The following is a 57,671-nucleotide window of genomic DNA, read 5'->3' on the forward strand; positions in this document are numbered from 1 at the left end:
TCTGTGTTATCTTCATTACAGGATCAAGGGGCGATTGTGCCAATCTCTTATTTTAAAAAGACAGCCGTTTATCAAAAAAATGTGAAGGACTTTGAGTTCCCAGCAAATCGCGATGAACATCCATTCACAGGCATTAAGCTGAAGTAATAGAAGGAAGGTAAGGAAATGGGCCGCTATATCGTCAAACGCATGCTATCAATCATCCCTGTATTTTTATTAGCCACACTTTTTACGACTGGTATGATTCACCTTTCACCAGTTGACCCGGCTGAGGCATATTTAGCAGCGGCTCATATCCAGCCTACGGATGAAATTTTAGCGCAAAAACGAAGTGAATTTGGTTTAGACCAACCGTTTTATATGCAGTATCTTCACACCATTGAAAAAGTCATTCACCTTGATTTTGGCCAGTCGTATATGTCGAACCAGCCTGTGCTCAATGAGGTGATCTATAGAATACCAGCGACGATTCAATTGGCGCTGACTAGTCTGCTGATAGCTATTTGTGTCAGCATTCCGCTCGGCTTTTTCAGCGGCATGAGGAAAAATGGCGTCGTTGATCATATGAGCCGGCTTATTTCTTTTTTAGGAGCATCTATCCCGACGTTTGTCTTGGGGTATTTGCTCATCTTCTTTTTTTCAGTGAAGCTCGATCTTTTACCAGTTGAAGGGGTCGGAACATGGGAGCATCTCATCCTGCCGTCGATCACACTGGCCGTCCCTTTAATTGCTACGTATACAAGGCTATTACGATCAAGTGTGAGTGAGGCGCTTCAAGAGCCTTTTGTTCAATATGCGAGAATCAGAGGATTAAAGGAACGGTCGATCATGTTCAAGCATGTATTGAGAATCGCTATATCGCCAATGCTGACAGGGCTTGGGGTGAATCTTGGCAAGCTGCTGACAGGAACCATTATCGTAGAGGCGGTTTTTTCATGGCCGGGGTTTGGGCGCTTCTTTATTGAAGCGATCTTTAACCGGGATCTGCCGGTCATTCAATTCTATGTCCTCATGGCAGCATGTATCTTTATCTTGAGCAGCTTGATTGTGGACTTGCTCCAGCTGATCATTGACCCCCGTATTTCCAGAAAGGAAGGCCGCCACCCATGATGACAAAAGGAAAATATCTCTTCTCTCATCAAAAGATGATCTCGATCTGTGTGGTGCTCCTTGGTCTATTGCTGATTGTGACAGTATGTGCACCGTGGATCGCTCCACATGATCCGGCGGCTGTCAATCTAGCGATGAAGCTAAAGGGGTCTTCGTGGGAGTATCCTCTTGGGACAGATCAATTAGGCCGATGCAATTTATCTCGAATTTTATATGGTGCACGTGTTTCACTAGGCTGTGCGTTATTAATCTTTCTCTCTTCTTTATTGATTGGGTTAATCGTTGGTTTGTTGTCAGGTTATAAAGGCGGCTGGATCGATCACGTCTTGATGAGAATCTGTGACGGGATCATGGCATTCCCGAACCTGGTGCTGATTCTTGGATTAGTCGGCATCTTCGGTCCTGGACTTTCTCAAGTAGTGCTTGCCTTGATGCTGGTACAATGGGTATACTATGCTCGCGTCTTTCGAGGAATGGTGCTGAGTTTAAAAGAACAGAACTTTATTGCTGCCGCAAAAATCAGCGGGACGTCCCACTGGAACATCATGAGAAAGCATATGATTCCAAATGTCCTGCCGCCACTCGCGGTCATAGGTACACTCGAAATGGGCTGGGCGATTATGGACATTTCTGCGATGTCCTTTCTCGGATTAGGCGTTCAGCCTCCTATGCCTGAATGGGGAGCGATGATCCATGAAGGGAAGTCGTACATTCAAACGAATCCTCAGTTGATGCTGTACCCAGGTCTTGTGATCATGGCTGTCGTGGTCCTCTTTAATTTACTAGGAGAGGCCCTCTCAGAGAAATATGGTATCAAACGCCGTGTGTAAAGGAATGATCGATGTGCAAGAGTCCATTTTACAAATAGAGAACCTGCATGTGCAGACGAAAACGCCTCATGGGACAACCTCTCTTATTCAGGACGTATCGTTTGAAGTAGGGCGTGGTCAAATCGTTGGATTAATAGGTGAGAGCGGCTGCGGGAAAACGGTGACAAGTATGTCGATCTTACATATGCTTGACCGGAAAACAACGGAAGTCACTGGCAGCATCACATTACAAGGACGAGAATTGATCGGTATGAGTGAAAAGGATATGCGCTCTATTCGGGGCAAAGACATCTCATATATTATGCAAAATCCAATGAACAGCTTTACACCAGTATGGTCGATCGGTCATCAGCTGATTGAAACCATCCGCCGGCATACCGCTGTCAGTAAAAGGCAGGCACAAGCGAAGGCAATGGATGCGTTAGCGCAGATGAATCTGCCGCAGCCAGATAAGCTGTTAAACAAGTATCCCTTTGAACTAAGTGGCGGTATGCTGCAGCGTGTCATGATTGCCATGGCTGCCTGCATGCACCCGCCTCTTCTCATAGCAGATGAACCAACAACTGCTTTAGATGTACACACGCAGAAGCTGGTGCTTGAGCACCTAAACCAAATTCGTCATGAGTATGGAACTGCCATTTTGCTCATTACTCACGATCTTGGCGTCATTGCAGAAATGGCAGATCAGGTTGTCGTCATGAGACAAGGAGAAATGGTTGAAAAGGCAGAAGTGCTTGAGCTTTTTGAAAACCCCAAGCATGATTATACAAAGAAACTATTAGCAGCTCGTCCATCCATCCCAGCTGTTTGCCCGATTTGAGGTGAGAAGGCCCTTGCATTTATTAGAAGTGAAAGCAGTTAGTCATTCATACAACAGCCGGTCGTTTCTGATGAGAAAAAAAGGCGCAGACCAAGTCTTAAGCGGCGTCAATTTAATCATTGAAGAAGGCACATGCCTCGGATTGCTGGGGCAAAGCGGCGCAGGGAAAAGTACACTAGGCCGCATCATACTTGGTCTAGAGAAACCAAGAGCCGGTCAGGTCCTTTTTGAAGGGCAGGATATATATTGTGCAGATCAGCGAACACGCAAACATTATCGCCGGCATGTGCAAGCGGTGTTTCAAGATTCATATTCGGCGGTGAATCCAAGGTGGACAGTCGAACAAATTTTATCCGAGCCGCTTGAAAACTATGAAGCTATGAGCCGACAAGAACGCAAAAACGTGTTGATTCACTGGCTGGAAAGAGTCGGGCTCAGTGAAAAGGACTTGTCTAAATATCCGCATCAATTCAGCGGCGGCCAGCTGCAAAGGATCAACATCGCAAGAGCCTTATTGCTGCAGCCAAAGCTCGTCGTACTGGATGAATCCGTCAGCAGCTTAGACATGGTTACACAGGCTGTCATTTTAGATTTATTAGTAGAATTAAAGAAGGAACTGGGTGTCGCTTACTTATTTATTACACATGATATGACGGCAGCCTATCATGTAAGTGATCAATTGGCGATATTGGATCAAGGTGAACTTGTTGCTCAATTTCAATCAAAGGATGATTTCTTTTCATCAGAAGAGACAGCGGTGCAGAAAATGAGAGATGCAATGCTCGCAGACCATCCTTTGTCCCGAACAATTGGCAGACCGGTTCGGTAAATCTTCATTTCATCAACGCCTCTTTTAGAAGAGGCTATTTTTCATGAAAGGCAGGTGGCATCGTGAACCATCGAGCGTATTTAGCTTTGGCCATTCCTTTAACCATCTCAACGATGACCACTCCATTACTTGGAGCTGTTGATACAGCAGTTGTCGGTCAGCTCGCCAATCCCGCTTATATTGGAGGCGTCGCGGTTGGCAGTCTCATTTTCAGTACACTATATTGGCTCTTTGGTTTTTTGCGGGTGAGTACATCTGCTTTTGCCGCCCAGGCAAACGGGGCGCAGAGTGAGGAGCAGGGCGTACTTGCTTTTCTAAGACCTTTTTTAATCGCCATCATTGTCGGCCTTTGTTTTATTGCCCTGCAATGGCCAATTATTCAATCTGCTTTTCTAGTGATTTCTCCCGCTGCGGATGTCCGGCAATTTGCAGCAGATTATTTTCATATTCGTATTTGGGGTGCCCCGTTTACCTTGATGAATTATGTGATATTAGGGTGGCTGATGGGAATGGCAAAAATGAAAGAAGCCCTCTCTTTACAAATCTTGATCAATGTCATGAATATGGTCCTTGCCCTTCTGCTTGTTCATGTGTTTTCGTTTGCAGTCAAAGGGGTGGCGGCTGCGACATTGATATCTGAATTAACCGCCTTTGTGCTAGGCGCATGGATCATCATGAAGCATTCAAAAAACGGGTTCCAGATGCCTTCTCTTAAGAAAATCATGGATACACAGGCAGTTCAGAAAATGTTTCATGTGAATAAAGATTTGTTTATTCGGACGATTTGTCTGCTAGTGGTGATTAACATGTTTACAGCAAAAGGTGCTTCTTTTGGAACAGAGATGCTGGCGGCCAATGCCATCTTATTTCAAATTCACTACATCATGGCTTATTTGTTCGATGGTTTTGCCAATGCATCCAGCATCCTTGTGGGCAGATCAGTTGGTGCAAATGACCGTACCCTTTATGAAAGAACTTTAACTCTTTCGAGACAGTGGGCACTTGTCATGGCATGCGCCATTGCGTCGGTTTATTTTCTCTTAAAAGAGCCGATCTTGAGCTTGTTTACAAATCTTCCCCGGCTTCTTGATGTGACATTAGGCTATGCAGACTGGCTCGTTCTCTATCCGTTTGCCGCTTGTTTCGGTTTGGTCATATACGGCGTATTTACAGGTGCGACAGAAATTGCCCCTGTCAGAAATTCGATGCTGTTTGCGATGATCTTGTTTATCGTTGTTCAAGCAGCGGTCACGCCTATTTGGCACAATCACGGACTATGGTTTGCCTTTATCATCTATACTGTCGGACGGTCTGGGTTTTTGATGATGTACAAATCAAGGCTGGATCAGAAGCTTTTCGCAAATGAAAAGCACCCTTTGCCATCATGACAAAGGGTGCTCTTTTTCGTTCATTCATTCGCTTTCTTTTTTCACTTTTTGATATGCTTCATCAAGATGCTGAATACGCTTCAAGACCACAGCGTTTTTGGTCAGCTGGTCTTGTACAAGCGTGGACACCACTGAGCGGTAATAGGCATTCATGGCATGAATCTTGTCTTCATTTTGATTCATGGCGATGTGCTGTTTCAAGTTGTCAACAAAGTATGGAACGGAAAAAAGTTCAGACATGGGAATCACTCCTATTTCGTATATACGGTCCGTCAATCTTCATGTAAAATGATGAGAGGGAGGGGAGACAATGAGCCTTAATCTGCAACAAGAACAAGTATTAAAGCAGGTGCTCACACAAGAACTCAGGCAGGCCATTACGCTGCTCCAGCTGAATAGCGCTGAGCTTGGCGAGTATCTTGACCAGTTAGCGCTTGAGAACCCTCTGATTGAGCGGAAAGACACGGACAGCTATCAACCAGTTTATCATAAAAAATCTCAAGATCGAATGACAGAGCCGTATCGAACGCATCAAAAAGAAAGCCTGCAAATGTATTTAAAGAAACAAGCTATTGATTTGAATCTAAGTGAAAAGAATCAAAGGATCTTTGACTTTATGATCGAGTCCATTGATTCCAATGGCTATTTAAATGAACCGGTTGACGAGATGGCAGCTGTCTTAGAGGTGCCAGCTGAAGAAGTAGAAGCCGTCCTTCATCAGCTTCAATCGCTAGAGCCTGCCGGTATTGGCGCAAGATCATTACAAGAATGCATTCTGCTTCAGCTGAGAAGAAAAAAGGAGCGCTGGTATGAAGCCGAGCTGATCATCGACGAGCACTTCTTTCTCTTTGCAAGAAAGGCTTGGAAGGAAATCGCGGCGAAAACAGGCGTTTCAATGAAAACACTTCAAGCGGTACAAGATGAGGTGTCGCAGCTGGAACCAAGACCGGGCATACATTTCTCATATGAAGAGGACCCTGTGTATATAGAGCCAGATGTGACGATTACTGTCGTGCAGGACCACATCACATTTGAGCTGAATCAGCGCGCTTTTCCAGACGTTGAAATGAATGAAGGATACTTCGCCATGATTCAAGACCAGAAGCGGCATGAAGCATATGTGTATCTAAAGGAAAAAGAGCAGCAATACAATTGGCTTGTCCAAGCGCTGAAGCAAAGAAAACAAACGATGACCCATGTCGTTCGTGAGATTATCTTCCATCAGACAGATTTTTTCCTTACAGGGAAACATAAAATGAAACCGCTTACGATGAAGCGGATCGCAGATATATTGCAAGTGCATGAGTCAACAGTCAGCCGAACGGTGAAAGGGAAAATGGTGCAAACCCCTTATGGTCTCATGGAAATGAAACAATTTTTCCAAGCAAAACTAGAAGGACCTTCGCTGGAAGAGGCGTCCAGCTACACAGTCAAGACGCACATCGCAGAGCTGATCCAAACGGAAAATAAGAAAAAACCGTATTCGGATCAGCAAATGATGACGCAGCTTCAGCAAACCTTTGGTATCCGTGTGTCGCGCAGAACCATTGCGAAATATCGTGAACAAATGAATCTTCCATCATCTACACTGCGGAAGCGCTATGATTGAAAAGAAGTACTTGCCAGAAACAAGGCAGGTGCTTCTTTTTTGTTGAAAGCAAGGCACACAGAAGATTTTTTGGAAATTAAATCGGGGAGACGTCTGAACGGAAATTTTGGGGTAAAGTATAAGATAGGGCATGAGCCGATAAGGATAGACAACAGTGATGAGGTGAGACCAATTGAAATATAAACAAATCAAAACCAAAAAAATATATGAAGAAATTGCGGATGCATTAATCGAATTCATTCGTACAGGTGAGCTTCTTCCGGGGGAAAAATTAGATTCGGTTCAAGCGCTCTCAGAAAGCTTTCAAGTCAGCCGTTCCGCTGTAAGAGAGGCGCTGTCTGCTCTCAAAGCGATCGGATTAATAGAGATGAAGCAAGGGGAAGGCACATATGTGAAGCAGTTCGATCCTGAACAGCTCGCATTTTCTTTATCTCCTGCATTTTTAATGAAGCAGCATGATGTCAGGCAGCTCCTTGAAGTGAGAACCATCATTGAAACAGGTGCTGTTAAAAAGGCGGCGCTGCTTCGGACGGACGATGACATTCATCAGCTGCGTGATGCACTCGAACAAATGAAGCTGGCAGAAGCACATGAAGAAATTGGTGAAGAGGCAGATCTCACCTTCCATCTCGCCTTAGCCAAAGCCTCGAAGAATGATGTATTAAAGGTGTTAATGAATCAAGTCTCAACCTTGTTAGTAGAAACGATGCGGGAAACGAGAAAAGTCGTATTATTCTCAACGAAAGCCTCCATTCGGCAGCTTCACGAAGAACATGAACAAATTTACAAAGCCGTCATGGCAAGGCAGCCAGAAGAAGCTGAGAAAGCGATGCTTACGCATTTGAAAAATGTAGAAAATCTGCTGGGTGATGTGCTGCAAGAACCAGCAGAACAGTCAGATACACAATAAGCTGTGCCGAATGATGGCACAGCTCTATTATTGACGAGAAATATGTAGCTTTTTCATTCGATATTGCAGACTTTGCCTGCTCATGCCCAATAACTTTGCAGTCTGTGAAATATTATCGTCCATTTTTTCTAAGTAATGGACGATGTATTGTTTTTCGAATCGCTCCATTTGGGTTTGGAAATCAGTCGTCTGTTCTGGGCTTGTATAGACAAAGGTGTCAGCAGCTGCGGTTTGCTGCAGAGAATTTGTTTGCAATTGCGCCTTAGGACGGCCTTCCCCGTGCTTAAATCTAAAATGATAGGGTAGGTGATGCATGCTTAAGTCGTCTTCATCCATCATCATATTCATCCCCGCCTCAATCACATGCTCCAGTTCTCTTACATTGCCTGGCCAATGATACGCTTGGAAAAGGGCAAGTACCTCTTCGTCAGCCGTCTTCACCTTCATTTGAAACAGCTCATTATATTTTTGAATAAAATGATTCACAAACGTAGGAATGTCCTCTTTTCGCTCAGAAAGCGGCGGGATAAATAAGGTGACAATACCGAGCCGATAAAATAAATCCTTGCGCATGCGTCCACCTGCGATCGCATCCACAGGGTCCTCATTCATATTGGCAATGACTCTTACATCAACAGCGATTTCTTTTGTGCTGCCTAGCCTTCTCACGCGTTTCTCCTGTAAGACGCGCAGCAGTTTTGCTTGAAGAGGAGGATTTAATGAGTTGATCTCATCTAAAAGCAATGTTCCTCCTTGCGCCTGTTCAAATAAACCAGGCTGATCAGTTGCCCCCGTAAAAGCCCCTTTTTGTGTACCAAAGAGCAGACTTTCAATCAGATTATCAGGCAGTGCCGCACAATTTTGGGTAATAAATGGTCCAGATGACCGGCTGCTGCCGTTATGAATGCTTTGAGCAAACAGTTCTTTCCCAGTCCCTGTTTCGCCAACAATGAGCACATAGGAAGAGGTGCGTGTCGCTCGTTTCGCATGTTCAATCACCTCTAAAAATGCAGGGCTTTGTCCAATAATGGAATCAAAGGTAAAGCGAGTGCTTCCTTTTTTCTTCATATTGTGATGAATCAGCCGTTCCAGCTTGGTCACATCATTTGAAATTTCAACTGCCCCTTGAATGAGGCCGTCTCGAATGAGCGGGTATGTATGGTTAATCGTTGTGATTTCTTTTCCGTTGTAATTATGATACGTCTGCTTGGCATGAACGGTTTGTTTCCCGGTACGAAGCGCTTGGACAAGTGTACTGTGCATCTCATCTTGAAAGGTGAAGAAGTCGAGTACATTTTTATGGAGAACATCAGAGCGTTTTAAAGACTCAATCTCCATCATTTTTTTATTATAAACAACCGTATGGCCATTCTCGTCAATTGCATGAACCCCGACATCAATTAAATCGAGCATTTGTTTATATAAATCAATCTCATTTTCAAGCTTTGCGGCATGCAGATCTTTTTTCACTTGTGCCCCCTCCTGACGTTACCTCTATTTTACATGAAAAATTTTGCGGTTTCCTCTAAAAAATTTGGCATGCGCAAAGAAATTTTGCGTAAATAATGAGGTAGACCCTCATGATCAAGCGGTCAGAAAGTTGGCACGATCCTTGCATAACATATGGATGAAGATGAACCCAATTGAAAGAAGCTACCTTACAGAAGGAGGAATAGATGATGACACAGACAAATGAATTGATTCAACAAACAGAACAATATGGAGCGGCAAACTATCATCCGCTGCCAATTGTGATTTCAGAGGCTGAGGGAGTGTGGGTGACAGACCCTGAAGGCAATCGATATATGGATATGCTCAGTGCGTATTCCGCAGTGAACCAAGGACATCGCCATCCCCGCATTATTGAAGCGCTCAAAAAACAGGCAGACCGTGTGACACTCACCTCGAGAGCTTTTCATAATGATCAGCTTGGTCCTTGGTATGAAAAAATTTGCAAACTGACGAATAAAGACATGGCACTGCCAATGAATACTGGTGCTGAGGCTGTAGAAACCGCTGTAAAAGCAGCAAGACGCTGGGGCTATGATGTTAAGGGAATCGAAGAGAATCGTGCAGAAATCATTGCGTGTGTTGGCAATTTCCATGGGAGAACGATGACGGCTGTGTCTCTTTCCTCTGAAGCAGAATACCAAAGAGGCTTCGGTCCAATGCTTCCCGGAATCAAACTGATTCCTTACGGAGATATTGAAGCGTTACGTGAAGCTATCACACCACAGACAGCGGCTTTCCTCATAGAACCGATTCAAGGAGAAGCGGGAATTGTCATGCCGCCAGAAGGCTTCTTGAAAGATGCCAAGGCGCTTTGTGAGAAAGAACATGTGCTGTTCATTGCGGATGAAATTCAAGTGGGGTTAGCACGAACAGGTAAGATGTTTGCGTGTGACTGGGAAGACATTGAGCCAGATATGCTGATCCTCGGGAAAGCTTTAGGCGGCGGCGTCTTTCCAATCTCGTGTGTCGTAGCAAACCGCGATATATTAGGCGTGTTTAACCCTGGTTCTCATGGGTCTACCTTCGGAGGAAATCCTCTTGCGTGTGCGGTGTCGCTTGCTGCACTGGATGTTTTAATCGACGAAAAGCTTGCAGCACGTTCCATGGAGCTTGGCGAATACTTCAAAGACAAACTATCACGCATTCAAAGCCCTGTGATTAAGGAAGTGCGCGGCCGCGGATTATTTATAGGAATGGAGCTGACAGAGGCAGCTAGACCTTATTGTGAAAAGCTGAAGCAAGCAGGATTGTTATGTAAAGAAACCCATGAGACAGTTATCCGTTTTGCACCGCCGCTGACCATTTCAAAAGAAGATTTAGACTGGGCAATTGGTCATATTGAAGCACTGTTTCAAGCCTAAATGCCAAAGGGGGAGGAACCTTCACTTTCTCCCTTTCTTTTTCAACGAACAGCGAATTTTGTCAAAGGATGATGAATAGAAGAAGGAAAGTGGGGAAGTGGATTTGAAGCAAGAACAGCATAATGAACTAGAGCGTTCCATGAAAAGCAGACATCTCTTTATGATTGCCTTAGGCGGCGTCATCGGTACGGGCCTTTTCCTTGGATCAGGATTGATTATCCATCAGGCAGGACCTGGCGGAGCCATTCTATCGTTTATCATTGGCGGACTGTTAATGTATTTGGTCATGCTGTGTCTTGGAGAATTAGCAGTGGCGATGCCGACAGCCGGGTCCTTTCAGGAGTATGCAACCAAATATATAGGTCCATCCACAGGCTTTATGATCGGCTGGCTGTATTGGTTTAGCTGGGCGTGTACGATTGGACTGGAGTTTACGTCAGCAGGCATATTGCTCCAAAGGTGGTTCCCAGATATCCCGGTTTGGCTCTGGTGCCTAGCATTTAGCGTGATATTATTTGCCGTGAATGCCATCTCAGCTCGCAGCTTCGCTGAAACAGAATTTTGGTTTTCAGCCATTAAGGTTGCAGCCATCCTATTGTTTATTATCATCGGAATTGGCGCAATTTTCGGAATGATTCATTTAAAAGGCGGAGAACCAGCCCCTTTATTTCGTCATTTGACGGATCATGGCGGACTATTTCCTAATGGTGTTTTTGCTATTTTATTAACCATGGTCACGGTCAATTTCTCCTTTCAAGGAACAGAACTTGTAGGGATTGCAGCAGGTGAGAGTGAAAGCCCTGAAAAAACATTGCCTCGATCGATACGGAATATTATTTGGAGAACGATGGTCTTTTTCGTTTTATCAATTGCGGTTCTTGCCGCGCTTCTTCCATGGCAGACAGCAGGCACTGTTGACAGTCCGTTTGTGGTCGTGCTGGACAAGGTCGGCATCCCATATGCTGCAGATATCATGAATTTTATTATCATCACAGCTGTCTTATCTGTAGCAAACTCTGGATTATATGCATCATCACGTATGCTTTGGTCGCTTTCAAAGGACGGGAAAGGACCTGGCTTTACGAAAAAGCTGTCCAAGCGTAAAATCCCGATCAATGCATTATTGGTGACAATGGGTGTATCCGCTTTATCCCTGCTCACAAGTGTTGTGGCACCAAAAACGGTGTATGTGTGGCTCATTTCGATTTCCGGAATGGTTCTAGTTGTGGTGTGGATGTCCATTTGTTTGTCTCAGTATTTCTTTAGAAAACAATTCATAAAAGCGGGTGGAGATGTAAAGGATCTCGTCTTCCGTACACCGCTCTATCCATTTGTGCCATTGGCAGGCTTCATCGCATTTGGCATCGTTCTCATCAGCCTATTCTTTATTGAGGATCAGCGGATTGGCCTTTATTGCGGCGTTCCGTTCATGGCTGTCTGCTACATCATTTATTATTTCAAAATCAAACCGAAGGAAGAGGCAAAGCGTTTCGCCGAAGAGGAAGGAACCATCCCAAAAACATAAAAGACCAACTATATCAACAAAATGTGCATGCGGATCTCACACGCATGCACATTTTCAATGGTGAATTCATTGAATATAGAAGAAAATAAATATTTTGAAAAGAAATATCATAGCAAGAACCTTGATGACAAGCAGGTTATCGGTGAAAATGTGTCTATTTTTTGTCTAAATGTGTTTGTAAGAGTTGAAAATGCAAGATTATCCTGTTAAAATAATTAAAGAAAGCAGGGATTGATTTTTTTGGCTGTGGCGGGACGTTTTTTGTCACAGTGGGACGTTTTTAGTCCAACGTGAAAAGAAAGGGTCGTTAGCCATGAATCGTTTATTGGAAGCTCAAAAAAAATTATTGCCAGATCTTCTCATCGTTATGCAAAAACGCTACGACATTTTGCAATACATCAGGTTAGCTGAACCAATCGGCCGCAGAAGCCTTGCGACGAGCCTAGGTCTCAGTGAGCGCATCTTAAGAGCTGAAGTTCAGTTTCTAAAAGAACAAAACCTGCTGGATGTCAAAACGAGCGGCATGATGCTGACGAATGAAGGCCACGCTTTGCTTGAAATGCTTGAAGGAATGATGAAGGACGTTTTAGGTTTAACCTTTTTGGAAAATACATTAAAGAGGAAGTTAGGCCTAGAAGAAGTCATCATCGTTTCTGGTGACAGTGACGAATCCCCGTGGGTGAAGCAAGAAATGGGAAGAGCTGCTGTCCAATGTATGAAAAAAAGGTTTACTGGAAATAATATCGTCGCCGTCACTGGCGGAACGACGATGGAAGCCGTTGCCGAAATGATGACCCCTGATGCCAAAAACAGAGACATGATGTTTGTCCCTGCGAGAGGCGGTCTTGGGGAGAATGTAAAAAATCAGGCAAACACCATTTGTGCCCACATGGCTGAAAAAGCTTCCGGTACTTACAAACTGCTGTTTGTTCCAGGGCAGCTGTCAGAAGGTGCTTACTCTTCTATTATTGAAGAGCCGTCAGTCAAAGAAGTGCTTCACACGATTAAATCATCCACGATGCTCATTCATGGGATCGGTGAAGCAAAAACAATGGCGATGAGACGAAATACACCAGCTGAAGATTTAAAAAAGATTGATGAGCATGACGCAGTGACAGAGGCCTTTGGCTATTACTTTAATCGTGATGGTGAGGTCGTCCACAAAGTGCACTCCGTCGGCATGCAGCTAGATGATTTAGAAAGCATTCCACACATCATTGCTGTTGCAGGTGGATCATCAAAGGCAGGGGCCATTGAAGCTTATTTCAAAAAACCCCGCCGAACGGTTCTCGTCACAGACGAAGGAGCCGCAAAAGAGTTATTAAGGGAGTCAATTGATCCCTCAATATAAAACATTGTTACCTATAAAAGGAGGAAACATCATGGCAGTAAAAGTCGGTATTAACGGATTTGGACGTATTGGACGTAACGTATTTCGTGCAGCATTAAACAATCCTGAAGTTGAGGTAGTAGCGGTTAACGATCTAACAGACGCTAACATGCTTGCACACCTTTTACAATATGACTCTGTTCACGGAAAACTAGATGCAGAGGTTTCTGTAGACGGTACAAACTTAGTAGTGAACGGTAAAACAATCGAAGTATCAGCTGAGCGTGACCCTGCGAAATTAAGCTGGGGTAAACAAGGCGTAGAAATCGTTGTTGAATCTACTGGATTCTTCACAAAACGTGCAGACGCTGCAAAACACTTAGAAGCTGGCGCTAAAAAAGTCATCATCTCTGCTCCTGCTAACGAAGAAGATATCACAATCGTTATGGGTGTAAACGAAGACAAATACGATGCAGCTAGCCACGATGTCATCTCTAATGCATCTTGTACAACAAACTGCTTAGCTCCATTTGCAAAAGTACTTAACGATAAATTTGGTATCAAACGCGGTATGATGACAACTGTTCACTCATACACAAATGACCAACAAATTCTTGATCTTCCGCACAAAGACTACCGTCGTGCTCGTGCAGCTGCGGAAAACATCATCCCAACTTCTACAGGTGCTGCGAAAGCTGTTTCACTTGTATTGCCTGAACTTAAAGGTAAATTAAACGGTGGCGCTATGCGTGTTCCAACACCTAACGTTTCTTTAGTTGACCTTGTGGCTGAATTAAACCAAGATGTAACAGCTGAAGATGTAAATGCAGCACTTAAAGAAGCAGCTGAAGGAGAACTTAATGGAATCCTTGGCTACAGCGAAGAGCCATTAGTATCTGGTGACTACAATGGTAATGCAAACTCTTCAACAATCGATGCTCTTTCTACAATGGTGATGGAAGGCAGCATGGTGAAAGTCATTTCTTGGTACGATAACGAGAGTGGATATTCTCACCGCGTTGTTGACCTTGCAGCTTACATTGCAAAACAAGGTCTTTAATTTGTCACACTGAAGGAACTCACTTGGTTCTTTCCTAGAGACACGATATAATGAAGACGGACAAGGGAAGGGGAAGCATCCCTTTCCCTTTTTCTCTGTTTTTATCCGTTCTGCACGATTTCTCGTTTTGATGAGGGCAAAATGGGAAAAGGATAAAGAGAGACTTGTCCAATGCGTAAGGAAACCAGAATAAAGGAGGATCTCCTGACGAGCATGAATAAGAAATCAGTAAAAGACATTGACGTAAAAGGTAAAGTTGTGTTCTGCCGCGTAGATTTTAACGTTCCAATGAAAGACGGAGAAGTGACGGATGATACTCGTATTCGCGCAGCATTACCAACGATTGAGTATTTAACAGGACAAGGCGCAAAGGTACTGCTAGCTAGTCATTTGGGTCGTCCGAAGGGTCAAGTTACTGAAGAATTGCGTCTGACACCTGTAGCAAAACGTCTGCAAGAGCTTCTTGGACAAGAAGTGAAAAAAGCGGATGAAGCTTACGGTGACAACGTGAAAAAGCAAATCTCTGACTTAAAAGAAGGAGATGTGCTAGTGCTTGAAAACGTTCGTTTCTATCCTGGTGAAGAAAAGAACGATCCTGAACTATCAAAAGCATTTGCTGATTTAGCCGATGTGTATGTCAATGATGCGTTCGGTGCTGCACACCGTGCACATGCATCCACTGCTGGTATTGCAGCATATCTTCCGGCTGTTTCGGGCTTCCTCATGCAAAAAGAGCTTGAGGTTCTAGGAAAAGCCATTTCAAACCCTGATCGCCCATTTACAGCGATTATTGGTGGCGCAAAAGTAAAGGATAAAATCGGTGTGATTGAAAGTCTTCTTGATAAAGTGGACAACCTCATCATCGGCGGCGGACTTGCTTACACATTTGTGAAAGCACTAGGCCACGAAGTAGGAAAATCTTTATTAGAAGAAGACAAAGTCGATTTAGCGAAATCCTTTATGGACCGTGCAAAAGAAAAAGGCGTGAACTTCCTGATTCCAACAGATGTTCTGGTAGCCGACGACTTTTCAAATGATGCGAATACAAGCATTGTGCCAATCTCTGAAATTCCAAGTGATCTAGAAGCACTTGATATTGGAACAGAGACAAGAGAGAAGTACGCTGATGTTATTAAAAACAGCAAACTTGTTGTTTGGAACGGACCAATGGGTGTATTTGAAATCGACGCATTCGCTAAAGGAACAAAAGCAATCGCAGAAGCACTGGCAGAAGCAAAAGATACATATTCTGTCATTGGCGGTGGAGATTCAGCAGCAGCTGTTGAGAAATTTGGTCTTGCTGATCAGATGAGCCATATTTCTACAGGCGGCGGCGCTTCACTTGAATTTATGGAAGGCAAAGAGCTTCCAGGTGTTACTGCATTAAACGATAAATAAGACCAAAACTGCTATAAGGAAGTGTCAATCATGAGAAAACCAATTATAGCTGGGAACTGGAAAATGAACAAAACACTTGGCGAAGCAGTTAGCTTCGTTGAAGAAGTCAAGTCATCCATTCCATCTCCTGACAAAGTGGAAGCAATTGTCTGTGCGCCAGCACTTTTCCTTGAAAAGCTAAACAGCCTTTCTAACGGAACAGACCTTAAAATTGGTGCACAAAACATGCACTTTGAAGAAAATGGTGCATTCACTGGTGAAATCAGCCCTGCTGCGCTAAAAGATCTTGGCATCGGCTACTCAGTGATCGGTCATTCAGAGCGCCGTGAATTCTTCGCTGAAACAGATGAAACAGTGAACAAAAAAGCACATGCTGCATTCAAGCATGGCATCGTTCCAATTATCTGCGTAGGTGAAACGCTTGAAGAGCGTGAAGCTGGCAAAACAAATGAACTTGTCGCTGATCAAGTGAAGAAAGCACTAGCTGGTTTAACGACTCAACAAGTCGCTGAATCTGTCATTGCATATGAGCCAATCTGGGCGATCGGTACAGGGAAATCTTCTACAGCGAAAGATGCAAACGACGTTTGCGCGCATATCCGTCAAACCGTTGCAAGCGAATATGGTCAAGAAGCGGCAGACAGCCTTCGCATTCAATATGGCGGAAGCGTGAAGCCGGCGAATATTAAAGAATATATGTCAGAATCCGATATTGACGGTGCTTTGGTAGGCGGCGCAAGCTTAGAACCTCAGTCTTTCGTTCAATTATTGGAGGAAGGTCAATATGAGTAAGAAACCAGCTGCATTAATCATCTTAGATGGATTCGGTTTAAGAGGCGAAACAGTCGGTAACGCTGTTGCCCAAGCAAAGAAACCGAACTTCGACCGCTACTGGAATGAATTCCCGCATCAAACCTTAACGGCTTCAGGTGAGGCAGTAGGCCTCCCGCAAGGTCAAATGGGGAACTCTGAAGTTGGGCATTTGAACATCGGTGCAGGACGCATTGTGTATCAAAGCTTAACAAGAGTTAATGTTGCCATTCGTGAAGGGGAATTTGAGAAAAACGAAACGTTCCTAGAGGCAATGACTTATGCAAAAGAGAACGACAAGGCCCTTCATTTATTCGGTCTCTTGTCAGACGGCGGTGTGCACAGCCACATCCAGCATCTCTTTGCCCTGCTGAAGCTGGCGAAAAAAGAAGGCTTAACAAAGGTATACATTCATGGCTTCTTAGACGGACGTGATGTTGGTCAAAAGACAGCCAAAGTGTACTTAAAACAGCTTGAAGAACAAATCAAAGAAATCGGTGTCGGAGAAGTGGCAACACTTTCTGGACGCTATTACTCAATGGACCGTGACAAACGCTGGGATCGTGTGGAGAAAGCATATCGCGCGATGGCGTATGGTGAAGGCCCAAGTTATCAAAACATTTATGATGTCGTTGATGACTCCTATGAAAATGGAATCTACGATGAATTCGTTATTCCATCTGTCATCACGAGAGAAAATGGTGAGCCAGTTGCAAAAGTAAACGACGGAGACTCTGTGATTTTCTATAACTTCCGTCCAGACCGTGCGATCCAAATTTCGAACACCTTCACAAATGAAGATTTCCGCTCATTTGATCGCGGGGAAGCACATCCGAAGGATTTACACTTCGTCTGCTTTACACACTTCAGTGAAACGGTTGATGGCTATGTTGCCTTCAAACCAGTGAATTTGGATAACACAGTAGGAGAAGTGCTAGCGCAAAATGGATTGAAACAGCTGCGGATTGCTGAAACAGAGAAATATCCTCATGTGACGTTCTTTATGAGCGGTGGACGTGAAGAAGAATTTCCTGGTGAAGACCGCATCTTGATCAATTCGCCAGATGTGGCAACCTATGACCTCAAGCCAGAAATGAGCGCTTATGAGGTAAAGGATGCACTTGTTGCAGACATCAATGCTGACAAGCATGATGCGATCATCCTGAACTTTGCTAACCCGGATATGGTTGGTCATTCAGGTATGCTCGAGCCAACAATCAAAGCCATTGAAGCAGTAGATGAGTGCTTAGGAGCTGTTGTCGACGCAATCCTAGCAAAAGGCGGACATGCCATCATCACGGCAGACCACGGTAACGCAGACGTGCTGATTACCGAAGAAGGAAAGCCGCATACTGCACATACGACAAACCCTGTTCCAGTCATCGTAACGAAAAAAGATGCAACGCTTAGAGAAGGCGGCATTCTAGCCGATCTATCTCCAACGCTTTTAGACTTACTTGGTCTTGAAAAACCAAAAGAGATGACAGGAACATCATTGATTCAGAAATAACAAATTGATTCAAAAGGAGAGAAATAACGATGCCATACATTGTTGACGTATATGCACGCGAAGTATTAGACTCTCGCGGTAATCCAACAGTTGAAGTAGAAGTTTACACAGAATCTGGCGGCTTTGGCCGTGCATTAGTACCAAGTGGTGCTTCTACTGGTGAATATGAAGCAGTAGAACTACGTGACGGAGACAAAGACCGTTACCTTGGAAAAGGTGTTCTGACAGCTGTAAACAACGTAAATGAAATCATTGCACCAGAACTTTTAGGCTTTGATGTAACAGAACAAGTAGCGATTGACAAAATGTTAATCGAACTTGATGGAACAGAAAACAAAGGGAAATTAGGCGCAAACGCAATCCTTGGCGTATCTATCGCTGTAGCACGTGCGGCTGCTGATTTCTTACAAATTCCACTTTACCAATACCTTGGTGGATTCAACTCCAAAACGCTTCCAGTGCCAATGATGAACATCGTCAACGGCGGAGAGCATGCGGATAACAACGTAGACATTCAAGAATTCATGATTATGCCTGTAGGTGCACCGAACTTCCGTGAAGCACTTCGCATGGGCGCACAAATCTTCCATAGCCTGAAATCTGTATTAAGTGCAAAAGGCTTAAACACAGCTGTAGGTGACGAAGGCGGATTCGCTCCAAACCTTGGTTCTAACGAAGAAGCACTTCAAACAATCGTAGAAGCGATTGAAAAAGCTGGTTTCAAACCAGGTGAAGAAGTGAAACTTGCAATGGATGCTGCATCTTCTGAGTTCTACAACAAAGAAGACGGTAAATATCATTTATCAGGCGAAGGTGTTGTGAAAACATCTGCTGAAATGGTTGACTGGTATGAAGATATGGTATCGAAATACCCTATCATCTCTATCGAAGACGGCCTTGATGAAAACGACTGGGAAGGTCACAAACTATTAACTGAACGCCTTGGCAGCAAGGTTCAGCTAGTAGGAGATGACTTATTCGTTACAAACACGAAGAAGCTTTCTGAAGGTATTAAAAATGGTGTCGGTAACTCTATCCTGATCAAAGTAAACCAAATCGGTACATTAACTGAAACATTTGATGCAATCGAAATGGCAAAACGTGCAGGATACACAGCAGTCATCTCTCACCGCTCTGGTGAAACAGAAGACAGCACAATTGCAGACATCGCTGTTGCAACAAACGCTGGACAAATCAAAACAGGTGCTCCGTCTCGTACGGACCGTGTGGCGAAATACAACCAATTACTTCGCATCGAAGATCAATTGGCTGAAACAGCACAATATCACGGCATTGCAACATTCTATAACTTGAATAAATAATGCCAGCTACTCGCTGCGTCCCGCTCTTTCATGAGAGCGGGACGCAGCGTTTTTTTTTGTTGAGCGAAATCCGATAGCTAATTCATTTGTCTTATCCTATTTTTGTAAAAAATCCTCCTTCAGTTAGAGAAGAAGTCAAAATCCCCTCCATTTATAAGCACTAAATCATGAAAAATCGACTAAAAATATGATCTGAAATGAACTTATGCTTTCTGTAAGGGGGTGGTATCATTTTACATATATTAGGGGGTGATGAGATGCTGAATCCTTTTAGCCTTCGTTTTCCAGTAGGTGTGTATATGTATGTCCTTCACCTATTGGCGGCATATGATGAAAGGAAGCAACGAATTCTGACTTCTAAGAATGTACAGAAAAATGCATTTTGGATTTATGTCCTTGCCGCTATATTGGGCATTATTTCACTTGGAGCATTGATTTGGGCATGTAAGACCTTTGGAAAGGGCTCCAAATTTTTAGGAGAGTTCAAATTATTAGGCATGTACGTTAAAATCCAATGCGGGTTCTAACAGGGATGAGAACAGATGCAAGGTCATCTGTTCCATCTGAAACAAACGGAGGGATATGATGCTGACATTACAATTACAAGAAAAAACGTATAGCCGCACCTTCTCTCTCCGCAATATTCAAATGAACGTGGAGAAAGGCCGGACGATGCTTCTTTTAGGGCATAATGGTGCAGGAAAGACAACGATGATCCAAGCCATGTTTGGGCTGACGCCATTTACTGGGTACGTTTCCTTACATGGCGAACAGCTGAACCTTCAATCCTCAGCTCATATTTCCCTTTTGAAAAAACATGTTTCCTATATTCCTGACGATCATGCGTTGTTCGATTATTTAACACCGAGGGAATACTTTCAATTACTTCAGCTGCCAAATGAGCAAGATGTCACACGAGAAGAGACATTCACCGATTTGTTTGAGCTGAGTCCATATATGGATCAGCCAATCGCTCAGCTGTCCCATGGCAATCAAAAGAAAACACAGATCATTTCGCAGCTCCTCAGACCATGTGATTATTATGTGTTCGACGAGCCAACAAACGGACTTGATCCAGATATGATGATCATCTTAAAAAAGGTGCTCATGAAGCTGAGAGATCAAGGCGCTGGCATTCTTATATCAACTCATCATTTGAGCTTTGGTGATACATTATATGACCATCTCATGATCTTAAGAAATGGTGACGTCAAGCTGAATATGTCCCGCCAAGAAACGACTCAGACATTTCCTCATCAGGCACTTGAAGAGATTTATAAAGAAGTGAATCGAGATTACTATATGCAGGTGGAGAGGTTACTCAATGATTTGGACACGACACGTTCTTCATAAACTAGAATGGGGCATGCTGACAACGAAAGGAAAACAGCTTGGAAAAAAATATCCTTTACAGCTTCTCGCAGCTGCCGTTTTTCTCTTACTGATCTATGCGATATACGTCGTCATTAGCCTGCGCTTTTTCATGCAGGCAGGTGAAAACGAGCCAGCTGCGCTATACCTCCAATTTGTCAAAATGTCGCTCTTACTATTAGGGGCAGGTATTGTGTTATCCCGCAATAAATTGAAGCGCCAAGAATATCAATTCTACTTTTTAAACAGTGCGATTCAGAGTGTGCCATTTATCCTTTGCGTGTATTTCTTTCCAGTGCTCTTTTGCTTCCTCATGGCTGGACTGCTTTTTTTACCGATTGTATTAGGTCTTTTGATCACGGGTGTCACCCCATCTCTGTATTGGATCATCGTTGTTTGCATCACTTGCTGCATATTGGCGCTGTATACGCTCGCTTCTTGGATGCTGCTGCGGATCGGTGTGAGCCATTTCGTATCAAAAACAAAAGAGCATTTGCTGCTTCAAACGATCGGCTTTGGGGCGCTTCATGTACTAATATTTCTCCTTTTTCAAAAAGCGGTGGAGATGATCCATGTATGGCCGGCTGTCTATCTGTTGTTACTTGTCATCATCCTAAGCGCTGGATGGCTATGGGTGAAGGGTTTAGCAGCTTGCTATGTTCATCAGATGTTTTTGCAGCTGAAAACAGAGGTGAAGTCGTTTTCCTACCAGAAAATCAGAACGCACTCTTCCTTTCTGACACATCTGCGGCAGGAATTGGTCTATTTCAGCCGATCAGCTGTTTTTAAAGAGCAAGGCATTTTGTTTCTCTTTCTCATTTGTTTGACGGTGGGGCTGCCATTTGTTTTTACACCGGCAGAAACTGGCTGGCTGTATGCCTTTATTGTGCAGTTTGCGTTAAAGGAAATATTGATCATGCTTCCGCTGATGATTGGCAGGGAATATCATATCAATCAAAGGGCCATCTTTATGTTAAATACATCAAAGGGCGCTTATTTAATGTCGAGAATGTTATTTTATTACACCATTAATCTGCTGACATATTTTGTGTATATTGGGCTTGCCTATTTGGTGATCGGTATTGAAAGTGAAGGTCATGGATTGGCGAGTTTGTCCATTTTATTGATTACCGCCATGGCGGCCTGTACAGGGTTTGTCGTGAAAATCAGTGATTTTAATAAGCTGTTTGTGATCGTGTTGATGATTGCTGTATTCAGCTTTATCGATATGCTTTTATTAGAATGGCTTTCATCTGATGTGTCTCTTCTCGCCACCGCTTATCTGCTTGGTTCACTTGCCTTTTTCAGTTGTATATATGCTGCGATGTTAAAAAGGCCTGTATTGCGATGATGGGGCTTGTCATTAGTTTACTAGCGGTTGTACTAATTCACGAACTCGGTCATATGCTGATGATCATGGTGTGTAACAAACTCGAAAAAAGGCAGCTCTTTGATTTTGTGGTAACGATTGATTGGAAGCATGTGGCGATCGTCCATGAGACATTTGACCGACCGAGCTTTAATCTGATGGTGGCACTTGCGGGTCCGCTGTTTCCGGTGCTCTGCTCGAGTGTGCTTTTTTTGATGTGGAAGCATCCGGTGAGTCATCAGCTGCTGTTTTTTTCTTTACTGAACACTGTGATGCTGCATCCAGCTTGCCCAGACGGGAAAAATATCACAGCCAGTTTAAAAGAGATGAAGGAGAGAAAAAGATGATCAAAGTATTTCATTCGTTTTCTAGCGGCTTAACACTTGCGATGCTGTATATATTTGCTGTGTTTATGACCCCTGTCTTTTTAATGCTGCTAGAAGTCAATCATGTTGAATCAAGTCCGACACTGTTTGGCATGCCATTTTATATCATGAAAATTGAAGAGTATCAATTCAGCTCAGAGGCGACGCTTTTTGGATGCGTTGTCTGCTTTTTAGCTGGCGCTGTGCTCTACTTTTTCATTCAATATGTGATTCAAGCTGTGAAAAAGCGAAGAGCATAAAAAAAGCAGGCTGAGCAAATAGTCAGTCTGCTTGAAAAGTGAGAGACAGCCGTACCATATCCATACATTGAATCCCGTTTTCATAAATCGGTTCATCATAATGCTTAAGGAAGAAATTGCGATCGATCGAAGTCAGGCGGAAGCCGCATTTTTGATAAAGTGCGAGCTGCTGAATACTCGAGTTGCCTGTGCCGATTTCAATCGTATGGAAACCAGCGGCTTTCGCTTCAGCGATCGCATGGCGGATCAGCTGCTTCCCAATTCCCCTTCCTTGCCATGACTCCTTCACAGCAACATTCATGATTTCGACTGTATGCTGAGATAGCGATGATAGAACATAAACACCAATCACATCCTCTTCATGAAAGGCGGCATAACAAGAGCCGGATTGCACATAAGCGAGAACCTTTTCCTTTGAAGGGTCAGCTAATAGTAAAAGATCCATAGGGAGAGATTGATCACGAGACAATGGCCGAATTTGTATCACATTTTTTCATCCTTTCTATTCTTTCATATACCCTTGTTTCACGCCCCAATCATATTGGTCCTGTACCCACCTGAGAGGGAGGGTGATGAGTGACATTCGGGTCTTTTTTGTCAGTTGGTTTTCTTGTAGCCTGTGCGGTCTGCTTATTCGCTTGAGCAGCAGTTTTTGCTGCTGCCAGCTCTTTTTGAAGCTGGTCGACTTTCACCTCAAGCGCTTTACGCTGTTTGACCTCTTTTTCATAGGCTTTCTTTTCTTTTTTGAGATTTTTTGTGACGGTGGCTATTTGCTTTTTTTGTTCATCGTTTTCATGTTTCATATCCGTTTGATCTGATTTTAACTGGGAAAGCTGCTGATCGTTCGTTCTGCTTTCTTGCTGATGTTTTTCTTTTGCTGCTTTGTTAGTCTGCTGCCAAACAATCCAGCCAGCTGCGCCTAACACCGCAACAGACAGAAGAATGATCGTAATGGTTTTTTCAAGTGTGAACCCCTTTCTTTAAACCTCTATTACCATCGGTTAAAGATAAACAGGTTTTAACATCAAAGGGAATATTCACATCAGATTGGCAGACACTATGAAAAAAGGAGGGTGTCTGTTGATTGCCTTTATGATTCATGTTGTAGTCTCATTATTTGCTGTATCAAACCCCATTGGAAACGTGCCTCTTTTCATCACCTTAACAGAAGGCTATACAGAGAAAGAACGCGCTCAGACAGCCAAAAAAGCCATCGTGGTCTCTTTCATTATTTTGATTGCCTTTCTATTGGCAGGCAGGCTCATATTCAAATTGTTTGGGATCGATATTCATGCACTCCGCATCGCCGGAGGTATTTTTATTTTTGGTATCGCTTACAATTTGCTGAATGCAAAAGAATCACACGTCCAAAATCCTCATTCGGAGGAAAAGGCAGAAAGCAAAGAGAAGGCAGATATCTCCGTTACGCCGCTGGCAATCCCGATCATCGCTGGGCCCGGTACAATCGCTACAGTAATGAGTTTAACCCCGGGAAGTCAAGGGATGCTCCACATGTTTTCGATTCTAATCGGCATTATCATTGTTCTTGCCATGACGTATTATGCCTTTCATTATTCCAGTTTCATTATGCGGAAAATGGGGAAAACAGAGATGAATGTTGTGACGCGTTTGATGGGATTAATTCTTGCTGTAGTGGCAGTTGAGATGATCGGCGCAGGCTTAAAAGGGATGTTTCCGATGTTTATGTCATAAGTGTATATAAAAAAGCTGTTTTTTTTCTACAATGATGTAAAATAAAACAGCTTTTTTTAAGGTTTCGGCACATGCTTAAATACTTCTTCACTTTCAAAGAATTCAATTAAGCGGCTAATCCAATCATAGTAATCAAGACTTTCCTTGATTTCTGAAAGAAGCAGATTGATTTTATCCTCTGTTTCTTCAGGTAAGTCGTCCTGTTCAAGCAGCTCTTGCAATTCCTTGCACGTTTTCTTATGTGCTTTACGGTTTTTGCTGACAACTCGGGACCAATTGGCTGCAAACAATGAAATAAACGTTTGGTATTGATCTTGCTCAACTTCATAAAGATCTTTACGTATTCCTTTTTCATAAACCTTTTCCGCAATATTCAAATCGAGCATTTCTCGAACGACTTGACTCATCCTCGTTTTGCTCATGCCGGTCGCCTCTGATAGCTCTTCCAGCGTCATTGGTTTACGGTTCATGTGAATGATACCAAGCACTCTACCCACTGTAGAAGAAAGACCAAAGGCATTCATGTTCTCCGCAGCTTTTTCAATATAATGATCCTGTGCTTTTTGAATGGCGCCTAACGCTTGCTTGTCCACTCCCCGCTTCATCCCTTCACGACTGACAATTTGTAACACAATATATCATATACCTGTTTGTTGATGAAAACAATAAATATTGAGTAATTGCTAGTAATTTGAAGGAAAAAGGAGAGATCTCTAGATATTACAGCGTTAACTGAAAATTTTATATAAATCTTATGCAATACAAACACATCATAAACTTTTTATTTTATAAAGTTTGCACTATAATGAATAAGGTGTAAATTTTCTGAATATATAGATCCAACTAATTGGAGGTGTCTCATTTGCTGAAACTAGAGAATGTATCTAAGACGTATAAAGGCGGAAAAAAAGCTGTCAAAAATATTGATTTAGAAATAGCAAAAGGAGAATTTATTTGTTTTATTGGACCGAGTGGCTGTGGTAAGACAACAACCATGAAGATGATCAACCGACTCATTGAACCTTCCTCAGGAAACATTTTCATCGAGGGAGAAAATATTATGAAAAAAGATCCAGTTCAATTAAGAAGAGAAATCGGTTATGTGATTCAGCAAATTGGACTGTTCCCCCATATGACCATCGCGCAAAACATCTCACTTGTGCCGAAGCTCTTAAAATGGCCGGAAGAAAAACGGAAGGAACGAGCTCGCGAACTGCTGAAGCTCGTCGACATGGGCCCGGAATTTTTAGAGCGCTATCCTCATGAACTCAGTGGAGGACAGCAGCAGCGCATCGGAGTTCTTCGCGCACTGGCAGCAGAACCCCCTCTGATCCTCATGGATGAACCATTTGGTGCACTTGATCCAATTACACGAGATACATTGCAGGAAGAATTTAAGAAACTGCAAAAAACGTTAAATAAAACCATCGTATTCGTCACACATGACATGGATGAAGCCATTAAACTCGCTGACCGAATTGTGATTTTAAAAGATGGGGAGATTGTCCAAGTAGGCACACCTGAAGATATTTTGCGTAACCCAGCCAACGAGTTCGTAGAAGAATTCATCGGAAAAGAGCGCCTGCTTCAATCAAATCCGAATATGGAACGTGTAGAACAAATGATGAACACGTCACCAGTCACCATTACAGTCGAACAAACGTTGACTGATGCTATCTACATCATGAGAGAAAAGCGTGTCGATTCTTTGCTTGTAGTAGATGAACATCATGTGCTAAAAGGCTATATCGATATTGAAACAATCGATGCGAACCGCAGAAAAGCGGCTTTCGTTGGTGAGATCTTAAATACAGAGTTCTATACTGTACAAGAAGGCGCACTTCTAAGAGACACCGTTCGGAAAATCTTAATACGCGGTATTAAATATGTACCGGTTGTGGATGCCAAAGGGCATTTAAAAGGCATTGTAACACGGGCAAGTCTTGTAGATGTTGTGTACGACTCTATTTGGGGAGACGATACGCCGGCGTCTGCCATTGAAATGAACTAAGGGAGGTGGACACATGGATCAAATCATCGATTTTCTAGAGAAAAATGGTGGGGAACTCCTCACAAAAATGTGGGAGCATTTATATATTTCCTTAATTGCCGTCGTGCTAGGAATTATCGTTGCCGTTCCTTTAGGCGTCGTTCTCACACGAATGAAACGAGGCGCAGGTTTTGTCATCGGTGTCGTGAATATCTTTCAAACACTCCCTAGTTTAGCGATTCTTGCATTTTTTATTCCTATTTTGGGGGTGGGGAAAATACCTGCAATCGTTGCGCTCTTTTTCTATTCGGTATTGCCTATTTTGAGAAATACGTATGCCGGCGTCCAAGGTGTAAACAAAAACTTGCTTGAATCCGGTAAAGGGATCGGTATGACCACATGGGAGCAAATTCGTCTTGTTGAGCTCCCGCTTGCTGTACCGATCATTATGGCAGGCGTCCGAACGTCAACGATTTATTTAATCGGCTGGACAACACTTGCTGCTTTTATCGGTGGGGGAGGTCTTGGTGACTACATTTTAATTGGACTTCAGTTATATCAGCCGGAATACATTATTGCGGGTGCCATCCCAGTCACTATTTTAGCGGTCATCATTGACTTTACATTGATGAAGCTGGAGAAAAAAGTAACACCAGAAGGCTTAAAAGGATTGAAGGAAGTTTCATAAGGAGTTGGCTTATGTGAAGAATCGAAAAACAAGATGGATCAGTGCACTGCTTGCCGGATGCTTGCTATTGATAAGCGGCTGTTCACTTCCTGGACTAGCCGGCTCCTCAGGCAATACGCTGCGAATTGGAGCACAAAACTTTACCGAATCAGAAATTATGGCCTACATGGTTAGCGATATCATCGAACATTACACAGATAAAAAGACAACCATTGTGAAAAACCTAGGCTCTAATACCGTACAGCAGAAAGCAATGGAAAACGGAGATATCGACATTTCTGCCACAAGGTATACAGGGACAGATTTGACAAGTACGCTTGGAATGGATGCGGAAAAAGACCCGGAGCGTGCGATGGAGATCGTCCAAAAAGAATTTAAGAAACGCTATGATTACAAATGGTTTGATTCCTATGGCTTTGATAATACGTATGCCTTTGCCGTGACGCAAAAGATGGCGAAGGAAAACAAGTTAGAAACCGTCTCTGACTTGAAAAAGAATGCGAAAAATTACCGGTTCGGTGTCGATAATATTTGGCTCAAAAAGAAAGGCGACGGTTACGAAGGATTCGTGAAAACATACGGAATTGAATTTGGAAGCACGTATCCAATGCAGATTGGTTTAGTCTATGATGCATTAAAAAATGAAAAAATGGATATTGTGCTTGCCTATTCAACAGATGGACGAATTAAAGCCTATGACCTCAAAATTTTAAAAGATGATAAGCGGTTTTTCCCGCCATATGATGCATCGCCAGTTGTCCCGGAAAAAGTCCTAAAAGAGAACCCAGGGCTTGATAAGGTGATCAACAGGCTGATCGGAAAAATCGATACAGAGCAAATGCAAGAGCTTAACTATCAAGTCGACGGGGAGCTTCAAGAACCAGCCACCGTTGCGAAAAATTTCCTAAAAAAGCACAATTACTTTGAGTAAGATGGGGAGGTGTCACGGCTGATGGACACACTGCAGCAATTATGGACGTATTATCAGCAGAACGGTTCATATGTGTTAGAAGAATTTTATCGGCATTTTCTCATGTCAGCGTATGGGGTGCTGTTTGCGGCGATTGTCGGAATTCCAGTAGGCATCTTTGTGGCGCATTACCGTAAGCTGAGCAATTGGATCTTCGCCATTACCAATGTTATACAAACCATACCGGCGTTAGCGATGCTTTCCGTGCTGATGCTTGTATTAGGACTTGGCGCAAATACAGTCATCTTATCACTCTTTTTGTATTCGCTTCTGCCGATCATCCGCAACACGTATACAGGGATTGTCAGCATTGAACATGCTTATTTAGAATCGGGTAAAGCGATGGGCATGACGAAATGGCAAGTGCTGAGAATGGTTGAATTACCGCTTGCTTTATCGGTCATTATGGCTGGTTTAAGAACCGCCCTTGTCATCGCCATCGGCATTACAGCGATTGGGACATTTGTTGGTGCGGGAGGTCTAGGTGATATCATCATCAGAGGATCAAACGCCACAAACGGAACAGCCATCATTTTAGCAGGTGCTATTCCAACTGCGCTCATGGCCATTATCGCTGACCTAGTCATGGGCTGGCTCGAACGCTATTTAAGCCCAACGAACAAGAAAAAAGAAAGAAAAGCATTAGCTGCAAAAAACATCACATCTGCTTAAGCGGTTAAAAAGACAAAACCTCCCTTACATCTGTAAGGGAGGTTGTTTTATGATGATCAGGCGGGTTCACATGCAGGTATTTTATGATTCAAGCGTGATCCATTCAGAGGACCACTTCGAAATTTCCTCAAAAACGGGTGCAAGGGAACGCCCCATATCAGTTAAAGAATACTCAATGCGCACGGGTGTTTCAGCAAAAACCTCCCGTTTTACAATGCCTGCTGCTTCCAGCTCTTTTAATCTCTCAGATAATACTCTTCCGCTTAAATTTGTCAGAGCGGCCTCAATTTCACTAAAGCGCTGCGGACCTGAGAGAAGCTGAAAAACAATCAGTGCGACCCAGCGTTTACTCAATAACTCAACTGCTTTTTCAAACCGCGGGCACATGTCAGATTGATTCATCTTTCTTCACTCCAATCTGAACTCATTATACCGTAAATCTGTCATAAATCAGCTCGAAAAGCTTGTCAATGCTCAAAACATTCTATGATGACGAACGGCTGTTTAACATAAATAACAGATAGCGGTTAAGATCCTCTATTTCTTTTTTCGAAAGAGTTGACCAAATATCTCCATCAAATATTTCGAGATCACCAAGTTCATATTGCGCTGCAGCTTCCTTTATTTTGGATAATGCTATTTCCTCTTCCTTCAACTGATGGACAGAAGAGGCTTCCTCAATATAGCCCGCAGCCTGCATCATTTCCTCATAAGGGACCTTTAATGCACCGGCTAGTTTTTTAATCGTAGGAGGCTTTGGAATACCGCGTTTCCCGTTTTCAATACGAGAAATACCAGCAGCGCTGACCTCTGAATACATCGCTAATTGGTTCACTGACAGCTTCTTTTCCTCACGTAATGCTCTTAAATATGCACCAAAGTTCATCAAGGCAAAACCTCACATGGTTATAGATTAGATATGTCTATTTTACCTGATTTGTTGACTATTGGCAACAAGTATACCATGAAAATATTGACATTAGTTAATAGTGGATGTACATTAGGTTTATGCCCCGCTATTTGTTCGCCTTTTTTTGGTTGATGAGCGTGAGAAAGTATTCATTCAGCTGGCTGATGTCTTGTGCGGAGAGCCTTTCCCATTTGTCCCCATCAAAAATGGGAAGATGTTCTACATCCTTTTGAAGCGCCGTTTGATAGATTTTCAACATGGATTCATATTTTGGTTTCATTTCATGAACTTGCTCCTGTTCAATATGACCGGCAAGCAGCATTAAATCCTCATAAGGCACCTTCAAGGCATGTGCTAATTTTTTGATAGTCAAAGGTTTTGGCACACCGCGCTTTCCATTTTCAATACGAGAAATTCCAGCAGCGCTTACACCTGAATACATGGCGAGTTGATTGACAGACATTTTTCTATTTTCTCTTAAAATGCGTAATTGTTCACCAAAGTGATTCATGACATCGAACCTCACATTTCAGTATATGACTTATTTTAGTATGATCATTGACCAAAGGAAATAGCAGAGGGGTAAAAGTGTTGACTTAAGTTAATGGTCTGTTTCAAGTGAGCACCTGCACGTTGTACATATTGATTCCATAGGAGGTTGTAATGATGGTCGAAAAGATTCAGATCAGGCGGGCTTTTGTCATGCAGTATATGATCGAAAACGATATGTCTTTAAATCAGCTCGCTGATGAAATTGGCATTTCTCCTGCCACACTCAGCAGGGTATTAAATGGTCATCGGAAACCAGGCCAGCTTGTCATTGGCAAAATGATTCATTACTTTGATAAAAAATTTGAAGATCTATTTTACTATGAAGATATTGACAAAAGTCAATGAATGAAATGATCAAGGAGGCAATGTCGTTGAAAAGAACTGGGATGGTCAGACATATTGATTCACTAGGCAGAATTGTTCTGCCTTCAGAAATGCGCAAGGTACTCAATATTAAAGAAGAGCAGCTGTTAGAAATTTTCATTGAAGATCAAACCATTATGCTAAAAAAATATGATGCAGATAAGAGCTGCCTGTTAACTGGACAAGTGACGAAGTACAACAAAAGCTATGGAAATGGGAAAGTGATGCTGAGTCCTGAAGGAGCTGAACGTTTGTTAGTAGAATTAAAACAGCTATTGAAAGAAGAAGCAACCCGTTAAAAACGTGTTTTTAACCGAAAATTGCATATAAAAAATGCTGCATACTACTCTTTGGAATGAAATTGAATCAAAATAACGAATAAAGTCGACAATATAGAGGGAATCTTTATTTTGATGTTTCGTGACATGCACCTTGTTTTCATGTAAAATAAAGTTATGTGTACCAGTTTGTCTGGAGGTGTTTTCATGCACGCATTTGTTATCACATTACTCGTAATTGTCAGTATCGCACTTATCATCGTTGTATTGTTACAATCAAGTAAAAGTGCTGGACTGTCAGGCGCTATTTCAGGTGGAGCCGAGCAGCTTTTCGGTAAGCAAAAAGCGAGAGGCCTTGACTTGATACTTCACCGATTAACGGTTATTTTGTCAGTGCTTTTCTTCATCTTAACACTTGCATTGGCATATCTAGGCGTGTAAGGCGCGAGTAACAGAAGGTCTGATCTTTTTTCAGACCTTTTTTTATTATCAGCACTCTTTTGTGTTTGTTTCATACATACAAGTGGAAAATATAAACCATATCGGAAGGAAAGGAAGTCACATCATGAAAGTTGTTACACCGAAACCATTTACGTTTAAAGGTGGAGAAAAGGCGGTGCTTCTTCTTCACGGTTTTACTGGGAATACAGCCGATGTTCGAATGCTAGGCCGTTATTTGAACGAAAGAGGGTATACATGCCATGCACCTCAATATAAAGGCCACGGTGTGCCGCCAGAAGAGCTTGTCCAATCTGGCCCGGCTGACTGGTGGAAAGATGTAGAAGAGGGCTATCAATTCTTAAAAGATGAAGGCTATGAGGAAATTGCGGTTTGCGGACTATCCCTCGGAGGAGTTTTTTCATTGAAATTAGGTTACACTGTACCTGTAAAGGGAATTGTACCTATGTGTGCACCTATGTACATAAAAAGTGAAGAAGTCATGTACCAGGGTGTACTAGAATATGCCCGTAACTATAAGAAATTCGAGGGTAAGTCAGAGGAGCAGATTGAACAGGAAATGGAAGAGTTCAAGAAAACGCCAATGGGTACACTGAGGAGCCTGCAAGAACTGATTGCAGATGTCAGAAACAATGTCGACATGATTTATTCACCTACTTTTGTTGTTCAGGCACGTCATGATCATATGATTAATACAGACAGTGCGAATATCATTTATAACGAAGTAGAGACAGATCAAAAGCATTTGAAATGGTATGAAGAATCAGGCCATGTGATCACGCTTGATAAAGAGCGCGAGAAGGTTCATCAGGATGTATATGCATTCTTAGAATCACTTAATTGGTCAATTTAAATATATAGGGGGTTAGAGTGTGCAAAAAGAAGAATTTATGGATGAATTACTCGCTTTTATGAAAGATGAAGCTTATAAACCGTTAACCGTTCAAGAGCTGGAAGTGATGATGGAGATTACCAATCCTGATGATTATAAAGAGCTCGTCAAAGCACTTGTGATGCTGGAAGATCAAGGACTCATCGTTCGCACGCGCAGCGATCGCTACGGTGTACCAGAAAAAATGAACTTGGTAAAAGGAAAGCTGTCTGCTCATGCAAAAGGCTTTGCATTTGTGACACCAGAAGAGTTTGGACAGGATGATATTTTCATTCCGCCTAATGAGCTAGGCACAGCGATGAATGGTGATACGGTCATGGTTCGTGTCAGCCACAAATCAAACGGCACAAAAAAAGAAGGAACTGTCATCCGAATTCTGGAGCGTAATACTCAGACGGTTGTCGGTACCTACACAGAAACGAAAAGCTTTGGCTTTGTCATTCCTGATGATAAAAAAATCACAACCGATATCTTCATCCCGAAATCCGCTAAAAATGGAGCGGTCGAAGGGCATAAAGTGGTCGTGACGCTGACAAGCTACCCAGAAGGAAGAATGAGTGCAGAGGGCGAAGTGACTGAAATCCTCGGTCATAAAAATGACCCTGGCATTGATATTTTATCGATCATTCATAAACACGGCCTGCCAGGTGAGTTCCCAGAAGAAGCGCTTCAGCAGGCAGTAGACACACCTGAAACGATTGATCAAAAAGACCTGGAAGGCAGACGTGACTTGCGCAACGAAACGATTGTAACAATTGACGGAGCAGATGCGAAGGACTTAGATGATGCCGTTACGGTGCAAAAGCTGGATGATGGCAAATATAAGCTAGGGGTGCATATTGCAGATGTCTCTCATTATGTCACAGAGAACTCCCCGATTGATCAGGAAGCTTATGAGCGTGGAACGAGTGTGTATCTCGTAGACCGCGTCATTCCGATGATCCCGCACCGCCTGTCAAACGGTATTTGCTCATTGAATCCGAAGGTCGATCGTCTCACCCTGTCTTGTGAAATGGTCATCGATCGAAATGGGAAGGTCGTCAAACATGAGATTTTCCAAAGTGTGATCAAAACGACGGAAAGAATGACCTATTCTGATGTGAATAAGATTTTAGTCGACCAAGACGAAGAGCTTTTAGACAAATATGAGCCGCTTGTGCCAATGTTCCAAGAGATGGAGAAGCTTGCAGAGATTCTTCGCGACAAACGAATGGAGCGCGGGGCAGTAGACTTTGACTTCAAGGAAGCAAAAGTGCTTGTAGATGATGAAGGAGCGGCGAAAGACGTTGTCGTTCGTGAGCGATCTGTCGCAGAGAAATTAATTGAAGAATTCATGCTTGTTGCAAACGAAACGGTTGCAGAGCATTTCCACTGGTTGAATGTACCTTTCATATATCGAATTCACGAAGAACCAAATCCTGAGAAGCTTCAGCGCTTTTTAGAGTTCGTGACAACGTTTGGTTACATTGTGAAAGGAACGTCGACAAACATCCACCCGCGTGCACTTCAAAGTGTACTTGATGCTGTGAGGGATCAACCAGAAGAAGTTGTGATACAAACCGTGATGCTTCGTTCGATGAAACAGGCGAAGTATGATCCAGAAAGCATCGGCCATTTTGGGTTATCAACGGAATTCTATACGCACTTTACATCACCGATCCGCCGTTATCCGGATTTAATCGTGCATAGACTGATCAGAACCTATTTGATTCAGAAAAAGACAGACGAAGCAACCTTAGAAAAGTGGGGCCAGCTGCTGCCTGAAATTGCAGATCATGCGTCTACTATGGAGCGCCGTTCAGTCGATGCAGAGCGTGAAACAGATGACCTCAAAAAGGCAGAATTTATGCTTGATAAAATCGGTGAAGAGTTTGATGGCATGATTAGTTCCGTGACGAACTTCGGACTATTTGTTGAACTGCCGAATACAATTGAAGGTCTTGTCCATGTCAGCTACATGACAGACGACTATTATCGCTTTGATGAACAGCACTTTGCCATGATCGGTGAGCGGACAGGAAATGTATATCGCATCGGTGACGAAATCACTGTCAAAGTGGTTAGTGTCAATAAAGATGAGCACTCCATTGATTTTGAAATCGTTGGCATGAAAGGCACCCGCCGTAAATCGCCAAAAGATTTTAAGTTCAAAAAACGGACAGATTCACCAGCGAAAAAAGGACGCGGAGGTCAAAATGCCTCTGGGGATAAACCAAAGGAAGATAAAGGCGGAAGTGACTGGTTCACAGGCAGTAAGAAGAAAAAAAAGAAAAAACGCGTATTTGATAACGCGCCAAAACAAAAGCGCAAAAAGAAAAAGTAACGTGCCAAAAAGCAAATAGGGCGTCACGCTCTATTTGCTTTTTGACCATATGGCGTCTGCATTGTCGAAAGCTGGATTGTTTGATAAAATAATCCGTACGATTTGGACCGTGTTTGCAAAAGGAGGGTGTACGCCAATGCCAAAGGGAGAGGGAAAGGTTGTTTCCCAAAACAAAAAAGCAAATCATGACTATTTTATAGAAGAAACGTATGAAGCCGGCCTTGTGTTACAAGGAACTGAAATCAAATCGATTCGTGCAGGAAAAGTGAATTTAAAAGATTCCTTTGCCAAAATCGAGCGAGGAGAAGTGTTTCTTCACAACATGCACGTGAGCCCATACGAGCAGGGGAACCGTTATAACCATGATCCGCTGAGAACGAGAAAGCTGCTGCTTCATCGCAAGCAAATCAGTAAATTGATTGGTGCGACAAAGGAAGAAGGCTACTCACTCGTGCCTCTGAAACTCTATTTAAAAAATGGCTTTGCCAAAGTGCTGATCGGAATTGGTAAAGGGAAAAAGAAATATGATAAACGTGAAGATCTGAAGAAAAAAGATGCAAAACGTGAAATCGAGCGTGCCTTCCGTGATCGTCAAAAGCAATTCTAGCCTGATGCAGATGGCTTGCTGAGAGCGGAAGCATTATGCTACAATATGTTATGCAGTAAACAATCATTGCTTTTCTTACAGAAACCACCAGTTGTTTCAAGCGAAGAGATTGTTATAATAGTTATATACGGAAGCAGTTAAGCTGAACGTTTCCATCCCGTATATCCCTTTTACAAGGGGACGTTACGGATTCGACAGGGATGGTTCGAGCTTAGGCTGCGAGCCGAGAGGCGATCTCGTTAACACGCACTTAAATGTAACTGGCAAAACTAAAAGTTTTAACCAAAACTTAGCACTAGCTGCCTAATAAGTGCAGCGAGCTCTTCCTGACATCGCCTATGTGTCTGTGAGGAGCCCAATGAAGTAGGCTACGCTTACGTTTCCGTCTGAGGACGTAAGAAGAGATCCATCAGACTAGCTCTCCAAGCGCCCGTCAGCAGGCATGCGGATGAGTGAACACGAAATATGTTGACTACGCTCGTAGACGCTTAAGTAATCGATGTCTCTGGACGTGGGTTCGACTCCCACCGTCTCCATACATAGAAATGGTTTGCATTTCACTTAGTGCCATAAACGTTGGATAACAACGTTTAGGCGCTTTTTTTATGTCTTTATTTTGTATAGTTGATAAAAGTTTAATTGATTAAAAATTCTAATTTTTGCTTTTGAGTGGTTTAACTAAGGGATAAATAAAAATTAAAAGGAATGAATTAATTTTAATATTAAACTTAAAATTTTATCGGGAAATATTACCTACCCAGAAATGCAAGGTGCTACAATGAAATTATCTAAAGAGGAAGGGTGAATTTTCAAATGAAGCAATATACATTTTTGCGAAAAGGATTAATTCATGAATTAGAAACATATTTAATTGGTCCACGAATGCAAGATGAGATTCTTGGAAAGAATATACGCCCAATGCAATTTTATTTAACAGGGAAGTTAGTTCCGTTTGGTTCAACATCAGATGTTATAAATGAACGTGATAATGCAATAGAAACACATGTGCAAGTCAGTGAAGAAAAGATAGATGAACAACTTACATTAAAAAAACTGTTTCGCTCATCTACTATGGGCATTAGTTTTAAACTTAAAAAATTAACAACTGTTGAAATTGAAGCTTCTTGGGCTATTTATGAGGACAAAGAACATAAGCGTTTACCACAAGCGGAAAATTGGAAAATTGATCTTTCAAATCAGAGAACAGGCACATTAGAAAATTTAAATGAATCTAAGTATGGAAAAGTGCGTTATACCGTTAATTATAGAAATAACTTATATCACGTAAATATTTTTTTAATGAATAGTTTAAAGAGAGAAAATCAATATCCTGAACAAGATGAAGTGATGTTTCAAAGCTCTTTAAAAGTACATATACCTACAATTCATGTTGCTAAATTTACATCTAAAGCTGATCAGTATCATGTCCAAAATGAACTTCTTTATCGTGACAAAGAAGAAATAGCAATCGGTCATGGCGTGGGGGTTGATTGGAAAACAGCCGGAAATATTACAACGATTTATTCAACATGGATGCCACGTTTTGAATTGCCGAATGTAGAACATTGTAAGATCGAAAATCAGTCATTTAAGATGAAGGATTTAAGTGAATATCCTGTAGACATTTTAAAAGAAAAATTAAGTGTTATACCATCAGCATATAAATTATGGTTGAATCATGAAACGAAAATAGTTAATGAGCTACCTGATTATTTAAAGAGTGAAGCAGAACAAAATATTTTAAAAGTAAAAAATACAATCGAACGTCTAGAAGAAGGAATTTCATTAGTTACAAAAAGTAATAATTCCTTATATTATTTGGCGTTTCAATTTGCAAACCGTGCGATGCTTTTGCAACGAGCGCAATCAGGTGTGGCTCAAACGTATCGTACTACCGGAGAGAGAATAAAACCTACATTAGATGGAGAATGGCGTTTATTCCAATTAATATTTTTACTTATGAATGTTGCCGGTATATCTGATGAACAGCATATAGATCGAGAAATTGTTGATTTAATTTGGTTCCCAACTGGGGGCGGTAAAACAGAGGCTTATTTAGGTGTGGCAGCTTATGTCATGGCATATCGCCGATTATTAGCCCCAAAACAAGTAGACAAGTATGCTGGAATTACAGTTTTTATGCGTTACACATTGCGTTTGTTAACAACGCAACAATTCCAACGAGCTGCAGCTTTAATTTGTGCTGCAGAAGTTCTGCGTAAACCAAATGCAAATTTATTTGGAGAAGAGCCATTTAGTATAGGGCTTTGGATTGGACAGGATTCATCTCCTAATAAATTTGCAGATGCAATGGATAAGCTTGAACAATTACGAGACGGTAAAGAAGTTAAGACGGGCAATCCTATTCAACTAATAAATTGTCCGTGGTGTGGGGCGGAACTAGGGCCGGATCAGTATGAAATTAACAAAAATTCACAGAAAATTTGTTGTTCTAATAAAGCATGTGCATTTAAACACGGAATTCCTGTTTATACAGTTGATGAGGCAATATATCTGAAGTTACCAACATTGCTAATTGGTACGGTAGATAAAATTGCTCAGTTACCTTGGAAACAAGATATGCATGAACTCTTTGGTAATAAAAACGTGTATCATCGTGAGTTAGGATTTAAATATACTAATTCTATCCCAAGGGGATACAGTCGTATTAATCGTTTGAAACCACCTGAATTAATTATTCAAGATGAGCTTCATTTGATTTCAGGACCATTAGGCTCTTTAACAGGTTTATATGAGGTAGCAACTGATCTATTAACAAGAAATAACGGAAGACCAGCTAAAGTAATTGCTTCAACAGCAACAATTAGTGGTGCGGATGAGCAAATTCGAGCTTTATACGGTCGGGAAATGCAGCAGTTCCCATTAGCTGTTCAAAAAGCAAATGATAATTTTGTTTCAAAAGAGGTGCCAACTTCTGAAAAGCCAGGGCGATGCTATGTAGGAATTTGTGCACCGGGAGTTAGTAATAAAATTCAAGCGATTCAAACATATAGTGCATATGCAACGATAACAAGAAGTGAGCCAAAGTTTAAAGTAGATCCATATTATACAATGCTAGGCTATTTTAATACGGTTAAAGAATTGGCAAGCATGGTTACTACTTTTAAAGATGAAGTAAACTCAAGATTAAATATGCTAGATCCAACAAATAAATTTGAACATGATCTAGCCGTTGAAGAATTAACGAGCCGCAAAAAAGCACAAGAAATTCCACAGCTACTAACACAAATGGAGAAAACTTTAGATGAAGCAGGTGTTCTTGATGCCGTCCTTGCAACGAATATGATTTCAGTAGGTGTCGATGTGGATCGACTTGGGACAATGTTTGTACAAGGGCAACCGAAAACGACTTCCGAATATATTCAAGCGACGAGCCGTGTTGGACGTAAATATCCAGGCGTTGTATTTGTTCTTCTTAATTCACTACGGTCTAGAGATTTATCGCATTTTGAGCGTTTTAAAGCATACCATCAAGCACTCTACCGTCATGTAGAAACGATGAGTGTAACACCTTTTGCAAAAGGTGCTTTATATAAAGGGTTAACAGGTACGTTTATTGGATTTATGCGTCAAACGATTATGGAAATCAACGCTGAGCAAAGTCCGAAAAAAATAGTACAACTACAAAATAAAGTAGATACAGCGAGCGTTCAATTTTTAGAAAGAGTTCAAAATGCTAATGGTGCAACCATTGAAAACGAAGTAAAGGATTTATTAGAATGGTGGCGAGAATTAGCTTGGAAGCACGCTGAAGACACATTAGCTTACAAAGAATCAAAATATGTTAAAGCTTACTTATTAAAAAACTTTAATGAAGAAGTGAATGTAAAAGATGCTCGTCCAGCAATGATGTCATTAAGAAATGTAGAAGCAGTCATTGAAATTGAGGTGTTAAAATCATGAATCAACAAAATGAAACAATCAGACCTTCGCAACTAATATACCAATCAGGACCAGGAGCAATTGTTGAACTTTTATCTCAAAGTGTTATCGTGAAATCAGCAGACCAGTGGCAATCAAGAAGGGCGCCTCAAGAAAAAGACATACGAATCACATCCTTTTTAGGGGTTGACCATGTACGCATTTTAAATGAAAATCCCGATAAACAAAAAATAAAAGCAGTCGAGTTTCCTAAATGGAAAATCTGTCCGAAATGCCATAATATGACGAATTATGGTGATGCTAATTGTTATTATTGTGCGCTGAAAAATGAAAAAGACATTCAGGAGCTTTATGCAAGCCGTTTTGTATTAGCATGTGAGAACGGTCACTTATCAGATTTTCCGTATGAAGAATGGGTACATCGAAATAAACCTTGTACAGAACATTCTAAAAATCCACGACTAATGCTAAAAACCTGTGACTCAAGTGGATCTCTATCTGATTTACACGTGATTTGCAGGCATTGTAATCATAAAGAAAGTTTAGGAAGTATTATGAAGTCTGAAGAAAGGGAGAATCATAGTTTATTTGATTGTCATGGGGAACGACCATGGATTAGTAATACTGCTAAACAGAAATGTAATTGTAAAATGAAAACGACGTTGCGTGGCGCATCTAATGTTTATTCACCTTCTGTTATGAGTTTTTTACAAGTGCCTTTAACAGCATCTAGCTCAGAATTTGAGGTTCTATATTTAGTAGAAAAAGATAAAGAAAATTTTAGTAAAGCATATCTAAGTATGGGTGAAGCAGGTCTTGAAATGGCATGTAATTTCAAAAATATCCCTTCTTCTTTTATACCTGCTATTAAGCAGTATTTAGATGGTTCAATAACGCTTTCAGAAAGTTCTACCTATGAATCAATTAAAAAGCAAGAGTGGAACACGCTAATTCAGGATGAAATAAACGAAGAACGTTTTTCATCTAAGAAGGTTGATATTGCGCCAACGTTAGTGCCGTATTTTGATGGGGTTTTCCGTGTGGATTCTGTACCTGAAGTACAAGTTTTAAAAGAATTTACTCGATTAGACTACATTGACCGATTTACAGATGAAGAATCGAAAACACAGCCGGTTGTTATAACAAGCGAACCGAAATGGTTACCAGCTGTGCGAAATTACGGTGAAGGTATTTTCTTTCAATTTAATTTAGAAAAATTGCTCCAATGGGAACAAACTGAGCAAATTACGAGTGCTATTGTAAGAGCATATAATACCCAGCGTGAAGAATTTAAAAAGTCACCATTAGATATTCTGCCACGCCAAATTTTGTTGCATACATTTAGCCATGCTTTGTTGCAGGAACTAGCTGCACATTGCGGCTATACAACGACGTCTTTAAAAGAGCGTATTTATGCAAACGATGACATGTATGGTGCATTTATATACACTGCCTCTGGAGATTCAGAAGGAAGTTTAGGTGGATTAACAAACTTGGCTCAAAGCGAAAAGTTATTACCCATAATTATTCGTGCATTAGAAAAGATGAGCTATTGTTCATCTGATCCAATCTGTTCGGATGGGGAATTTGAATATCATACGTCAGCAAATGGCGCGGCCTGTCATGCATGTACATTTGTTTCCGAAACTTCGTGTGAATGGGGAAATTTATTGCTTGATCGTCGAACATTAATCAACATTAATCCGAATGAGAAAGACGGTTACTTTGATCAATTATTAGAAATGTAATGTAAGAGGTGCTGAATTTTGAAAATAGATTTAGTCGATAATAAAGGGAATAACACACTCGTTCATGTAATGAAAGGTGAAATAAAAAACGGATCGGAAATTGCAGTGGCCTCTGCAAAATTGAGTATGAATATTTTTAAAGAATTAAAAAAAACGTTAGCGAAAGGGGAATCTTTTCGCTTTCTCTTTACAGAGCAAACCTTTTATCAACAAGAAATTGATGATAATCATCAATTTAAATTAGTAGAAAGAAAAGGCCAGCAGCTCGATTTAGAAGGAAACCAGTTTGAAATTCCATTAAGAAATCAAATGCAGTCTAAACAAATTGCACGAGAGTTATCCGAATGGATCAATCAACACGCCCAGTTTAAGACAATTTTAGGTGACAGCTCGTACCCTAAGCAAATCATGATTAAAAACAAAATGGATGAGGACATTTTTATTCAATCGGAAATTGAGTTTACAGCAGATGGGTTAGGCATTACTTCTTCAAAACGTCAAGCAAGCTATACAGTTATGAAAGAGACACTTGGTGTTACAAAAAACTTGCTTGCAGAATTTGACCTAATTTGGAAAGATGAAACAAAATCGAAAGAAGTTACTGCAGAAGTTTTAGAGCAACTAGATGCTTTTCAAAAAGAAAATGCGCCGGAGTGGCTCTATTTTGTAACGTTATATAATATTTTCACGGAGAATTTAGAAGGTCTTTCAGAGGATAATATTCTTAAAGAAGGATTGAACTTTAAAGATACGTTTATTTGGAATAAGTTGTACCCGTTCCAACGCGATGGTGTACTAGGCATGATCGATAAAATGGAGAACTATAATGGCTGCATTTTAGCGGATAGTGTGGGGCTAGGGAAAACATTTTCAGCACTCGCGGTCATCAAATACTATGAGCTGCGAAATGATCGTGTATTAGTCTTATGTCCGAAAAAGCTACGAGATAACTGGGCAGTTTACACACAAAATGATAAGCGAAATGTGTTAAATGAAGACCGCTTTAACTATGATGTGTTAAATCATACCGATTTAAATCGCGAAAGTGGTATGACGGGTGAAATACGTCTCGATACAATCAATTGGTCAAATTATGATTTAGTAGTAATCGATGAATCGCACAACTTTCGAAACAACAATGCGCATAAGGGTCGATTGACACGCTATCAAAAGCTTATGCAGGAAATTATTAAAAAAGGTGTAAAGACAAAGGTGCTATTATTATCGGCTACACCCGTAAATAATAAAATGAATGATATCAAAAATCAAATTGCTTTTATAACAGAAGATAACGATCAGGCACTTAAAAAAGAAGGTATAGATAGTATTGAGCAAACGTTACGCGCGGCACAAGCATCGTTCAATCGTTGGTCAGCTTTGCCAGCACCGAAGCGAACGACTGAAGAGTTCTTAAATAGGGTTGAGCAAGACTACTTCCAATTGCTTGATTTACTAACCATTGCTCGAAGTCGTAAGCACATTGAGAAATATTATAATGTCAAAGATATTGGTAGTTTCCCAACTCGGTTGAAGCCGCTTTCTATTAAAGCCGATGTTGATACAGAACACCGATTTGTTAATATGAACGAAGTCAATGAGCGTTTAGAGTCATTGAGCTTTAGTATTTATCAGCCAATGAAATACGTTTTACCTCATAAACGAAAGTATTATGAAGAATTGTATGATACTAGAGTAAAGGGTGGCCAATCGACGTTTAAACAAACAGACCGTGAGTTTGCAGTAGCAGCTTTAATGAAGGTGAACTTGTTCAAGCGTTTAGAAAGTTCTATTCATTCATTTAGACTGACGCTTGAAAAATTAGTTAGACGAATTGAAGATACACTCCAAACATTACAGCTTCAAAATCAGCCAACATATTCGGAACAATATGATGATACGGAGTTAGATGATGAACAGCTCGAAGCGATTACAGTAGGTAGTGACAAAGTACAAATTCAATTAAATGATATTGATGCGTTGAAATGGGCAGGAGATTTACGTGCCGATTTAGCCACATTACAGGATTTATTACAACAAGCAACACAAATTTCAACTATACGTGATGCCAAGCTTGAACAATTAGTCAATTTAATAAAAGGAAAAATTGAAAATCCAATTAATCCAGGCAATAAAAAGGTTATTATTTTCTCAGCGTTCGCTGACACGGCTAAGTACTTGTACGATAATCTTTCAGAGCGTTTACTTAATAAACAACTTCATTCTGCGTTAGTTGTCGGAAGTGGAGCGAATAAATGTACCTTAAAAGGCGTTCGTGTCAAAGACATTAATGATATTTTAATGAACTTTTCACCAAAATCTAAGGAACGCTACAAGGTGGATAGTAAACGTACAGATGAAATTGATATACTTTTTGCGACCGACTGTATTTCTGAAGGACAAAACTTACAGGACTGTGATTACTTAATAAACTACGATATTCATTGGAATCCAGTACGTGTCATCCAACGATTTGGACGTATTGATCGTATCGGTTCAACTAATACAGAAATTCAACTCGTCAACTTTTGGCCGAATATGGAATTAGATGAATATATCAATTTAGAAGAACGTGTGAAAGGACGAATGAAAATATTGAATACTTCTGCCTCTGGGGAAGAAGATATTTTAGATACGACATCGAAAGAAATGAATGATTTAGAATATCGTCGCAATCAATTAAAAGCGCTGCAAAATGATGTGTTAAACTTAGAGGATGTTTCAGGTGTGATATCGATTACTGACTTAACATACACCGATTTCAAAAGTGATTTAAGTACCGCATTAAAGTCCTATAAAAAAGAGCTTGCAGCTGCACCAAAAGGTTTGTATGCGGTTGTAAATAATGCCGATTTGCCTGAAGCAAAATCAGGTGTGATTTTTTGTTTCAAACAGCATAAAGAAGTAGCTGTTGAAAGCAATAGCTTAGCACCATACATTTTATTGTATGTGACAGATGAAGGCGAAGCGTTTATACATTACACACATGCGAAGAAAATATTAGATGTTTATCGTAAATTAACACTTGGCAAACAACAGCCAGAATTAAATTCAGTTGAGTGGTTTAATAAGCAAACAAACGATGCAGCGGATTTGGAGCATTATCAAGACTTATTGAAGCAATCAATTGATATTATTAAAGATAAACAAGAAGAGGTAGGCTTTGAAAGCTTGTTTAACTTCGGTTCCAATACATTGCAAGGACAGTTGGAGTTAGGTGACGATGAAATTGAACTCATTTCATTCTTAGTTGTAAAGGATGAAGCATGATGAATGAAGCGCAATTATTAAAGGCGATTGGATTTCCGAAAGCAACGCAAATTATGAAAACATTGCCGTACAATCAAATAGAAAACAAGCTAACATCAGCTCAGAAAAAAGCCATATCTGAACATGTTGTATCGAGAGGGATTCGTATTTTAGCGACGATCCAAGCGAGCAATACAAATATCGATACATTTGAAAGTGAAACAGAGCGTTATGATTCAATCGTTTTTTTAGCTATAAACGTAAAGAATTTAAAAAAGGCAGTGCAAATTTATAAGGTGTTTATGAGTATTATGCCGAATCCTTTAGTAATTATATTCTTTGATGGTTCAAATAAGAAATGGATATTCTCTACACACATTAAGAAAAAAGATGGATACTTAGTAGATGATACTATTTATGAAATAAAAGAATCCGTAAGTCTGCAACAGGTTGAACAACAATTGAAATTTGAAAACCTTAGTAAAACAAATTTAAAAATGTTTTATGAATCGTGGCTTGAGCGTTTACTACAATTAGAATTACAATCTCGATATAAGATTTATACACCGATTTCCTTAAAAAATAATTTGCTGGAGAAACTCGTCGTGATGGACGCACAAATTGACGATTATGTAAGGCGGGCTAAAAAAGAAACACAATTGAACATGCGGGTTGAATTACAACAAGCAGCAAATAAAGTAAAGATTGCGAAACAAGCATTAATAGAAAAGGAGCAAGACAATGGTTAATAAAATGAATGGTGAATCCTTAGATATAACGGCACAAAATATTGACCGTTTAAAAGAGCTATTCCCAGAAATCTTAACTGATGGTGAAAAAATTGATTTTGATATGCTGAAAACGGTATTAGGCGAAGGTGTAGAAACAGAGCAGGAACGTTACCAGTTCACATGGCATGGCAAAAAAAAGATGATTGAAGGCACTCAAAAGCCTTCAAAAGGTACATTACGCCCTGTTCCAGAAAAAAGTAAAAACTTTGATACAACGGAAAACCTTTATATTGAAGGTGATAACTTAGAAGCTTTGAAGTTATTGCAAAAATCTTATAACGGCAAAATTAAAATGATATACATCGATCCACCATATAATACGGGCAAGGATTTTGTATATAAAGATAATTTTAAAGATGGTGTTCAGAATTATTTACAGCAAACAGGACAAGTGGATGCAGAAGGCAATGTGCTTTCAACGAATACAGAAAGTAATGGGCGATTCCATACGGATTGGTTGAATATGATGTATGCGAGATTGAAGTTAGCAAGGAATTTGTTAACAGATGATGGTTTGATTTTTATTAGTATTGATGATAATGAATTAATGAATTTACTTAATATAACTTCAGAAATTTTTGGTGAGGCAAACTATATTTCTAATTTCGTAGTTGAAAAAAGAACAAATAGAGAAAATAGGAAGGTAGTATCTTCAAGGCATGAATATTTAGTTTGTTTTGCAAAAAATATAGCTAGTAAAACTCCGATTTTGAAACAATTGCCAATGAGTGAAAAGGCATTAGCAAATTATAAAAATCCTGATAATGATCCAAATGGATTGTGGAAATCTGACCCTGCTACTGCACAAGCTGGTCATGGTACAAAGTCACAATTTTACGATTTGGTAGCACCTAATGGAAAAATCCACAAGTTACCTAGTGGAAGATGCTGGCTGTATACAAAAGAAGAGATGGATAAGCATATAAAAAATAATCTTATTTGGTTTGGAAAAGATGGTAATGGAGTTCCTCGTGTGAAAACATATTTATATGCAAAAGAACGTGGGTTGACTCCAGAGTCAATGTGGTTTTCCGAGGATGTATCGACTAATGAAAATGCTAAAAATGCATTCAAAAAGTTGTTTGATGATTTAGCAATCTTTGAGACACCAAAACCAGTAGAGTTAATTCAACAAGCATTACGTATTAGCACCGATTATTCAAAAGAAGAAATCGTCTTAGATTTCTTTTCGGGTTCTGCAACATCAGCTCATGCAGTGATGCAATTAAATGCCGAAGATGGTGGAAACCGTAAATTCATCATGGTTCAATTACCGGAAACATTAGATGAGAATTCAGAAGCGTATAAGAATGGCTATCGTACAATTTGTGATATCGGTGAAGAACGAATTCGTCGAGCTGGAGAGAAAATTAAAGCTGAACTAAAAGAAAAAGAGCAAAACGCAGGTATGCTAGATGCGAAAATTGTAGATCCAGAGGCCTTAGATATTGGTTTTAAAGTATTAAAACTTGATGCATCGAATATTCGCGAATGGAATGTCGATTTCGCTAATTTAGAAGATGAACTTGATTTATACGAAACACCTTTTGTTGAAGATCGCTCAGAGCTGGATATTGTGTATGAAATTATGTTAAAGCAAGGTTTAGAATTAACATATCCGATTGAAACCTTTGAAGTAAACGGTAAAAAAGTTTACGACATTGCTTTTGGAAGTTTATTTATTTGCTTATCAAAAGAGATTACGCCAGAAATTGCAAAAGCAATAATTGTACGCCGTGAGGAGCATGGAACTGAAACAAGCAGCGTTATATTCAGCGATACGGGTTTTGGAGATGATTCAGATAAATTGAACTGTATTGAAATTCTAAAAGATGCAGGTTATCCAGAAGATAACTTGTTAACAATTTAGAGGTGAGCGGTAATGAAAATTCAATTTGATGAATTAACGTATCAAGCAGATGCGATAAGCGCTGTATTGAGTGTATTTGAAGGGCAACAAATTCGTAAATCAGAATTTACGATTATGGATCAAGATATACAGGGAAAGCTATTTGGTGAAAAAGGTGTCGGCAATAAAATTGATGTATCAGAAAGTAAACTGCTACAAAATGTTCAACAGATTCAAATTAAGCAAGGTATTCCAATTGCTCAATCAATTCCATCACCTTTTCCCCAGTTCAATATCGAAATGGAAACAGGAACAGGAAAAACCTTTGTTTATTTAAAATCGATTTTGGAAATGAATCGTAAATTTGGATTTACTAAATTTATTATTGTAGTTCCTTCTGTAGCGATTAAAGAAGGGGTTATGAAAACACTACAAATGACGAAAGAATATTTTAAAACGCAAATGCAAGGAATTGTTTATCGTGAATTTATGTACGATAGTTCTAAATTAGAAAATATACAAGCATTTGCTTCAAATGAAAATGTGGAAATTATGGTTATTAATATTCAAGCGTTCAATAGTGAAGATAATATTTTCAACCGCAACGACCGTGATAGCTTATATGGTATTTCACCTAAAGATTATATTGCGGAAACGAATCCAATTGTCTTGATTGACGAGCCACAAAGTGTAGATAGTACAGCTAATGCAAAGGCTGCAATTGCTGCTTTAAATCCGTCGCTTGTATTCCGCTTCTCTGCAACGCATAAAGAAGAAGGTTATCCCTTACTTTATAAATTGGGACCTGTTGAAGCGTATCAAAATAAGCTAGTAAAACAAATTGAAGTAGCGGGAGTTAAACGCACAATTGATGGTAATATGGCTCACTTACGATTAATAGGTATTAAAGCGACGAAGACTGCTGTTACAGCATCCGTAGAGGTTTTAGTGAAAACGAAAGCAGGCATTGTGAAAAAGATTATTTCTTTAAAGAAAAACGATGACTTAGTGAAAAAGACAAAGCTAACGGCTTATGAAGAGATTGGTTATGTTCGTGATATATCAGCTGAAAAGGACAATGAGTACATTGAGTTTTCAGGCGAGCCATCTGTCATTTTTTTAAGTCAAGCACATTACGCAGACTTAGAGGTGAAGCGTGGTCAAATTCGTAAAACAATTGAGGAACATTTAAATAAAGAGTTAAAGCTAAATGCTTTAGGAATTAAAGTGTTAAGTCTATTCTTTATTGATAACGTAGCAAACTACCGAAAATATGATGATGAAGGTAAGTCTTATTTAGGGAAATACGGTCAAATTTTTGAAGAAGAGTATAGAGACGTATTAAAATCTCCAAAATATAAAAAGCTTCGTGATTATCGTATTCCTGGTGAAGAAGTACATAATGGCTACTTCTCAATCGATAAGAAAGGTAAATTCAAAAATGGTGGGGAAAAAGATGAAAGTGCCTTCCGAATCATCATGAAAGACAAAGAAGATTTACTGACGATGTATGATGAAGAAAAAAGGATGACAAAAAAAGCTCATAAGTTGCGTTTTATTTTCTCACATTCAGCATTAAAGGAAGGTTGGGACAACCCTAACGTCTTCCAAATTTGTACGTTAATTGATTCGAAAGATGAACTTACGAAGCGCCAAAAAATCGGCCGTGGTCTTCGCATAGCTGTTAATCAAAATGGTGAGCGAGTACACGGATTCGAAGTAAATACATTAACAGTGATGGCAAACGAAAGCTATGATGAATTTGCAAATGGCTTACAACATGAGTATGAAAAAGAAGGTATAGAGTTCGGTATTTTTAAGCATGATACATTTAGTTCGCTTGTGCTAGAGGAAGATGAACTGACAGGTTATCGAAAACCTTTAGGTCATGAGTATTCAAAAAAACTAGTTGAATATTTAACGGAGCAAAAATACATAGATTCAAAAGGGAAAGGTACTGTCGCCTTAGCGATAGCAATTAAAGATCAAGTATTTGAACTACCTGAAGAATATACGGTACTTGCGCCTAATATGACTGAGAAAGTTATCGCTGCAATTGAGCAGAAATTTAATACAGAGAAAATTGAAATTAAAGATCATGCAAAAAAAGAAACGGTTCATTTAAATAAAGAAGCGCTATCTGGGCCATTCCTTGAGCTGTGGGAGCGCATTAAATATAAAACGACGTATTCGATTCAATTTGATAGTGAACAGTTCATTAGCGATGCGGCAAAAAAATTAAAGGATGAATTGTTAGTACGTATTCAGAAATTAGAATACGAACGAATGCAATTAAAAATCGAAGAAAGTGGTATCGAAGAAAAAACAACAACAAAAACAAGTTTCAGTACAGTTCAACGAGAATACACAAAAACTCCTGATATTTTAACGGAGTTACAGCAAGAGACGAAACTAACTCGTAAAACATTAATTGCGGTTTTAAAGAAGAGTGATACTCTACATGATTTTAAAGTGAATCCACAAATGTATATGCTAGAGGCCGCGCGCATTATTAATGCAGCTAAACGCTTAGCAATGGTGGATGGCGTTAAATATGAGAAACTGGAAACAGAAGAAGTATACGATCAAAGCTTATTCAAACAAGAAGAAATTGAATCGTATGAAGATAGCATTGTGAAAGTTTCAGATAATCGTTCTACTTATGACCATGTAATTGTAGATTCTAAAATTGAAAGAGATTTTGCCGAAGCATGTGAAAAAGATCCAAATGTAAAGTTTTATATTAAATTGCCTGCAGACTTTAAAATTAAAACGCCACTTGGAAATTATAACCCTGACTGGGCATTATCTGTTGAAGAAGATGGCAAAGAGAAATTGTACTTTATTGTAGAGACAAAAGGAAGTACAGCCGCCGAAGATTTACGCAAAACAGAATTAGAAAAAATCCGTTGTGGAGAAAAGCACTTTGCTGCGATCAATACTGGTATTACATTTAAGCGAGCAGTTGAACTAGATCAAGTTTATTAAATGTCAGGAGACTTTTTTACATCGGTATACTATTTGAAGTAGTAAAAGGTTGAAGAAAGAATTAAACCTTATTATTTGACATGGTAACTCACGCAAAACTGATAATCCACAAATGGGAATTACGTTGTCGAAAGAGGAATTAATACGCATTAGTGATTCTAAGAATAAGCATGAGGAGTGCTTATTCTTAGAATTAGATTTGTATCGGTATATCATTCGCCAATTAATGATCGACTTTATTAAAATGTTTCCTCGGATAAGTCTCTAAAAACCGCACAAACAAAGGACAAACCACAATCACCGCAATTATCATCAACAAACTATTCGATACAATTTTCACAAACGTTGTTTGAACCACATAAACTGCGATCAGCAGTAAATAACTCACCAAAAATATCAATCCAGAACTTCTCTTTTCAAATGGCTTCTCCAAAAGAATCAGCATAAACAGCCCCGCCATGATAATCAAAAAAGTCATATACCTTGCAAGCCTCCTCTTCATTGATTCCCAATCCCACATTGTACAGATATTTCTCCGATCGCAACATATCTCTCCCTCAAATTAAGCAAAAAGTAGCGGAAATATAAGGTCTCATGAACAAAAGTCGACCGACACTTTACAAAAAACCTCCAACCAAATCAAAATCACATCTTCCCATTTGCGACTTCCTCATATATAGTAGGATTAGACTAGTTCTAAATAACTGAAATTGGGGCGTTTACATGGATTCGATTGTTTTACATTTTATTGTGATCATGAGTGTTTCTGGCATTCTGTCCGTGATATTATCAATCATTGCTCATGCGAACCGCCACCGGTATATTGGCTGTCAATTGTTTATGTACATGTCTGGAGCAACTGCGATTTATATCTTTGGGCACACGTTTGAATTATTGGCAAGTACACCTGGACAGATCATGTTCTGGGTTTGTTTTCAATACATAGGTCTTCCGTTCATCGCGCCATTCAGTCTAATGATTGTGCTGCAATTTACGGGATTCCATCAATATTTCACAAAGCGCCGCGTGCTTCTCATCTTACTGATTCCAACTCTCACCACCATTATGGTGTTCACTAATTCTTTTCATTCACTCTTTTATCGAAGCATCACGATGAATCCGGTAGACGGATTTTTATTGGCTGACTTTACGATTGGCTATTGGTATATCATTCATGGCGTCTTTACATTTGGCTGTTCGATGCTCGCTATTTTTATGCTGGTTTGGTTTTTGCGTGTCACAAAAAAAGAATATTTAAAGCAGATCCTCATTTTGCTAGTGGGCATGTTACTGCCAATCACGACATCTTTTATCTATTTATTAGGTGTGACACCTCTTCATATTGACCCTGTCCCTGTGGTGATGTTTTTAACCAATGCACTCTACTTATGGGCGATTATGTCGTTCCAGCTCTTTAAGCTCTCTCCCATTGCGATGGAGCGTGTGTTTGAGCATATGTCTGAGGGGGTTCTCATTTTAGATCGATACCGGACACTCATAGATTACAACCCCGCTGCTGCATCGATCATTCCAGCACTTTCTAATAAAAAGGGGATTGGCTATAAAATAGACGATATTTTCTCAGGAATCATCAAAGATACTGACTTCATTCAGTGGCTGCGTTCTCCTCAGGATCATTCGCAATATGATTTAATGTTGAAAAGGGAAAAAGGTCATTCCAGCTATTATCACTTGACCGCATCGTCCCTATTTAATAGGAGAGGAGAGATCGAGGGCAGGCAAATTGTGATCAGTGATGTAACAGAGCAGCGTTTGCTCCAGGAAGAGCTGGAGCGCCGTGCGTATATTGATGGATTGACGAATATCTTCAATCGGTCTTCATTTATTGAACGAACGCAGATGATCCTAGAAGGGGATGCGCAGGATACGGCTGTTATGCTGTTTGATATTGATTTTTTTAAACAAATCAATGACACGCACGGACATCATATTGGAGACGAGGCGCTGCGTCATGTTGTCACCATTTGTCAGCAGCATTTACAAATGGACGATTTATTCGGACGATATGGCGGAGAAGAGTTTGCTATTTGTCTGCCGCATCATTCTTTTGAAGAGGCGTGTCATATTGCGGAGCGAATTAGACATTCGTTTGAGATGAGTTTCTTTGAGAATGATGAGGAAAAAGTGCGAGTGACAGCGAGCTTTGGAATTGCTCACACAGCTTATGATCCAAATGTATTAGAAACTCTTCTATTTGAAGCAGACCAAGCTTTGTATATGTCAAAACGCCAAGGACGCAACCGGATTTATGCGTCCACTGGAGCGGACTATATGCTTTATGAAGAGCATTAACCTGCTGCTAGCTTCTCATTGACGGTTGTCCTGACATTCGATATGATAAACATAACATTTGAACGGTTTCCTAAAGGGGAGTAGCTTTTACGGTTTGGTCGTCATTACAGAAACATCCGTTGTTTCTCGGCCATTCCGGCATGAACATGTTAGCCAGACCTTTGCCTATCACACATGAGGCAAAGGTCTGGCTTTTTTAGGTCTTATTGCATCTGTGTGATGGGGGGAGCGGGACAAATGATGCTTTCAATACCTCAGATGAAAGGATGATCAATCTTGAAAAAATATGTGATCTCTTTGCTCTTTTCCGGCACGCTTGTATTAAGTGGATGCTCTGGTTTGCTTGACCAAGTAAGTGATACAACGACATATGTCACAGAGGCAAATGAGTATGTGACGGACATTCAGCAATTTACGGAGAACTTTCCACAGCTCGCAGAAGAAGCTGTGAAAAACGCCGCCAAAAAAGCAGAATTAACCCAGCAGTTAGAATCATTGAAGGCAGACATTCAAGAATTTAATGAAATCACAGCACCCAAAATAGCAGAAGACCTGCATGCGCAGATCATTGAAAAAAATAAGGTGCTGTCAGAGGACATTCAGACGTATTTACAGCAATTGAAAGCAGACAACATCGACGTTGCCGCCATGATTGAGGATCAGCAAGGATTGATCAAGCAGCTTCAGCAGTCCGTCAATCTATTGCAGGACATTGAACAATTAACAAACTAAAGCAAACACGATAGAGTGTATTCAGCATATCTTTGCCTTTTCCGGTGGAGATATGCTTTAATTTAAGTAAAGATAAGTCATATTAGAAAAAAGGTGATCACATGACAGAACATGAAGAAAGACATATGGCTTCGCCAAGAGCCGAGAAGGATAAAGATCAATTGATCAATCGGTTGAAACGAGTGGAAGGACAAGTGCGTGGGATTCAGCAAATGATTGAAAACGATCGTTACTGTATAGATGTTGTCAATCAAATCTCCGCTGTCAATGCGGCTTTGAAAAAGGTCAGTCTTCAATTGATGGAAAAGCATACCCATCATTGTGTAGCAGATGCAATCAAGAGCGGCAATGGGGATGAAGCCATTGAAGAGTTAATGACGGTCTTTACGAAACTGACAAAATCGTAGCATTTATATGTTTACATCGATACCCTACTAGGGTATAGTAAGTTGTAGTAAATGATTGAAGGAGGCGATGAGAAGTGGAACAAGCAACACTTCAAGTGCAGGGCATGTCTTGTGGACATTGCGTGAAAGCAGTCGAAGGAAATGTAGGAGAATTAACAGGTGTTGAATCGGTGAAAGTCCATTTAGACAAGGGACAGGTGGATGTTTCATTTCATCCTGATCAAGTCACGTTACACCGAATCTCTGATGTGATTGAAGAACAGGGATATGATGTCGTATAAATGATATACGTGCTGCATGTGTCAGCGCGTATTTTTTTCAAAAAAAGATACCCCTATGGAGTATGTGGAGAGGTGAGATCAATGAAAAAGGAAATCGACTTTCAAATTACGGGGATGACCTGTGCTGCCTGTGCAGGCCGCATCGAAAAGGGATTGAACAGGCTGGAAGGTGTGGAGGATGCCAATGTGAATTTGGCGCTGGAAACATCTCATATTGTGTATGAAACAGAACAACTAACACCAGATGATCTGAAGCAAAAAATTCAATCCTTTGGCTACGGTGTGGTGATGGAGCAAGCAGAGTTTGATATAGAGGGAATGACGTGTGCGGCTTGTGCCAACCGAATCGAGAAAAAAATTAACCGGATGGATGGTGTTGATCACGGATCTGTGAACTTTGCGCTTGAGACACTTCAGGTCACGTATCACCCTGGCCAAACGTCTACAAGTGATATAAAGGAGGCGGTTCAGTCCATTGGATATTCTTTAATTGAACCAGCTGCAGACGAAGCAGAAGAAGGAAAGAAAGATCATCGCCAAGCAGCAATAGAGAAGCAGACGGCACGCTTTTTATTTTCAATGATCCTGTCACTGCCGCTTCTTTGGGCAATGGTCAGCCATTTTTCCTTCACGTCTTTTATTTGGCTGCCAGAAGCGTTCATGAATCCATGGGTTCAGCTGGCTTTAGCAGCGCCGGTTCAGTTCATTGTCGGCTGGCCCTTCTATGTAGGAGCATATAAAGCTTTACGTAATAAAAGTGCCAACATGGATGTTCTTGTCGCACTTGGGACATCAGCTGCGTTTTTCTATAGTTTATACGAAAGCATTCAGTCAGCGGTTCAAGGCACACGTGAGGCAGCCCTCTATTATGAAACAAGTGCTGTGCTTATTACGTTGATCGTGCTCGGAAAATTAATGGAAGCAAGAGCAAAAGGGAGATCATCAGAAGCGATTCAAAAGCTGATGGGCCTACAAGCGAAAGAAGCGGTCATCGAGCGAGATGGAAAAGAGATGACCGTGCCTATTTCCGAAGTAAAAGTGAATGATCTTGTGTTTGTCAAACCGGGTGAGAAAGTGCCGGTAGATGGAGAGATCGTGGAGGGAACAACCGCAATTGATGAGTCCATGATTACGGGAGAAAGTCTGCCTGTTGATAAAACGGCTGGTGATGCGGTCATCGGGGCAACCATCAATAAAAATGGGTTTGTGAAAGTGAAAGCGACAAAGGTTGGGAAAGAGACCGCCCTTTCACAGATTATCAGAGTCGTAGAACAAGCACAGGGCTCAAAAGCACCGATTCAAAGGATGGCAGATCAAATATCAGGGATATTTGTTCCTATCGTTGTAGGAATTGCTGTGCTCACGTTCCTGATATGGTTTTTCCTTATTGACCCAGGAAATGTGACGTCAGCCCTTGAAACGTTTATCGCAGTCATCGTCATCGCATGTCCGTGTGCGCTCGGTCTTGCCACACCAACCTCTATAATGGCTGGCAGCGGCCGTGCAGCTGAATCAGGCATTTTGTTTAAAGGCGGGGAGCATTTAGAAGTGACCCAATCACTTGACACAGTGGTTTTAGATAAAACAGGGACTGTGACAAAAGGGGAGCCGAGTCTGACAGATGTGATGGTATCTGACAATTGGACAGAAGATACGCTGCTTCAGCTAGCAGGATCGGCAGAACAGCAGTCGGAACACCCGCTTGCCAGAGCGATCACAGACGGAATGAAGGAACAAGGTCTTGAAGCGGTCGAGATCGAAGCCTTCCAAGCAGACCCAGGCCATGGAATTGAAGCAAAGGCCGCAGGACACAAGCTTTTGATTGGAACGCGTAAGCTATTACAGAAACATCATATCCCATATGATCAAGTCGAAGCATCCGTCACACTACTGGAGCAGCAAGGGAAAACAGCTATGCTTGTCGCGATTGACGGCGAAGTCGCCGGCATTGTCGCAGTGGCAGATACGATCAAATCATCCTCACCTCAAGCTATCAAGCGTCTGAAAGAGCAAGGGATTCACGTTGTGATGATGACAGGTGATAACAAGCTGACGGCAGACGCGATTGCGAAACAGGCGGGCATTGATCATGTCATTGCGGAAGTCCTGCCTGAGGAAAAGGCTGCTCACATTGCGGCGCTTCAGGAACAAGGAAAGAAAGTCGCCATGGTCGGAGATGGCATCAATGATGCCCCGGCTCTTGCGACAGCGAATATTGGGATGGCAGTTGGAACAGGGACAGATGTTGCCATGGAAGCAGCAGATATCACGCTCATGACAGGAGACCTCCATGCCATTGCAGATGCGCTTGAATTTAGTAAAAAAACAATGAGAAACATCAAGCAAAATCTATTTTGGGCGCTTGCTTATAACTGCATTGGGATACCGATAGCTGCTTTTGGTCTTCTTGCGCCATGGCTTGCAGGAGCAGCAATGGCCTTTAGCTCCGTGTCGGTTGTATTGAATGCGCTCAGATTGCAGCGTTTGAAACCGGTTAGAGAGGGAGTGGCACAATGAAGCTGAATGTCAAATGGATTTGGACGATTAGTGCATTGTTCTATGTTGCTCTTGTTCTTATTGGATATGCTATGTATGATGAATTTTATCCAAAGCAAGAACCGCCAAGTGAACATATGCAAGATCATTGAGACTTCGCCAAAAGCGAAGTCTTTTTTTAACAATTTTGTGGAAAAACCCACCTTTTAAAAGATTTTTCATAAAAAATTCACTTCTTTTTGTTCCTTTTTGTCGTTTTTTGTAGGTTCATCGTTAAGATGCGATTAAGCAACAAAGAAAGCGTTATCAAAAAAAGGGGGTTCACGTATGAAAAAGTTAGGGTTAGCTTCTCAAATACTCATTGCACTTGTTCTGGGTGTTATCGTGGGAGCGCTGTTTTATCAAAATGAAACCGTTATTAATGTGTTAACGCCGATTGGCGATATATTCATCCATTTAATTAAAATGATCGTTCTTCCAATTGTTATTGCTGCGTTGATTGTAGCAGTAGCTGGTGTAGGGGATATGAAAACCATCGGAAGACTCGGCGGAAAAACCATTCTTTACTTCGAAATTGTGACAACGATTGCATTAGCAGTGGGACTGCTTGCAGCAAACGTCTTCCATCCTGGTACAGGAATTGACATGAGCAACATGGAAAAAGGCGATATCTCTAAATATGAAGAGACATCGAAAGCTTCTTCCGAAAAAGCGAGTTTCTCTGAAACCATTGTGCATCTAGTGCCAACAAACGTTTTCCAATCCATTGCAGAAGGTGATCTATTACCAACGATCTTCTTTACAGTCTTATTCGGATTAGGAATTGCGGCAGTAGGAGACAAAGGGAAACCAGTATTAGGATTCTTTGAGGGTATACTCGAAGCCATGTTCTGGGTGACCAATAAAGTGATGAAGTTTGCACCATTTGGTGTATTCGCGCTCATCAGTGTGACGGTGATCAAATTCGGGGTCGGAGCGCTTCTCCCGCTAGGTAAACTGGTACTTGTCGTTTACGGTACAATGGCATTCTTCGTTATTGTCGTACTTGGCATTATCGCAAAATTAGCTGGAACAAGCGTCTTTACACTATTTAGAGTGCTAAAAGAAGAAATCATTCTTGCATTCTCAACAGCAAGTTCAGAAGCTGTACTGCCTAGACTTATGGATAAAATGGAGAAGTTCGGCTGCCCGAAAGCGATCACGTCGTTCGTTATCCCAACAGGCTACACCTTTAACCTAGATGGAAGTGCCATCTATCAATCCATTGCCGCCATATTTGTTGCACAAATGTACGGCATGCCGCTTTCCATCTATGAGCAAATTACGTTACTATTAATCTTGATGCTGACATCTAAAGGAATGGCTGGTGTACCAGGTGCATCAATCGTTGTTGTCATCACAACACTTGGTGCAATGGGACTGCCGCTTGAAGGACTTGCCTTCATCGTTGGGATCGACCGTATACTTGACATGGTTCGTACAACTGTTAACGTATTTGGTAACTCACTTGCCGCCATTGTCATGTCTAAGTGGGAAAAAGTTTTTGATCAAGAGAAATCGAAGAAGTATATTGAGGAATTAAAACAACAAACAAAAGCAGCGTAAAAGGAGATCTTTTCAAATGACGAAGCTACAGGACAAGCAAGTTCGAATCGAACGAGACTTTCTAGGTGAAAAGGAAGTAGACACTCAAGCGTATTATGGAATTCAAACATTACGTGCAGTAGAGAACTTTCCAATTACTGGCTACCATGTTCATGAGGAACTCATCAAAGCATTAGGGATTGTCAAAAAGGCAGCCGCACTTGCAA

Annotated in this window: 55 protein-coding genes and 1 other RNA gene (2 of these 56 running past the window's edge); 47 read left to right on the forward strand and 9 right to left on the reverse strand. The window is 41.0% G+C overall.

The features are described from left to right. The 6 genes from nikA to C6Y01_RS10450 form a co-directional block, all read left to right on the forward strand. Window positions 1–147, forward strand: the 3' portion of a protein-coding gene (gene nikA / locus C6Y01_RS10425) for a nickel ABC transporter substrate-binding protein (protein ID WP_106038182.1). The gene continues 1,476 nt to the left of window position 1, outside the view; the window shows 147 of its 1,623 coding nt (coding positions 1,477–1,623); its start codon lies off the left edge, out of view; its stop codon occupies window positions 145–147. 18 nt (window positions 148–165) lie between these two features. After that, window positions 166–1,110: a nickel ABC transporter permease subunit NikB gene (nikB, locus tag C6Y01_RS10430; RefSeq protein ID WP_095285770.1), complete on the forward strand. Its 945-nt coding sequence runs from the start codon at window positions 166–168 to the stop codon at window positions 1,108–1,110. After that, entirely contained in the window at window positions 1,107–1,940 is an 834-nt protein-coding gene (gene nikC, locus C6Y01_RS10435) for a nickel ABC transporter permease subunit NikC (protein WP_034660032.1), read from the forward strand. The genes nikB and nikC overlap by 4 nt, the downstream gene beginning before the upstream one ends. A 4-nt stretch (window positions 1,941–1,944) precedes the next feature. Next, window positions 1,945–2,760 (forward strand): ABC transporter ATP-binding protein, encoded by an 816-nt coding sequence (locus C6Y01_RS10440; RefSeq protein WP_170938419.1) that lies wholly within the window; start codon window positions 1,945–1,947, stop codon window positions 2,758–2,760. 13 nt (window positions 2,761–2,773) lie between these two features. Further along, the gene (gene nikE, locus C6Y01_RS10445; protein WP_034660031.1) at window positions 2,774–3,589 is read left to right on the forward strand and encodes a nickel import ATP-binding protein NikE; all 816 of its coding nucleotides are present in this window, start codon (window positions 2,774–2,776) and stop codon (window positions 3,587–3,589) included. A 62-nt stretch (window positions 3,590–3,651) separates the two neighbouring features. Continuing rightward, window positions 3,652–4,977: an MATE family efflux transporter gene (locus C6Y01_RS10450; protein WP_034660030.1), complete on the forward strand. Its 1,326-nt coding sequence runs from the start codon at window positions 3,652–3,654 to the stop codon at window positions 4,975–4,977. A 24-nt stretch (window positions 4,978–5,001) separates the two neighbouring features. Here the strand turns inward: C6Y01_RS10450 and yvfG are convergent, their stop codons facing one another. Then, the gene (gene yvfG, locus C6Y01_RS10455) at window positions 5,002–5,217 is read right to left on the reverse strand and encodes a protein YvfG (protein WP_003213121.1); all 216 of its coding nucleotides are present in this window, start codon (window positions 5,215–5,217) and stop codon (window positions 5,002–5,004) included. Between the two features lie 70 nt (window positions 5,218–5,287). Here yvfG and rpoN point away from each other — a divergent pair, with 70 nt between their 5' ends. Beyond that, the gene (rpoN, locus tag C6Y01_RS10460) at window positions 5,288–6,586 is read left to right on the forward strand and encodes an RNA polymerase factor sigma-54 (RefSeq protein WP_034660029.1); all 1,299 of its coding nucleotides are present in this window, start codon (window positions 5,288–5,290) and stop codon (window positions 6,584–6,586) included. A gap of 172 nt (window positions 6,587–6,758) precedes the next feature. Then, window positions 6,759–7,496, forward strand: coding sequence for a FadR/GntR family transcriptional regulator (locus C6Y01_RS10465; protein WP_106038183.1), 738 nt, complete (start codon window positions 6,759–6,761; stop codon window positions 7,494–7,496). A gap of 27 nt (window positions 7,497–7,523) precedes the next feature. On the opposite strand, the gene C6Y01_RS10470 is transcribed toward C6Y01_RS10465, so the two are convergent. Beyond that, window positions 7,524–8,966, reverse strand: a complete 1,443-nt coding sequence (locus C6Y01_RS10470; protein WP_106038184.1) for a sigma-54 interaction domain-containing protein — start codon at window positions 8,964–8,966, stop codon at window positions 7,524–7,526. Between the two features lie 209 nt (window positions 8,967–9,175). Here C6Y01_RS10470 and C6Y01_RS10475 point away from each other — a divergent pair, with 209 nt between their 5' ends. The 13 genes from C6Y01_RS10475 (at window position 9,176) to C6Y01_RS10535 (ending at window position 22,689) form a co-directional block, all read left to right on the forward strand. Next, window positions 9,176–10,369 (forward strand): ornithine--oxo-acid transaminase, encoded by a 1,194-nt coding sequence (locus C6Y01_RS10475; RefSeq protein ID WP_066030356.1) that lies wholly within the window; start codon window positions 9,176–9,178, stop codon window positions 10,367–10,369. Window positions 10,370–10,508: 139 nt separating this feature from the next. Further along, window positions 10,509–11,894 (forward strand): amino acid permease, encoded by a 1,386-nt coding sequence (locus tag C6Y01_RS10480; RefSeq protein ID WP_060597718.1) that lies wholly within the window; start codon window positions 10,509–10,511, stop codon window positions 11,892–11,894. A 313-nt stretch (window positions 11,895–12,207) separates the two neighbouring features. Then, entirely contained in the window at window positions 12,208–13,245 is a 1,038-nt protein-coding gene (locus tag C6Y01_RS10485; protein ID WP_034660026.1) for a sugar-binding transcriptional regulator, read from the forward strand. A gap of 31 nt (window positions 13,246–13,276) precedes the next feature. Continuing rightward, window positions 13,277–14,284 (forward strand): type I glyceraldehyde-3-phosphate dehydrogenase, encoded by a 1,008-nt coding sequence (gene gap, locus C6Y01_RS10490; RefSeq protein ID WP_012011304.1) that lies wholly within the window; start codon window positions 13,277–13,279, stop codon window positions 14,282–14,284. Between the two features lie 213 nt (window positions 14,285–14,497). Continuing rightward, a complete protein-coding gene (locus C6Y01_RS10495; protein ID WP_034660025.1) occupies window positions 14,498–15,682 on the forward strand; it encodes a phosphoglycerate kinase in 1,185 nt (394 codons plus the stop codon). Between the two features lie 30 nt (window positions 15,683–15,712). Then, window positions 15,713–16,474, forward strand: a complete 762-nt coding sequence (gene tpiA / locus C6Y01_RS10500) for a triose-phosphate isomerase (protein ID WP_106038185.1) — start codon at window positions 15,713–15,715, stop codon at window positions 16,472–16,474. Then, the gene (gpmI, locus tag C6Y01_RS10505; protein WP_095285774.1) at window positions 16,467–18,002 is read left to right on the forward strand and encodes a 2,3-bisphosphoglycerate-independent phosphoglycerate mutase; all 1,536 of its coding nucleotides are present in this window, start codon (window positions 16,467–16,469) and stop codon (window positions 18,000–18,002) included. Before tpiA ends, gpmI begins: the two co-directional genes overlap by 8 nt. Window positions 18,003–18,031: 29 nt before the next feature. Then, the gene (gene eno, locus C6Y01_RS10510) at window positions 18,032–19,324 is read left to right on the forward strand and encodes a phosphopyruvate hydratase (RefSeq protein ID WP_003212752.1); all 1,293 of its coding nucleotides are present in this window, start codon (window positions 18,032–18,034) and stop codon (window positions 19,322–19,324) included. 257 nt (window positions 19,325–19,581) lie between these two features. Beyond that, entirely contained in the window at window positions 19,582–19,851 is a 270-nt protein-coding gene (locus tag C6Y01_RS10515; RefSeq protein WP_034660022.1) for a hypothetical protein, read from the forward strand. A 58-nt stretch (window positions 19,852–19,909) separates the two neighbouring features. Beyond that, window positions 19,910–20,677: an ATP-binding cassette domain-containing protein gene (locus tag C6Y01_RS10520; protein ID WP_034660021.1), complete on the forward strand. Its 768-nt coding sequence runs from the start codon at window positions 19,910–19,912 to the stop codon at window positions 20,675–20,677. Continuing rightward, window positions 20,649–22,046: a hypothetical protein gene (locus C6Y01_RS10525; protein WP_106038186.1), complete on the forward strand. Its 1,398-nt coding sequence runs from the start codon at window positions 20,649–20,651 to the stop codon at window positions 22,044–22,046. Before C6Y01_RS10520 ends, C6Y01_RS10525 begins: the two co-directional genes overlap by 29 nt. After that, window positions 22,043–22,411 (forward strand): hypothetical protein, encoded by a 369-nt coding sequence (locus C6Y01_RS10530; RefSeq protein ID WP_106038187.1) that lies wholly within the window; start codon window positions 22,043–22,045, stop codon window positions 22,409–22,411. The genes C6Y01_RS10525 and C6Y01_RS10530 overlap by 4 nt, the downstream gene beginning before the upstream one ends. Further along, window positions 22,408–22,689 (forward strand): hypothetical protein, encoded by a 282-nt coding sequence (locus C6Y01_RS10535; RefSeq protein ID WP_034660018.1) that lies wholly within the window; start codon window positions 22,408–22,410, stop codon window positions 22,687–22,689. Before C6Y01_RS10530 ends, C6Y01_RS10535 begins: the two co-directional genes overlap by 4 nt. A 22-nt stretch (window positions 22,690–22,711) precedes the next feature. Here the strand turns inward: C6Y01_RS10535 and C6Y01_RS10540 are convergent, their stop codons facing one another. Together C6Y01_RS10540 and C6Y01_RS10545 are read right to left on the reverse strand one after the other, a co-directional pair. Continuing rightward, window positions 22,712–23,176 (reverse strand): GNAT family N-acetyltransferase, encoded by a 465-nt coding sequence (locus C6Y01_RS10540; protein WP_080869547.1) that lies wholly within the window; start codon window positions 23,174–23,176, stop codon window positions 22,712–22,714. 49 nt (window positions 23,177–23,225) lie between these two features. Beyond that, window positions 23,226–23,615 (reverse strand): hypothetical protein, encoded by a 390-nt coding sequence (locus C6Y01_RS10545; RefSeq protein ID WP_223249907.1) that lies wholly within the window; start codon window positions 23,613–23,615, stop codon window positions 23,226–23,228. A 154-nt stretch (window positions 23,616–23,769) separates the two neighbouring features. Between C6Y01_RS10545 and C6Y01_RS10550 the strand changes: the two genes are divergently transcribed. Continuing rightward, window positions 23,770–24,402 (forward strand): MarC family protein, encoded by a 633-nt coding sequence (locus tag C6Y01_RS10550; protein ID WP_106036509.1) that lies wholly within the window; start codon window positions 23,770–23,772, stop codon window positions 24,400–24,402. A gap of 56 nt (window positions 24,403–24,458) precedes the next feature. Here C6Y01_RS10550 and C6Y01_RS10555 read toward each other — a convergent pair whose 3' ends face one another. After that, window positions 24,459–24,995, reverse strand: coding sequence for a GbsR/MarR family transcriptional regulator (locus tag C6Y01_RS10555; RefSeq protein ID WP_034660700.1), 537 nt, complete (start codon window positions 24,993–24,995; stop codon window positions 24,459–24,461). A 269-nt stretch (window positions 24,996–25,264) separates the two neighbouring features. Between C6Y01_RS10555 and C6Y01_RS10560 the strand changes: the two genes are divergently transcribed. From C6Y01_RS10560 to C6Y01_RS10575, 4 genes are read left to right on the forward strand one after another with little or no spacing between them, the layout of a single operon-like run. Next, entirely contained in the window at window positions 25,265–26,413 is a 1,149-nt protein-coding gene (locus C6Y01_RS10560) for a betaine/proline/choline family ABC transporter ATP-binding protein (RefSeq protein WP_034660016.1), read from the forward strand. A 13-nt stretch (window positions 26,414–26,426) separates the two neighbouring features. Further along, a complete protein-coding gene (locus C6Y01_RS10565) occupies window positions 26,427–27,080 on the forward strand; it encodes an ABC transporter permease (protein ID WP_003213477.1) in 654 nt (217 codons plus the stop codon). A 13-nt stretch (window positions 27,081–27,093) separates the two neighbouring features. Then, on the forward strand, window positions 27,094–28,011 hold the full coding sequence (locus C6Y01_RS10570; protein WP_034660015.1) for an osmoprotectant ABC transporter substrate-binding protein: 918 nt from the start codon (window positions 27,094–27,096) through the stop codon (window positions 28,009–28,011). 21 nt (window positions 28,012–28,032) lie between these two features. Further along, entirely contained in the window at window positions 28,033–28,722 is a 690-nt protein-coding gene (locus C6Y01_RS10575) for an ABC transporter permease (protein WP_034660014.1), read from the forward strand. An 81-nt stretch (window positions 28,723–28,803) separates the two neighbouring features. On the opposite strand, the gene catR is transcribed toward C6Y01_RS10575, so the two are convergent. From catR to C6Y01_RS10590, 3 genes are all read right to left on the reverse strand, one after another. Continuing rightward, window positions 28,804–29,124 (reverse strand): catDE operon transcriptional regulator CatR, encoded by a 321-nt coding sequence (catR, locus tag C6Y01_RS10580; protein WP_034660013.1) that lies wholly within the window; start codon window positions 29,122–29,124, stop codon window positions 28,804–28,806. A gap of 82 nt (window positions 29,125–29,206) precedes the next feature. Beyond that, complete coding sequence (locus C6Y01_RS10585) at window positions 29,207–29,608, reverse strand: helix-turn-helix domain-containing protein (RefSeq protein ID WP_106036510.1); 402 nt, start codon at window positions 29,606–29,608, stop codon at window positions 29,207–29,209. 130 nt (window positions 29,609–29,738) lie between these two features. Then, window positions 29,739–30,143, reverse strand: coding sequence for a helix-turn-helix domain-containing protein (locus C6Y01_RS10590; RefSeq protein ID WP_034660010.1), 405 nt, complete (start codon window positions 30,141–30,143; stop codon window positions 29,739–29,741). A 152-nt stretch (window positions 30,144–30,295) separates the two neighbouring features. Between C6Y01_RS10590 and C6Y01_RS10595 the strand changes: the two genes are divergently transcribed. The 13 genes from C6Y01_RS10595 to C6Y01_RS10655 all read left to right on the forward strand — a co-directional run bounded on the left by C6Y01_RS10595 (window position 30,296) and on the right by C6Y01_RS10655 (window position 49,631). Beyond that, entirely contained in the window at window positions 30,296–30,529 is a 234-nt protein-coding gene (locus tag C6Y01_RS10595; RefSeq protein WP_024426059.1) for a helix-turn-helix domain-containing protein, read from the forward strand. Window positions 30,530–30,555: 26 nt separating this feature from the next. Next, window positions 30,556–30,846: an AbrB/MazE/SpoVT family DNA-binding domain-containing protein gene (locus C6Y01_RS10600; protein WP_003213714.1), complete on the forward strand. Its 291-nt coding sequence runs from the start codon at window positions 30,556–30,558 to the stop codon at window positions 30,844–30,846. Window positions 30,847–31,032: 186 nt separating this feature from the next. Further along, window positions 31,033–31,266: a preprotein translocase subunit SecG gene (secG, locus tag C6Y01_RS10605; protein ID WP_003212746.1), complete on the forward strand. Its 234-nt coding sequence runs from the start codon at window positions 31,033–31,035 to the stop codon at window positions 31,264–31,266. A 124-nt stretch (window positions 31,267–31,390) separates the two neighbouring features. Further along, window positions 31,391–32,137: an alpha/beta hydrolase gene (locus C6Y01_RS10610; RefSeq protein WP_034660008.1), complete on the forward strand. Its 747-nt coding sequence runs from the start codon at window positions 31,391–31,393 to the stop codon at window positions 32,135–32,137. 19 nt (window positions 32,138–32,156) lie between these two features. Next, window positions 32,157–34,499: a ribonuclease R gene (gene rnr / locus C6Y01_RS10615; protein ID WP_095285776.1), complete on the forward strand. Its 2,343-nt coding sequence runs from the start codon at window positions 32,157–32,159 to the stop codon at window positions 34,497–34,499. 136 nt (window positions 34,500–34,635) lie between these two features. Continuing rightward, entirely contained in the window at window positions 34,636–35,106 is a 471-nt protein-coding gene (smpB, locus tag C6Y01_RS10620; RefSeq protein ID WP_012011279.1) for an SsrA-binding protein SmpB, read from the forward strand. Window positions 35,107–35,282: 176 nt separating this feature from the next. After that, window positions 35,283–35,645, forward strand: a transfer-messenger RNA (tmRNA) gene (gene ssrA / locus C6Y01_RS10625). A gap of 274 nt (window positions 35,646–35,919) precedes the next feature. Continuing rightward, window positions 35,920–39,030 carry a DISARM system helicase DrmA gene (gene drmA / locus C6Y01_RS10630; RefSeq protein WP_223249908.1) on the forward strand — a complete coding sequence of 1,037 codons (3,111 nt, stop codon included), beginning with the start codon at window positions 35,920–35,922 and terminating at the stop codon, window positions 39,028–39,030. After that, window positions 39,027–40,757, forward strand: a complete 1,731-nt coding sequence (gene drmB / locus C6Y01_RS10635) for a DUF1998 domain-containing protein (RefSeq protein WP_106036513.1) — start codon at window positions 39,027–39,029, stop codon at window positions 40,755–40,757. The genes drmA and drmB overlap by 4 nt, the downstream gene beginning before the upstream one ends. A gap of 18 nt (window positions 40,758–40,775) precedes the next feature. Further along, window positions 40,776–44,024: a helicase-related protein gene (locus tag C6Y01_RS10640; RefSeq protein ID WP_106036514.1), complete on the forward strand. Its 3,249-nt coding sequence runs from the start codon at window positions 40,776–40,778 to the stop codon at window positions 44,022–44,024. Continuing rightward, a complete protein-coding gene (locus C6Y01_RS10645; protein WP_189288302.1) occupies window positions 44,024–44,752 on the forward strand; it encodes a DUF4391 domain-containing protein in 729 nt (242 codons plus the stop codon). Before C6Y01_RS10640 ends, C6Y01_RS10645 begins: the two co-directional genes overlap by 1 nt. After that, a complete protein-coding gene (locus C6Y01_RS10650; RefSeq protein ID WP_106036516.1) occupies window positions 44,745–46,664 on the forward strand; it encodes a site-specific DNA-methyltransferase in 1,920 nt (639 codons plus the stop codon). The genes C6Y01_RS10645 and C6Y01_RS10650 overlap by 8 nt, the downstream gene beginning before the upstream one ends. Window positions 46,665–46,676: 12 nt before the next feature. Continuing rightward, entirely contained in the window at window positions 46,677–49,631 is a 2,955-nt protein-coding gene (locus tag C6Y01_RS10655; protein ID WP_106038188.1) for a restriction endonuclease, read from the forward strand. A gap of 223 nt (window positions 49,632–49,854) precedes the next feature. Here the strand turns inward: C6Y01_RS10655 and C6Y01_RS10660 are convergent, their stop codons facing one another. Then, entirely contained in the window at window positions 49,855–50,109 is a 255-nt protein-coding gene (locus tag C6Y01_RS10660) for a hypothetical protein (protein WP_106036518.1), read from the reverse strand. 245 nt (window positions 50,110–50,354) lie between these two features. Between C6Y01_RS10660 and C6Y01_RS10665 the strand changes: the two genes are divergently transcribed. The 8 genes from C6Y01_RS10665 to aspA all read left to right on the forward strand — a co-directional run. After that, the gene (locus tag C6Y01_RS10665; protein ID WP_106036519.1) at window positions 50,355–51,944 is read left to right on the forward strand and encodes a histidine kinase N-terminal 7TM domain-containing diguanylate cyclase; all 1,590 of its coding nucleotides are present in this window, start codon (window positions 50,355–50,357) and stop codon (window positions 51,942–51,944) included. Between the two features lie 276 nt (window positions 51,945–52,220). Further along, a complete protein-coding gene (locus tag C6Y01_RS10670) occupies window positions 52,221–52,676 on the forward strand; it encodes a DUF6376 family protein (RefSeq protein WP_044138955.1) in 456 nt (151 codons plus the stop codon). Window positions 52,677–52,777: 101 nt separating this feature from the next. Then, window positions 52,778–53,083: a metal-sensing transcriptional repressor gene (locus C6Y01_RS10675; protein ID WP_003212640.1), complete on the forward strand. Its 306-nt coding sequence runs from the start codon at window positions 52,778–52,780 to the stop codon at window positions 53,081–53,083. Window positions 53,084–53,157: 74 nt separating this feature from the next. Then, complete coding sequence (gene copZ / locus C6Y01_RS10680; protein ID WP_095285778.1) at window positions 53,158–53,364, forward strand: copper chaperone CopZ; 207 nt, start codon at window positions 53,158–53,160, stop codon at window positions 53,362–53,364. A gap of 81 nt (window positions 53,365–53,445) precedes the next feature. After that, window positions 53,446–55,881, forward strand: coding sequence for a heavy metal translocating P-type ATPase (locus tag C6Y01_RS10685; protein ID WP_034659996.1), 2,436 nt, complete (start codon window positions 53,446–53,448; stop codon window positions 55,879–55,881). Continuing rightward, complete coding sequence (locus tag C6Y01_RS19265) at window positions 55,878–56,012, forward strand: hypothetical protein (protein ID WP_262417031.1); 135 nt, start codon at window positions 55,878–55,880, stop codon at window positions 56,010–56,012. Before C6Y01_RS10685 ends, C6Y01_RS19265 begins: the two co-directional genes overlap by 4 nt. Window positions 56,013–56,187: 175 nt before the next feature. Next, on the forward strand, window positions 56,188–57,465 hold the full coding sequence (locus C6Y01_RS10695; protein ID WP_003213370.1) for a cation:dicarboxylate symporter family transporter: 1,278 nt from the start codon (window positions 56,188–56,190) through the stop codon (window positions 57,463–57,465). Window positions 57,466–57,481: 16 nt separating this feature from the next. Further along, window positions 57,482–57,671, forward strand: the 5' end (the start) of a protein-coding gene (aspA, locus tag C6Y01_RS10700; RefSeq protein WP_034659994.1) for an aspartate ammonia-lyase. 1,256 nt of this gene lie beyond the right edge of the window; 190 of the gene's 1,446 nt are visible here — the first part of the coding sequence; the start codon lies at window positions 57,482–57,484; the stop codon falls past the right edge of the window.

Origin of the sequence: Bacillus sp. NMCC46 (genome assembly GCF_002998465.1) — a bacterium.
Taxonomy (GTDB): domain Bacteria; phylum Bacillota; class Bacilli; order Bacillales; family Bacillaceae; genus Bacillus.

Excerpts from the sequence above, each read along its gene's own strand:
- C6Y01_RS10520 (WP_034660021.1), top strand. The coding sequence starts at position 19,910 with ATGCTGACATTACAATTACAAGAAAAAACGTATAGCCGCACCTTCTCT.
- smpB (WP_012011279.1), top strand. The coding sequence starts at position 34,636 with ATGCCAAAGGGAGAGGGAAAGGTTGTTTCCCAAAACAAAAAAGCAAAT.
- C6Y01_RS10695 (WP_003213370.1), top strand. The coding sequence starts at position 56,188 with ATGAAAAAGTTAGGGTTAGCTTCTCAAATACTCATTGCACTTGTTCTG.
- C6Y01_RS10595 (WP_024426059.1), top strand. The coding sequence starts at position 30,296 with ATGATGGTCGAAAAGATTCAGATCAGGCGGGCTTTTGTCATGCAGTAT.
- C6Y01_RS10685 (WP_034659996.1), top strand. The coding sequence starts at position 53,446 with ATGAAAAAGGAAATCGACTTTCAAATTACGGGGATGACCTGTGCTGCC.
- gap (WP_012011304.1), top strand. The coding sequence starts at position 13,277 with ATGGCAGTAAAAGTCGGTATTAACGGATTTGGACGTATTGGACGTAAC.
- C6Y01_RS10440 (WP_170938419.1), top strand. The coding sequence starts at position 1,945 with ATGATCGATGTGCAAGAGTCCATTTTACAAATAGAGAACCTGCATGTG.
- C6Y01_RS10475 (WP_066030356.1), top strand. The coding sequence starts at position 9,176 with ATGACACAGACAAATGAATTGATTCAACAAACAGAACAATATGGAGCG.
- C6Y01_RS10665 (WP_106036519.1), top strand. The coding sequence starts at position 50,355 with ATGGATTCGATTGTTTTACATTTTATTGTGATCATGAGTGTTTCTGGC.
- eno (WP_003212752.1), top strand. The coding sequence starts at position 18,032 with ATGCCATACATTGTTGACGTATATGCACGCGAAGTATTAGACTCTCGC.
- C6Y01_RS19265 (WP_262417031.1), top strand. The coding sequence starts at position 55,878 with ATGAAGCTGAATGTCAAATGGATTTGGACGATTAGTGCATTGTTCTAT.
- C6Y01_RS10480 (WP_060597718.1), top strand. The coding sequence starts at position 10,509 with ATGAAAAGCAGACATCTCTTTATGATTGCCTTAGGCGGCGTCATCGGT.
- secG (WP_003212746.1), top strand. The coding sequence starts at position 31,033 with ATGCACGCATTTGTTATCACATTACTCGTAATTGTCAGTATCGCACTT.
- C6Y01_RS10590 (WP_034660010.1), bottom strand. The coding sequence starts at position 30,143 with ATGAATCACTTTGGTGAACAATTACGCATTTTAAGAGAAAATAGAAAA.
- C6Y01_RS10565 (WP_003213477.1), top strand. The coding sequence starts at position 26,427 with ATGGATCAAATCATCGATTTTCTAGAGAAAAATGGTGGGGAACTCCTC.
- C6Y01_RS10650 (WP_106036516.1), top strand. The coding sequence starts at position 44,745 with ATGGTTAATAAAATGAATGGTGAATCCTTAGATATAACGGCACAAAAT.
- C6Y01_RS10485 (WP_034660026.1), top strand. The coding sequence starts at position 12,208 with ATGAATCGTTTATTGGAAGCTCAAAAAAAATTATTGCCAGATCTTCTC.
- tpiA (WP_106038185.1), top strand. The coding sequence starts at position 15,713 with ATGAGAAAACCAATTATAGCTGGGAACTGGAAAATGAACAAAACACTT.
- nikC (WP_034660032.1), top strand. The coding sequence starts at position 1,107 with ATGATGACAAAAGGAAAATATCTCTTCTCTCATCAAAAGATGATCTCG.
- C6Y01_RS10585 (WP_106036510.1), bottom strand. The coding sequence starts at position 29,608 with ATGAACTTTGGTGCATATTTAAGAGCATTACGTGAGGAAAAGAAGCTG.
- nikB (WP_095285770.1), top strand. The coding sequence starts at position 166 with ATGGGCCGCTATATCGTCAAACGCATGCTATCAATCATCCCTGTATTT.
- C6Y01_RS10515 (WP_034660022.1), top strand. The coding sequence starts at position 19,582 with ATGCTGAATCCTTTTAGCCTTCGTTTTCCAGTAGGTGTGTATATGTAT.
- C6Y01_RS10535 (WP_034660018.1), top strand. The coding sequence starts at position 22,408 with ATGATCAAAGTATTTCATTCGTTTTCTAGCGGCTTAACACTTGCGATG.
- C6Y01_RS10655 (WP_106038188.1), top strand. The coding sequence starts at position 46,677 with ATGAAAATTCAATTTGATGAATTAACGTATCAAGCAGATGCGATAAGC.
- C6Y01_RS10525 (WP_106038186.1), top strand. The coding sequence starts at position 20,649 with ATGATTTGGACACGACACGTTCTTCATAAACTAGAATGGGGCATGCTG.
- drmA (WP_223249908.1), top strand. The coding sequence starts at position 35,920 with ATGAAGCAATATACATTTTTGCGAAAAGGATTAATTCATGAATTAGAA.
- gpmI (WP_095285774.1), top strand. The coding sequence starts at position 16,467 with ATGAGTAAGAAACCAGCTGCATTAATCATCTTAGATGGATTCGGTTTA.
- drmB (WP_106036513.1), top strand. The coding sequence starts at position 39,027 with ATGAATCAACAAAATGAAACAATCAGACCTTCGCAACTAATATACCAA.
- C6Y01_RS10675 (WP_003212640.1), top strand. The coding sequence starts at position 52,778 with ATGACAGAACATGAAGAAAGACATATGGCTTCGCCAAGAGCCGAGAAG.
- catR (WP_034660013.1), bottom strand. The coding sequence starts at position 29,124 with ATGAATCAATCTGACATGTGCCCGCGGTTTGAAAAAGCAGTTGAGTTA.
- C6Y01_RS10645 (WP_189288302.1), top strand. The coding sequence starts at position 44,024 with ATGAATGAAGCGCAATTATTAAAGGCGATTGGATTTCCGAAAGCAACG.
- C6Y01_RS10530 (WP_106038187.1), top strand. The coding sequence starts at position 22,043 with ATGATGGGGCTTGTCATTAGTTTACTAGCGGTTGTACTAATTCACGAA.
- yvfG (WP_003213121.1), bottom strand. The coding sequence starts at position 5,217 with ATGTCTGAACTTTTTTCCGTTCCATACTTTGTTGACAACTTGAAACAG.
- C6Y01_RS10575 (WP_034660014.1), top strand. The coding sequence starts at position 28,033 with ATGGACACACTGCAGCAATTATGGACGTATTATCAGCAGAACGGTTCA.
- C6Y01_RS10610 (WP_034660008.1), top strand. The coding sequence starts at position 31,391 with ATGAAAGTTGTTACACCGAAACCATTTACGTTTAAAGGTGGAGAAAAG.
- rpoN (WP_034660029.1), top strand. The coding sequence starts at position 5,288 with ATGAGCCTTAATCTGCAACAAGAACAAGTATTAAAGCAGGTGCTCACA.
- C6Y01_RS10495 (WP_034660025.1), top strand. The coding sequence starts at position 14,498 with ATGAATAAGAAATCAGTAAAAGACATTGACGTAAAAGGTAAAGTTGTG.
- C6Y01_RS10660 (WP_106036518.1), bottom strand. The coding sequence starts at position 50,109 with ATGACTTTTTTGATTATCATGGCGGGGCTGTTTATGCTGATTCTTTTG.